Here is a 57,671-nt window from a genome sequence, read left to right on the forward strand (position 1 = left end):
CATATTACAGAAGCCAGTGGTCTTATCTGCGGCGAGTCTCTGATGATTTATCCACCGGGTATCCCTATAGTCATTCCTGGAGAGATGATTACTGATGACATGATTGAGCATTATCTTTACCTTAAAGGTGAAGGAACAGTTATTCTTAATGATGATGATGACCCTTATATGATACAAATTTTAGATAAAACCCAGGAGGACAATATGATAGATTTATGGTATAGCGAAAATCATCAGGACGATACTAAATTTTCTATTAAAGTTAATGAGCATATTCACTCAGAAAAAAGTGAATTTCAGCAAATAGACTTTTTCAGCAGCAATACTTTCGGTAGATTCTTTACACTGGATGGCTTTATGATGGTAACTGAAAAAGATGAATTTATATACCATGACATGATTGCTCATGTGCCTATGGCCGTTAATCCAGATATCAAACGCGTACTTATTATCGGTGGAGGCGATGGTGGGACTGCCCGTGAGATTTTACGTTATCCATCTGTTGAAAGAGTTGATATGGTTGAGATTGATGAACGTGTTGTACGTCTTTGTCAGAAATTCCTTCCACAGACAGCTTGTAAAATAGATAGAGACAGAAGACTTACTTTGTATTTTGAGGACGGCCTTCAGTTTGTACAGGATGCCCCCAATAATGCATACGACCTTATATTAGTAGACTCTACTGACCCTATAGGTCCTGGAGAAGGTTTATTTACCTATGCCTTCTATAATAACTGCCAAAGAATTCTGAGTGACGATGGTATTTTGATTAATCAACACGAGAGCCCTTATTATGCAAGTTACGCTTATGAAATGAAAAGAGCTCATTCTAAAATTAAAGATGCTTTCCCTATAGCTAAGGTGTATCAATTCCATATGCCAACTTATCCTTCTGGACATTGGTTGTTTGGCTTTGCATCTAAGAAGTATGATCCAATTAAAGACCTAAAAGCCGATAAGTGGCAAAGCTTTGGCCTTAAAACAGATTATTATAATACAGATCTTCATATAGGTGCCTTTATGCTTCCGACTTATGTAAGAGAAGAACTCGAGAACGCCTAGCTTCCCAAAACATTAAACGCTCAAGAGGATATGCCAAAAGACTTTTTAATCTTATGGTATCTCCTTTTGAGCGTTTTTAGTCTATTGACATCCCTGATACCTAATGATACTATATTTTCATTAAATATTGTAATATTTCGATATATTATTAGGGGGAAATGAAAGTGCGAATAGAAACACAATGTATCCAAGAAGGCTATGCGCCTAAAAATGGTGAACCTAGAGTTTTACCAATCTATCAAAGCACCACATATAAATACAATTCCACCGAAGAAGTTGCAAAGCTTTTTGATATGGAAGCCGATGGACATATGTACTCAAGAATATCCAATCCTACTGTTGATGCAGTCGAAAAAAAAATTGCTGCACTCGAAGGTGGTATAGGTGCTATGTGTACAACTTCTGGGCAAGCTGCTTCTATGATCGCTTTATTAAACTTTCTTAAAGCCGGGGATCATCTAATTAGTGCAGGTAACATTTATGGCGGTACACTTAATTTATTGGGTGTAACGCTTAAAAGAATGGGCATTGAAGTTACTTTTGTTAATGCTGATACGGATCCGGATACGCTCCAAGCAGCTTTTAAGCCTCATACAAAAGCTGTTTTTGGTGAAACCATTGCGAATCCTTCTATGGCTATTTTAGATATTGAGAAATTTGCAGCCCTTGCACATCATAACAATGTACCGCTTGTGATTGATAATACATTTGCAACACCTATTCTCTGCAGACCTATTGAATACGGTGCAGATATCGTTATTCACTCTACAACTAAATATATGGATGGACATGCGGTACAAGTAGGCGGGGTTATTGTGGACAGTGGTAACTTTGACTGGGCTAATGGCAACTTCCCTGACTTTACTGAACCTGACCCCTCTTATCATGGAGTTATTTATACCAAGCAGTTTGGTAAAGCTGCCTATATTGCAAAAGCCCGTTATCAACTAATGAGAGATATGGGTGTATATCCTTCTGCCCATGCAGCATTCCTCTTAAATTTAGGCCTCGAAACACTGGCTCTTAGAGTAGAAAGACATTGCAGCAATGCTTTAAAAGTTGCTGAATTTCTTGAAGGACATTCTCAAATAGAATTTGTTAATTATCCAGGGCTTGCTGCTAATAAGTATTATAATCTTGCAAAAAAATATACGCCTGATGGCTGTAGCGGCGTTATTTCATTTTCTATAAAAGGCGACCGCGAGGCTGCTATTCGGTTTATGGATACTTTAAAGCTGGCAGCTATTGTTGTCCATGTCGCAGATCTTAGAACTTCTGTCCTTCACCCAGCAAGCTCAACCCATAGACAGCTTACAAATGAGCAGCTGATAGCTTCTGGCATTACCCCAGGACTTATCAGACTTTCAGTAGGTATAGAAAATGTCCTTGATATTATAGAAGACCTCAAACAGGCTCTTGCACAAATTTAACGTAAACCTCTAGTCTCATTAACTGAAAAGGAGTTCCTACCAAACTCTCTTAGTAGGAACTCCTTTTCAGTTATGAAAAAATTTCTAAAGTCTTTGCCTTACCCTTTAGTATAACGCTGTCTCCAATACTAGTTAAACAACTTGTTAAGATTTAAATTAATAGTGTTATACTAATTCAACTTCATAAATACATTCAATATTTTTCTCTGCTTTCTTACCATTTATAATGACTTCTCTTACTTCACTTTTAGGAAGATAAATTCTTATTGTATTATAAGGAAGTTTATACTCCCCTTGGGAAGAAATTTCTAATTGAACACTATGTTCATCAGAAATCATTTTAACTTTAACAATAGTAAAGATATTGTTTTTATAGTCATTAGTATACCCGTCATCTTCATACAACTCATAGTTGCTATTAGCTATACCTTTTGCTGGAAATACCATGAATCCTCTTTTATCTTGCGCTTTAGTTTCGAAAGTTATTTCTGCATCATTGATAGGGATAATAGCCCCCGCTTTAATAAGTAGCGGTGTATAATGAAGCGGTGCTGGAATATTAACAGTTTGCCCACCCTCATACCAAATACCTGTATTAAAATCATACCAGCCTTGGGTATACTCCGGAAGGTATACAGGTCTTTCAAATTGACCTTTTTCAACTACTGATGCTACTAATAAGTCATTACCTAACATAAAGTCATCACATTCTTCAAAGGTTTTTTCGTCATTTCCAAAGTCATAAAAAGTTGGTTTTATCATAGGTTCATAATATTTATGGGCTCTATAATTTAGATTATATAAGTATGGCGTAATTTTACTTCTAAACTTAATTGCGCTTCTTATGAAGGTAATCATTTCAGGGTACATCCACGGAACATTCACTGTTGCATCATCATTCCATGAGTGAATAGTAAATCTCGGATGAAAAATACCATTTTGTACCCATCTAACAAATAATTCCGGTTCTGGTGCAGGACCAGAAAACCCGCCCACATCATGTCCAATATTATAAACGCCGCTTAAGCTTAAGCCAATACCCATTTTAATATTAAATTTTAAATTATTATATGAGGTCCTATTATCTCCTGACCAAGTTTGTACATATCTTTGCATGCCTGGACAACCTGATCTTGAAATAAGATATGGCCTTAAGTTCGGGTTATATTCTTTTTGTGCTTCAAAAGATGCTTTCATCATGAGTAAAGATTGAAGCGGTCTTATTTGACTTATATTAATCTCTTTTCCAAATCCTTGAGCTTTAGCTTCACCATCCCAAATTTCGTACTCGTTGTTATCGTTCCAGGTACTATCTATTCCGTACTCAAGCAACTTTTCTGTGACCTGAGCTTTCCACCAATTAAAAGACTCAGCGTTTGTAAAATCTACATAAGCCCCAATATCATCCCAAAATTGGGCAATCTCTGTATTTTCACCTTTACTGTCTCTAATGAACATTTTCTTTTCATCCAGTTCTTTATACATAGGGTGGTCTATTAATAATGCAGGTTTTATATTAGCGCATAGTTTTATACCATTATCATGAAAGCTTTTTGACATTTCTTTTGGTGTTGGTACTTTGTCTGTGTTCCAATTAAACACATATCTTTTATCTCCTATAGAAGTATAGCCTGAAGATAACTGAAATGAATCACAAGGTATATCATTTACTTTACAATCTTTTACAAAATTAAGTAATTGTTCTTGGGCATTTGGCGCATCAGTATAAGACATTGTTGAACCTGAGTACCCGATACTCCACTTTGGTGTAAATATTGTTCTCCCCGTTAACCAAGAAAATGTCTGGGTAACATTTTTAATTTCTGGACCAACGATGATGTAATAATCTAGATCTCCATCCTCTGCATTATAATAGCGATAGTATCCGTGGTAATTATCTAACTCATTACCTAAATCAAAAATAGAAGTAGATAAATTATCATAAAAAATACCAAAGGACACTTTAGATTGTTTGTTTCTGGTTATGTAAAATGGTATGTGTTTATATAATGGGTCAGTAAATTCTGCATCATACCCCATTGGGTCTACACTCATCATTCTGTATCTTTTGCCATACCTATTTGAATTACCAGCTTTTTCGCCTAGTCCATAATATTGTTCATCTAAATTTCTTTCTAAGTAATGGAATGGTCCTTTTCCTAAAGAGCCTTCGAAATTATAGGCTTGAGTTTTTCTATCTTTAACTAGTAAAATTTCTTGATCTTTATTTTTATAATACCAAGTTGCTTTCATACCATCCATCTCAAAAACAACTTTTATTTTTGAGGTTTCTACGCTACACATTTCATCTTTTATCTCATACGTAAATTGTGGTTTAGTAAAAGGTGAAATGTCAAGTCTGTCTCGACCTTCTTTTTCTATATCATCCATACCTGGTGCTACAAGCCATGTTTTATCTAATTTAAGTTCATTTTCATAAAATAATACTCTTATGACATCTTCTTCTAAAACAAAAACTTTAGCTACTGTTTTTCCTTCTTTTAGATTAAAATAAAGCGTATTATTTTCTTCTTTTATAAACTCAAAAATATATTTTGTTCTAATCATACTATCGTTCCTTCCTTATATCATTATATTATATTGAATAATCTTGGTAAGAATAAACTAAGTTCTGGTATATAAGTTATTAATAGTAGCACTATAATTAAAGCCGCAAAGAAAGGTAATAATGGTTTTATTGTTTTTTCTATAGATACGTCCGCTACACTGCACCCAATAAATAGAACGCTTCCCACAGGCGGTGTCATAATACCTATACATAGATTAAATACTAAAATCATACCAAAATGTACTGGATGTAGTCCAAGCTGTGTAGCTATTGGCAGGAATATTGGCGTAAATATGAGCACTGCTGGTGTTAGATCCATAAAAGTCCCCACTATTAATAAAGTTATATTCATAATTAATAGAATTACAATTTTATTCGTTGAGATGGATAATATCAATCCACTTATAGCTTGTGGTATACCAGTATATGCCATAATCCAAGACATAGCCGATGATGCTGCCACAAGGAACATGATGACACCTGTTGTTACTGCTGTTTTTAATATGATATCTTTCATATTTTCTAAAGTCAGCGTTTTATAAAACATGGATAGGATTAATGGATATATGACAGCGATTGCGGCACCCTCAGTTGCTGTAAATGCCCCGCCAACTATACCACCAATAACTATAACTATAAGTAATAAACTAGGAAGAGCATCTAGAAATACCAAAAGTGCTTCTTTAAATGATACTCTTTGTGAAACTGGATATTTATGCTTTTTTGCATGAAAAAAGGCAACTAACATTACTGACGCACCCATTAATATACCTGGTATATATCCCGCAATAAATAAAGCTGATACTGATACGCCGCCAGCAACTAATGAGAATAATATTAGCACTCCGCTTGGCGGAATAAGCATCCCCGCTGGAGAAGAAGCAATATTAACCGCTGCTGAAAATGCTGGATCATATCCTTCTTCTTTTTGTAATGGCGCCATAGTTCCTCCAATAGCAGCACATGCTGCAACTGCAGATCCTGATAAAGCGCCAAATAACATATTGCCAAGCACATTAGTATGCGCTAAAGAACCAGGTATTCTTCCTCCTAGTACTTTTGCAAAATTAACAAGCTTTTTTGCAACGCCTCCATTATTCATAATATTACCAGACAGTACAAATAAAGGAACGGCTAGCAATGAAAAGCTACCTACGCCATTTATCATTTTTTGAGATATTGTGAATATGGCGACATCAAAAGGTACAACCATCAATGATGTCACTATTGCAGATATGCCTATACTTATAGAAATAGGTACTCCAATTGCCAAAAGAATAAGGAAAACTGTAAATAATATTAAAGCTGCCTGTATAGCCATTTTTATCTTTCTCCTTCACTATTTTATTATTTAATCAATCTTTTCTAGGTTATCCCTTATTTTCAAATCTTCTAATATGTTTACAAGCTGATAAAACGTAATAATTACACCAGATACCACCGTACTTATATAAATTAGTCCTCTAGATATCCCTAATATAGGCGTTTTGACTGAAAATACTCCTTCTGTAATGGCTTTCCCACCAAAAATGAGTATGATTACAGCAAATAACAATACTAATAAATCTATAAATACCTCTAACATAATTCTTTTTTTTCCATGAAGTTTTTCTTTTAAAAAGATTAATGCCATATGCTGTCTGGTACCAAATGCAAATGCCGTACCTAAAAAAGAAGTCCATATTAAAATTATAATAACTAATTCTTCTGTAAAAGTACTCGGGTTATTTAATATATATCTAGTAAAAACCTGCCATAAGACTAATGTTGTCATTACTACTAAAAGCATTGATATAACAAACGACAAAACTTTATTTAAAATCGTTTTTATCTTTATCATTTTAGCCTCCAAAATCATTTAGTTTTAATATTTCTTACTAATCTATTTCACTTTCTTAAATAAGAATTTAAAAAAGCTCTAACACTATAGCATGCCCCATTGACAAATAAATTCTCATAAGAATAGAAAGGGACAACGCTGTGTTAGAGCTTACTTAATACTCTATCCATGATATTGAGAATTTACAAGATTCTTTTAAAAAGTAACCTTTTAACAAATAAACTCTATCATGTAACCTTAGGATAGATATATTCTAAGCTTTCTAATTTAAAATTATTCTAACCCCTTAAATGCATCTAATAACGCCTTCACCTGTGGCATTGCACTAGCATATTTCTCTATCATTGGTGCAACTGCTTCTCTAAATGGTCCTTTATCTACTTCGTTAAAAGTTACACCTTGTGTTTCTTGTGCCTCTTTAATAGCTTCATCAATTGATGCAGTCCATAATGGTTTGTGGAATTCAGTAGATTCTGCCGCTGCTTCAAATATAACTTGTTGCTGTTCAGCCGTTAATGAATCCATAACTTTTGAACTCATAACTAAAATATCTGGAATTCTAGTATGTTCATCATAACTAAATTGTTTTGCAACTTCTCCATGTTTACCTATTGTTAAAGCTGTCTCATTACTTTCTGCACCATCGATAACGCCCGATTGTAATGAAGTATAAACATCTCCATAAGGCAGTCCAACTGGTGTTCCTCCTAAAGCTTGAATCATATCTGTCTGAGATTCAAATCCCATAACTCTGATCTTTACTCCTTTTAAATCTGCTGGTGTTAATATCGGTTTGTTTTTTGTATAGAACGAACGCGCGCCAGAATTATAGTATGTTAATCCAATGAAGCCCTGCTCTTTAGTTTCAGCATATAGTTCTTTAACTGCATCTGATTCCATACTTTTATAGAAATGCTCTTCATTGAGGAAAACATAAGGTAATGTAAACGCATTGTACCCTTCGCTATATGGTGTTAATGCAGCTGCAGAAACTTTTGTCATTGAAACAGCCCCTGCTTGTAACTGCTCTAGTACTTCACTTTCTCCACCTAATTGACCATTAGGAAAAATCTCAAATTTTAATGAACCCTCACTCTTTTCTTCTGCCAATCTTGCAAATTCTACCATAGCAATATGCACTGAATGTTGTTCATTTAAGTTATGTGCTAATTTTAATGTTGTTGTCTCAACTGGTTTTGCAGCCTCTGTTGATGTTCCGCTTGAACTACTTCCTGCGTTGTTAACGCCTTCGCTCTTACTTCCACATGCAGTCAATCCTAGAGCTAAAAATGCGCTTAAACCTAATGCTAATAACTTTTTCATCATACGACCCCCTGAGTATTATTTATCTTGTAAATTTTTGGAAATACTTATCAATTAATTCTTTGGCCTAAAAGCTAAAAATATATTCTAAACCGAAAAATAATATTGATTCAAGTATTAAGGTAAATAAATAAAAGACTATTAAAACAAAAAATAAATCACATTTTAGTAACCGGTTACTTTTTTGATTTTAAAAAAAATACATAGTTTCATTTTCTAAAGCCTTTATAAGCTAATTATATATAACAATTTACAAGTTGTCTATACTTTTTATCAAAAAAATTGTAACCAGTTACTTTTTTTACAACAAAAATACTATATTTATGATTACTTATAAACAAATTCTATTACTTAGACTTAAATTATAGCAAATCTTCTTAAAATGGGATATAATACTTATTGTACAGTTACTTATGTAACCAGTTACTTTGATTTATTTAGAAAGGAAAACTATATATGAGTTATACGATATACGATCTAGCCCGAGACAGCGGCGTTTCTGTAGCTACCGTATCGAGAGTAATAAATAAAAACGGCTCAGTAAAAGAAAAAACGCGCAATAAAATATTAAAACTCATGCAAGAAAATAATTATACCCCCAATGCCTATGCACGGGGTTTAAATAACATAAGTATGAAAACTATCGGTGTACTTATTTCCGATATTGGCAACCCTTTCTTTGCTGAGCTTGTAAAAAGTATTGATTTAGTATGTCAGAAGAATCAGTATAAAATTATTTTATGTTCTACAGAAAATAATGCAGAAATAGAAAGAAAAGAAATAGAAATGCTTATCCAAAAACAAGTAGAAGGATTTATAGTCGCTGGTAGCAGACCCATCAAAGATGAAAATGCTGACTTTTTAATACAAGTTAGTCAAACATATCCTATTGTAATGATAAATTCCTTTATAAAAGGTGGTAATAAGCTATTTTCTATAATGGTAGATGAAAAGAAAGCAAGTTTCGAGGCCTATAGCCAACTTCTATCACGAGGCCATGAAAACATATTCTTTTTTGGAGATCTCAACTGGAAAACAACTGTTGCAAAGCTTTCTGGTCTTAAGGAATCTATGGAGCAATTTAATCGCTCATTTGATAAGTTGCATTTTATTGACTGTCCATTCAGCTATTCCAGTGGAAAAGATGGTATTAAACTACTTATTGAGAGAAAAATACCATTTCCTTATACGATCTGTTGCTCATCTGACATGATTGCAATAGGTGCTATGAGAGAGTTATTAACCTTGGGTATCAAAATACCAGAACAAGTTTCTCTAGTTGGTTATAGTAATACAGAAATCTCTTCATTAACAACTCCCTCGCTAACCACTATAGATCAAAAGATGTCAAAACTAGGGGAAAAAGGTGCAAATCTTTTCATCGAAGTTTTAAACGGTACTTATCCTATTAATAAAAAAATCTACTCTGAATATGAATTTTTAATTAGGGAATCAACATTTTAGCTTTTTGCAGCTGTATTTTATCTCTGATATGATGCAGCTATTTTTTGTGCTATGAGCTTAAATTCATCTTCATAAGGATTTAAACCCATTTGGTAAACTTCACAACCTCTTTGTTTTCCTATCTCTACGAGCTCATCTTTATCAATACATTTCTCTCCTATATAAATCGCCTTTAATCTAAGCCCTAATTCTTGTTCACTAAAATAATTTCCCACCTCTTGATCCTTTTTTTCATTCACCTGATATTTTAAAATCCTATATTCTTTTTCATATTCCCATATCATATGTTTGATCATAAAAGAAGACCAAATAACTAAAAATCGTTCTATGGATTCTTCTGTAGATCTTAAGCCTCCTTCGGCGTCCAATAAAAAACGACTGAGCGTTTCATTAGCTAAGTGGCGTTTGTTTTCATAGATTACAGGATAAATATAGGCGGTGTCTAACACTTCATACTGCAAGCAATATCCTTTATGATCATAAGCATAATGTGCCCATAGCGGCATATCTTCTTCTAATCCACTAGCTGCAAGACTCCCAATAAGCATCCCGTCCCCCAAGCCTTTTAAACCCGCGTAAAGCTCTTTTATTTGCATTTCTCCCCATCCACGTTCTTTAAGCTTTAGTTTATCAATATATAAAGCTAACCCTTCAAATGGATCATTTAAGTACTTGGCATAGCACAGCCAAACCCTTTTTACTTTTAACGCTTCAAACTTCTTTGCTTTATCTTGATCAGTACATCCTGTATATTTATATAAATTTATAGGGATGTCTCCAATCTCAAAGCCCATTTGTTTTAATGAAGGTTTTAAATCCTGCTGCTTCATTTTTTCTCCTCCATCTCGCAGTATTACTTTGCCTATAGTATGTCCCAACTTCTAATATCTTTCTCTTTATAACCAGATATTTAGTAACCTAAAATCTTTTGCATATATTGCACTAATCTATAAAATACTTTATAATAGAACATATGTTCGGTATTATATTTAATAAATAAGGTGATGATAAAATGGAACTGCAACAAAAACTAGAAATACTCTCTGCTGCGGCTAAGTATGATGTGTCATGTTCTTCTTCAGGCTCTAAAAGAAGTTCTAAAAGCGGTGATTTAGGCTCTGTAAACTCAGGAGGGATTTGCCATAGCTTTACCCCCGATGGCAGATGCATTTCTCTTCTTAAGATTCTTTTAACAAACTATTGTATCTATGACTGTGCTTATTGTGTAAACCGAAAATCAAATAATGTCTCCCGCGCCGCCTTCTCAGCTGAAGAGGTCGTTGAACTTACAACAAACTTTTATAGACGCAACTACATTGAAGGACTTTTTTTAAGCTCCGCCGTCTTTAAAAGCCCTAATCATACGATGGAAATGCTGACATCTATTCTCGAAAAACTACGCGTTGAAAAAGGCTTTGGCGGTTACATTCATGTAAAAGCTATACCAGGTGCCAGCCAGGAGCTTATTGATAAGGCAGGCCTTTTTGCAGATAGGATGAGCGTTAATATCGAGCTGCCATCGGACAACTCCCTCAAACTGCTTGCTCCTGAAAAAAAGAAGGAAGATATTTTTAAACCTATGAAGCAAATTAGTGCAAATATTACAACTGCTTTAGCTGAACGCAAAAAATATAAAAAAGCTCCACTTTATGTGCCCGGAGGTCAAAGTACTCAGCTTATTATAGGCGCTACCCCTGATAATGATTTAAACATCCTCAGCTTATCGCAGAAGCTTTATGATAAATACAGCTTAAAGCGTGTGTATTATTCAGCGTATATGCCAGTTAATACAGGTGCTAACCTGCCTGCTATTAAAAATCCGCCCACACTCCGTGAACATAGACTTTATCAAGGAGATTGGCTCCTTAGATTCTATGGATTTAAAGCTGAAGAACTTTTAAATGAAAAAACGCCTAATTTTGATATCAATTTTGATCCTAAAACTAATTGGGCACTTAATAATCTTCACCTTTTCCCGATTGAAATAAACGTGGCACCCTTAGCCGAACTTCTTCGTATACCAGGTATCGGTGTACGAAGTGCTAGGAAGATTATGAGTTCAAGACGTATTGCACCACTTAATTACTCAGATCTTAAAAAACTCGGTGTTGTTCTTAAAAGGGCACAATACTTTATTACATGCAATACAAAATATTACGGCTCAGTTGATCTTGATGATACCAAAATCCGCACTGCACTTACCCCTAAATTTGATTTAAATAAAATAGATGGTCCCTATGAGCAGCTTAATCTATTTGATAATCTTGCAGATTCTTCTAGTAAGTCTCCAATACTTTTTTCTCCAGCTTTTCAAATCCCCTCAAAGCTGTTGCTTTTAGAAGATAATCTGACAGCCCTAACCGGCGAACTATAAGGAGGCCTAGTATGAAAGAATATGTTTATGATAATAGCTTCGATGGCCTCTTAACTGCCATATTTTATGCCTATCAAGAAAAATGTGATGTTAAGCTCACAAAAGAGGCAAGTTACACGCCTAATCTATTATATGAAAAGGTCCCTATAAAAACCGAACAGGATAAAGCCGACAGAGTGTATAACAGCCTTTATACTAAACTGTCTTATGCGACACTTTCAAATGTATACTCTCTATATCTTTGTGATATGCCTGATATGGATACACTTATTTTTAGCTATGTAAAACTATGCTTCAAACATTCTGATACAATCAATCTTGCTAAAAATAATGATATCATCAGAGCTGTAGATCAATATGCAAGGCGCGTATCTTTAGAGGCTCATCGCTTTAAAGGTTTTGTACGTTTCAAAGAAATTGCACCGCTTGTTTTCTACGCCCAAATAGAACCCGACCATAACATCCTGCCTCTTATCATGCATCATTTTGAGCAGAGGTTTTCAGATCAGCACTTTATCATTCATGATCTTAAGCGCGAATACGCGATTGTATATGATCTTAAACAAACTTATTTACGAGATCTCTCCGTTGCAGAAGGCCAAAGTCTCTCTGCTTGCACAGATGTTGACTCCTTTGAAACGCTTTTTAAAAGCTTTTATCAATCTGTTACGATTACAACAAAACTTAATGAAAAGCAACAGCGCTCTTATATGCCTAAAAGATATTGGAAACATATAATTGAAACATAACTACAGAGATTAAAAATATTTGTCACTAATAAAACAGGAACTCTCTACACAAAAAATAATACTCAAAAATCAAAACAGCACACAAAGTATTTTGAAACTCACTACTTTATGTGCTTTTATATAAAATATTATATTATTTGCTGTTTATAACAGATTTACTTCCCCATACAGTTACGCCATCTTTTGATACTGCTGTAAAACACATAACCTCAGCCTGTACATCTTGATCCCAAGCACGTATAAAATAACCTTTATACACACTTCCATCCAGCGTTAGCTCAATCTCATTATTTTTTGTTTTTTTCCATTTCCCCTCTATCGCTCCTGTAACTTTACCCCGCTTCTCTAAGATAATATCTTGAGATTTCTTTATTTCTCCGCTAATATCTTTTCCATGACTAATGAACTTATAGGTTCCTAGTATTTCATCAGACCTATACGCACTAAGACTTTCACCTGCAAAGCGATGCGGCACTACAACAGGCCAGCCATCTTTATTAAAAAACATCTGATGCACCCGCACTTCATAAGCATTTGCTCTGCCTTCAAATCTGGTATGAAAGAATAAAAAATAAGCATCTTTTTCTTCATCATAATAAGCAGAGTTATGCCCTGGCGAACGATAACCTGTGTTTTTCCTTGTATTTGTCTCATCACTTGAACTAAATGCATAACTACCCATCAGTTTTACGCCATAAGGCTCTATGGATCTATCATCAAAAAACGTACCCTCAGCGCCCTTACAATCAATCATATCCTTATCTTCTGCATCATAATATGGCCCATCCGGCGTTCTTGAACGCACTACCCTTATATTGTAACCATCCTCTGCACCTAAACCACCAAAAGATAAAAACATATAATAATAGTCGGTCTGTTTGTTATAAAGAACATAGGCCCCTTCTATACGGCTATGATTGCCTCCTAGAAGTTTCTTACCATATCCTTGCCCACTATACGGAAAGCCTGTTTCAGGGTCCATCTCTAATATATATATTCCTCCTGAATAGGAGCCATATACCATCCACAGCTTCCCATCCTTATCAAAAAAGGTATGAGGATCTACCGCATTTGGATGAACCGTCGCATCATAAGGGGTTCCATCATCGCTGGGTTCATCTTCCATCCCCGACCTTAAAATAACTCCTAAATTCTTATAAGGTCCCTCGATGTTGTCTGCTACCGCAAGCCCTAGATAAGACCTAGGCGAATCCCCCTTACACGTACAGTAGTACATATAAAACTTACCATCTGCAAGTCTAATCACATCCCCTGCCCAAAAGGTTGATGTTTTCCCCCATTTTAATGCTTCCCCTAGTTCTTGACTCGCATTAGGAACCAGTTTATTACCCCTTTGTGGCGCTGTAGAAATCTGCGTCCACGCCATTAGATCTGTCGTTTTTGCAGACTGCAGATGCGATCCAAATACATAATATGTATCCTCCACCTTAATCACGGACGGATCATGCACTGAAACCTCTTTAAAAACCGGTGGCTCTAAAGCATCCCTACTCATTATCTCACTATTTCCCCCGCATCCAGATAATATCATTACTCCCATTAACAATATATTACCTATTACTCTTTTTTGTACTTTTATCATAAAATCCCTCCTGCAGCCCTAATATTTAGTGCTTACATCACCTTCAACCTTAGCACAACAAATGACTGAGCCGGCATATCATACACAAATTCTGAAGATACATTGCCTAAAATGAAATCTTTTGCAACGACTTTATCAGGTTCTTCCAACGTATTCATATCCATCTTGTTTTCTGAAGTTAAGATGACTCCCTTCGCCTTCTGCCAAGTGCCTTGTACATTTTTTAGTTCTATACTGACTGTATGCGCCTTTTCATCTACATTAACCAGTTTAATAATCATTTCTTCTGTATTCGCATCATAGCTTGCTATACTATAGATTGGCAACCTCTTATACTTGGGAAGCTTCGTTTTAGCGACAACATCCGTTTTTAAGGTGTAGGTTCCCATGTTGTTTCCAAACATCTTTTGGACATAGTAGCTTACAGAACCATAGGCTTTGTTATTATCAAACCATATAAGGTCTGGCTGCCATTGGATATTCGTTGTTTTTGCAAACAAAGGGGCATAGGCTGTCATAGCCACGATATCCGAATTTCTTTCAAGCCCTGTCATAAAAGCTGCTTCACAAAGTGCAGCATAGAGATTGTTTTCTCCTTGCTTCGAAGGGCCTCCGTTAGTATGGCATGCATATTCACCGGCAAATATTTTACTGCTTTTCCCATCCTCATATCTAGGATAGCTGTCATATCTTGAATTGTTATCTAAAAACCAATCCGGGGACATATAATAGTGTTCATCTATAATTTCTGCATAAACTTTTCCTCGGTCTATATATTCCTTTGTTTTATCTGTAATAATATCCCATGCAACTTCAAATTCTTTGCCGCTTGGAAAAGGTCCACTGGTTGTAATCAGATGAACATCTGGATACTTTTCTTTGATTCGCTTTCTAAAAATTTCATATGTTTCAAAGTATTTATCTTGTCCTTCAACTTCATAATCTATCCACTGTTCATTACCTATACCTAGGTACACAAGGTTAAAAGGTTCCTTGTGTCCAGCCTCAATTCTTTTTGATCCCCATATCGTTGTTTCATCACCATTGGCGTATTCTATCAGGTCTAATGCATCTTGGATAAAAGGTTCGACATCATCTGCTACTTCCTTGCCTTGAAACTGGCAGCTCATGCCACAGTTTATAATAGGAAGGGGGCTAGCACCTATATCTTCTGAGAGTTGGAAGTATTCATAAAACCCAAGCCCATAGGTCTGATTATATGGGGCATTCTGCCATTCTTCCCATCTGTTCCAGTTCGTTTTTCGATATTCTACTGGTCCAATAGTATCTTTCCAGTTATAAGCATTTGACAGATACTTTCCTTCTACAATACATCCTCCTGGAAAACGCATGAACTTTGGATTTAGATCTTTCAGCATTTGGACAAGATCCCGTCTCAGTCCGTTCTTCCTGTTTGCCCACGTACTTTGGGGAAATAAGGAAATCATGTCTAAGTTCAGGGTTCCTTCTCCTTCAAAAATTAAACTTAGCTTAGCAAAAGAATCATCTTCCTCTGAATTTAGAACAGTCTCATATTTTTTCCATGTATCATCAACGTTTTTACTCTCTATTGTAACTTTGGCATAACGAGTCCCATTTTGTCCCTGTAATAAAATATGTAATTTCCCATTGTAGTCTTTATTCCTTAGAAAAATGGAAAAGTTGTAGTTTTCATTTTTTCTAAGGGCAATCCCACCAAATCCTGTATTGCTTAGGCTACTGCCATGACTCATTTCACCCAGTGTTATTTCTAAATAGTTGGGGTTATTCGGATGAATAGGCTGCTCATTTTTTCTCTCTATTTTAAACTGTTTGTTATCTTTCTCGAAAACCTCCCAGCCATATAGGTAGTCGTCAAATTTAGAAAAACTTTCTTTAAAACTGCCAAATTCAAAGGAGCGGTTTTGAATAAGTTCTGCATAGAGTCCGCCATCTGCTCCATAGTTAATGTCTTCAAAGAAAACCCCTATAAAGGTTTCACTAATCTTTGTTTCTTTTTTATCAAAATCTATTTCTATCCCGTAGTTTTCTTCTGGATAAAGAAATTTTAGCTTATCTGATTGATTCATTTTTAGTTCTCCATTTCTAATGTAAATATTGGTAATCATTTCTATTTAAAAGTAAACTCTATTCAAATTTTGAATAGGCTACTTTAAGATCACTTATGCTTTCTAGAAGCTTATTCGCCATTACATTTATTTTCTGAGCATTATACGACTGCTGGACACTCTCAGCACTTACTTCTTCACTTACTCCGGCTGAATGCGTAACAATCTGTGAAATCTCACCCATCTTTTCAACGACTTCCTCTTTTTGTACGGTTATTTCCTGAAGGATTGCTGTTGTATGATCAATTTGCAGATTCACACTATTCATCTGCTGATCAATATGCGAAAACGTATCTTTTGCTGATTTAACGATAGGAATCTGATTACTATAAACCTTGTTTGCTTTTTCAAGCTCATCAAGTGTAGACTTCTTTTTGTACTGAATCCCCTTGATCATCTGATCTATGGCAAGTATGGCATCCTCTGTCTGGTAAGAGAGCTTTCTCACTTCATCAGCTACAACTGCAAACCCCCGGCCTGATTCTCCTGCTCTAGCTGCTTCAATCGCAGCATTTAATGATAATAAATTCGTCTGATCATTAATTCCTTTAATAAGCGCTAGTATGCGGCTTATACCGCTTACTTCACTTCCTAATTCTTCAACCTGTTGCCTAATAGCATCAGTTATGACGATGCTATCCTTCGTTTGATCTTCTAATTTTTTTAAGTGGTTTTTAGTCGAATGGCTCATCGCTTTTGAACTTTTAGAAGCTTCCTGAACTTCATTTACCATAACCGTTACCTTATTAATATGTCTAGATAGCGATTCAACAACTCCAAGAGCACTTTCTATTTCTTTACTCTGTCCCTGTGCGCCTTTTGCTATGCTTTCTATAGCCTGTTCTACTTCTTGGGCTGAAATCGATGTGTCCATAGCAACTTGGCTAAGCATACCCATATTCTCTTCTACTGATACTGAAGCACTTTTTGCATTCATAATCAGTGCTTTAAGTGAGGTAATCATATTTAAAAAGCCTGTTACAAGTAGTTTCATCTCTAGGTTAGTGGCTACAACATTTTTTCTTAATGCTTCTTCTATATCCAAATTACCTTCCTGAATTTGTGCCATGAGTCCAGTCATCTTAGAAAGAGGAACAGCTATTTTTCTTCCCATTCCTATGCTCACTAGCAGAATAATAAAAAGGCTTATCACAATAATGACGGCTATCTGCCCCCATACCTTGTTTATATCTTTCATCAATATATGTAGCGGGGCCTCACTTACTACCTTCCACCCATTTGCAAGGACCGAATAGCTAAATAGTCCCTCTTTGTCAGTAAATGTTCCAAAAGCTTTAGAAGAATTACTGATTCTTTCAAGATGTTTTTGATTAATATTTTTAAGATTCAGTCCTATTAAATCATTATTATTTGATAGTATAACTGTATTGTCGTGATCCAGTACCATAATAGGAATGTCCTCATGAACACTGGCTAGATCTATAAAGTTCTGATAATGTTTAGCATTCAACTTAAAAATACTAATGGTATTATTGGTGCTTGATATTTTCCGGGCCATGTAAATACCATTTGCATTATCTTTTTGATTCGTATCTGTCTCAATCCCTAGATAAAACCACGTATTACTTGCTAAGTCCTTAGATAAAATCTGCTTATAGGTTTCTGAAGCTCTAAACGCACCACTTTCCAGATAGGTAAGCAGTGTACTGGAATGAAAATCGCTTCCCATGAGCTTTTTTTTGAAAATAAGCTTATCGTTGCTTAAGATATATAGTCCATCTATTGAATTATCTTTAGAAGTTATCTCAGCGAGTAAAGCTGGCAGTGTATCTTTTTCGAATACTTTTTTCTCTAGACCTTTAAGCACATTCATATTGACAAAATAGCTCTGAACTTCTTTATGATTCGTAAAAGATGCTGCTGAAAATGTCGTTACTTCCAGATAATAATTCAAATTATAGGTAAGCTGATCGACAATTTTTTGAGAATATCCTGTCAAAGAGGCCTGAACTGAAGTGTTTGCTTTAGATTTTGTAAGGGAAGTTACTATCAAACATGGTGTAATACTTAATATTAAGAACAGCCCCACAAGCTGATAAAGCAACTTACTCTTTTCAAAGAACGCGCCTATTCCTACAAAATGGTGTTTTTTAAAGCTTAAACTCACTTTCCTCTTCATAGGTCCCCCCCAAGTTAACTAATTTTTAACGTTAATAACAGCTGCAACTTCCTGATTGGCTAGATTTAATGCCTCTTCATCTTTCACTTTCAGATTCGGCGATCCATCTTCATTCCAATAGATGCGTCTGATACGCGTATGCCTATTAGGATCGGAAAGTGCGTTGTTTGCAATCAGACCTTCATAAGGTCTTGCATGATACACAAGCAAATCTTCTCCTTCTTCTGAGACTGTAAAAGAATTATGCCCAGGTCCAAACTCGCCATCTAAATCAGAGCTTTGCAGTATAGGATAAGAGGATTTTTGCCAGGATGCTTGATCTAATAAGTCACTTTTCTCATCTGCTACCAAAAGCCCAATACAGTATTCTTTTCCTGTCCCGGCAGCCGAATAAGTCATAAAAATTTTATTATTTCTCTTAATCACCGCAGGTCCTTCATTTACAGGATGTCTTACTTTTTCCCAATCATATTCAGGCGTAGTCAGCATAACAGGCGTCCCTTCTATTGTCCAAGGATTTTTCAATTTTGCGATATAGAGGTTGGAATAATTTGCTTCATCTTTTTGTGCCCAAACGAGATAATCGATCCCTTTATGTTCAAATGTAGTCGCATCCAGTGAAAAGCTCTCAACGCCCACATCTATCCGGCCTTTCTCGGTCCAAGTACCATCTAATGGATTATCCGCTTCGCATTCCAGTACATAAGGTCTTATCGCCCAGATATCTTCAGCTTTTCCTGCTGCAAAGTAGATATACCATTTACCGTGTATAAAATGAAGCTCCGGAGCCCAAATATGTTCGCTCATTTCGCCTTTCTTATGCTTGGTCCAAATCACTATTTCTTCTGCATTTGGAAGATCTATTATCCGTTTTGCTCTTCTTAGTATAATCCTGTCATACTCCGGAACAGAGGCAGTGAAATAATAATATCCGTCTGTATGTTTATAGATTTGAGGGTCAGCTCTCTGCTCAATAAACGGGTTTGGATATTTTGTTTGAACACTTTTCTCTTCGACCTCAAAGCTGCCTTGTTTTTCATATTTCATCGTATCAATTTCCTTCCATTCAAATCTTATTTTTTTATAAAGTATGCTGCATACTAATACGCCCGCAAGCAAAATGATACACATTATCATCTTATATTCTTTTTTTTTCATCATTGATAAACTTCCTTTTTATCCTATTATCTCTGCCAAAGACGTTCTTTAGATTAAAAAAAGCACCCTATAAAGCGCCGCCTTATAAGATGCCTTAATCAATCCCCTTCAAAATCATCATTTAACCCTTTACCCCACCTGCTGTCATACCTTCAATAAAGTATTGTTGGAAGAATAAGAATACAACGAGTATAGGAAGAATGGCCATTACAGATCCTGCTATAAGCACATCATAATTATTGCCATATGGTGTAATAAGTGTTGCAAGACCTATTGGAAGCGTAAATTTCTGCTGACTTCTTAGTACAATTAATGGCCACAAAAAGCCATTCCAGCTACTCATGCCTACAAATATGCCCATGGCAGCAAAAGAAGGTGCCATAAGCGGCAAAATAATCCTTCCAAATATCCCATATTCTGAGCATCCATCAATCCTGCCCGCCTCCATAAGTTCTCTTGGAATACCGCTTAGATATTGTCTAAAGAAAAATATTGGAGCCGGAGATGCTACAAAAGGCAGAATGATCCCCCAAATAGTATCAATAAGTTTCATACCTATCATTTGTTTATAAAGCGGAAGCATAATGATTTCCATGGGAATCATCATGATTAAAATAACACACATAAAGAGTTGGTTTTTATACTTAAAATCGTACATTGCAAAACCATAACCTACTACTGCACTTACTATAAGTGTAAGTGAAGCCTGAACTGCTGTAATGACTATACTGTTTTTGAACCACATAAAATAGCTATTTTTACCGGTAAATAAAAAGATAAAGTTATTTAGTGACATTACTTCTGGCTCAATTTTTATATTTAATCCAAATCTTAAGAGCTCTTTTGAGGGCTTAAAAGATGCAAGAGTGATACAAAATATCGGGAATAACACGACTAATGCTATTACTATAAATAGGATCAAGAGTAAGATGGCATGAGGTGTTATCTTTATTTTTTCTGCTATTTCTTTTTGTTTTTTACCCATCGTCCTAATCCTCCTTCCTAAATAAGCCAAAGATTTTAAGTTGTGCAAAGTTAAGTACTAGAGCGAATAAAAGAAGGACTATCCCAATAGCACATCCAAACCCTATATTGTTTTGCTCCCAGCCTTGTCTATATAAGTAACCTATAATAGTAAGACCCATATCATTAGGTGACTTATTGCTTCCAAAAAGCATATAGCTTTCTGTAAACATTGCCATACCTGCATAAATACTAATTGTTAAAACATATATCGTAATCGGTCTAAGCATTGGCATCGTAATATATAAGAACTTTTGTATAGTAGTTGCCCCATCAAGTGATGCTGACTCATTAACTTCTTGCGGGATGTTTTGCAGACCTGATAAAAAGTATAAGATATTTACCCCAGTCCACCTCCAGCAAGCTAAAATTAACAAAGCTGCAAAAGAAGTAGTTTGCATTTTTAACCACTTAATAGGTGTAAAGCCAAATACCCCAATAATTTGGTTCATTAAAGAACCAGGAAGCTCACCAAATATCAGTCTAAAGATTGTCGTTGCAACAACCGCTGAGGTCAGTGCCGGGATAAATAATGTGGATCTAAAAAAGTTTCTCCCAATCATATTTTTACTATTTAAAAAGCAAGCTAAAATCATTGGTATTGGAATAAGTAGTGCAAGTGTTAATACGGTATACATCATGCTGTTTCTTATCGCCTTAAAAAACGTAGGATTTAAAAGATTTTTATAATTTTCAAAACCTATAAATTCTAGTTTTCCTGGCAAAACAGTTTGAAAACTCATCGTGATCGTTGAAATAACAGGATATATAAAAAAGACTATAAAAATAATAATAAAAGGTGATATAAATACATAAGGTGCTGCTGTTTGGGAATATAAAAAAGCTTTAATACCTTTTCTAGGGCTAACTGTTTTTTTATTAGTAACAGCACTAGTCATGCTTTTATTATCAATATCCATTGTTTCTCTCCTTTCTGCAACTTACAAAATACTATGTAAATTCTACTTTATAAATTCTACTTTTGACTATGTAATAATATAGCACCCTACGCAGCTTATTCGCTGCTTGTGGTGCTATATTACTATTTATTAGTATAAATTAGTTGAGTTTGCTTTGTTCATCAGCTACAAGTGCTGCAGGATCTTCTAACTCTTCAAAAGCTCTAAATAATGTAGTGGTCTTAAGAGCATCCATAACTTTTGGAAGGTTTTCTCCTGTAACGATAGCTGGTATTTCATCTTTGATTTGTGCAAGCACATCAAATGGGCTGTTTAAGAAGTACTCTGTAAACTTATTAGGTGCTAAAACTTCTGGTTCATCCCATACTTCTGTTCTAATAGGATCAAATCCTAAGAAAGTCCACATTTTAATATTTGCCTCTTTTGATAGTTTTGCAAATGCTAAGAAATCTTTTGCAAGCTGTGGATCTTTTGCTTGATTTGTAACCGCTGTACCTGTTCCGCCTAAACCTACAGAACGAGGCTGTCCTTTTTCCCATACCGGGTTTGGTGCGATAACCATTTTTTGATTGAGGTCTGGCATATATTCTGTAAATCTTCCCATATACCAAAGTGGCATACTTACTGAAGCTGCCCCACCGTTATTCATAAAGCCATAGTATTCTTCTGCATGATGGAATGCACCAGGTGTTATAGCTATTGTTCCTTCTTTGATCATTTCTTGAACGAATGTAATAGCTTTAATAAATTCGGGTGAATCTACATTAGGTGAACCATCTGGTTTAAGTAAGTCTCCGCCTTGTGAAGCAAGCATTGGCCAGAAAGACCATGGGTCTGATGTTTCCATAGTTGCCATTGGTGCTCCTGTTGCATCCAATACTTTTTTGCCTGCTGCTCTAAAATCTTCCCATGTTACAATATCTTCTACTTTAACACCTGCTTGATCTAAAATTTCTTTATTATAGTAGGTTACAGATGCACCAATATGGAAGCAGATTCCATAGTACTTATCATCTTTGCCATAAATTTCTACACGAGATTTTACGATATTACCAAGCTCTGGCTCTACTACATCATTAAGAGGCAGTAATTGTGGTTCTCCTTTAAGGTAGTTTGCGAATTTACCAATCTCTATATCCGCAATATCCGGAGCCCCCACTCCTGATTGAAGTGCTATAAGCAGTTTACTATGCATATCATCATATGGAAGCACTGTAAAATTAAGGTCAATTTGTCTATCTGGGTTTTGTTCATTCCAAACGCTTACTAGTTCATCATAAAAAGTTGTATGTATTTCCTGGAATGTCCATAATTCAACTGGTGTTGCATCTGCTGATGGTGCAGTTTTTTCTGTAGCTGATGGTGTTTTAGTTTCTTTAGCCGTCTCAGAACTAGGCGTATTACCTCCTCCTCCACAACCTACTAACATCGTTCCTGCGAGTAAAATACTTGCGAGTTTTGCTGCCATTCTTTTCATATTTTATACCCTCCCTATTTTTTTTGAGTTCCAAGTCGTATAACATTCCATGAGGCTTTACCAAGTACTGTCTCTAATCTTCCATGATCCACTTTAGACCTTCCTTTATTACTTGGAATAACAGGTTGATTCTCTAATGTATTGTAAGCCTTAAGGTCATTACACGCTAGAACTAAGTGTTCAATTAACTCATAATCTTTAAAACTTCTAAAATCACATGCGAGGAGCATATCCTCTTCTAAATCTCTATTTACAGCAAAAATAGTAACTTCCTGATTTTCTTCGTTATACACTGCAGTAGCTTCAAGGTACGGTACATCTGTAAAATCTTTTGCATCGTACTTAGGTGTTGTAATAATAGGATTAAGTGCAATACCTCTGCCATATAAGGATGCATGAAGATAAGGATAGAATATTGTTTGCTTCCAAGCCCCCCCATTATTTTCTGTCATAATAGGTGCAATCACATTAACAAGCTGTGCAAGACAAGCCATCTTCACGCGATCTGCGTGTTTGATAAAAGTTATCAGCATACAACCTACTAAAAGTGCATCTTCAAATGTATAGGCATCCTCTAGTAATGCAGGTGCTTTTTGCCAAGGATTATTTTTCATTGTATCATCATCTGACGCATTGGAATGGAACCATACATTCCATTCATCGAAGCTAAGATTGATTGTTTTTTTACTGCGCTTCTTAGCTTTAACATAGTCACAAGTTGAAATAACAGTTTGAATAAAGTTATCCATATCCATTGATAGAGCTAAGAAATTAGAGGTATCATTGTCTCTATTCCCATAGTATTGATGAAGCGATATAAAATCAGCCACATCATAAGTATGTTCAAGCGTTGTAGCCTCCCACTCCGGAAAAGTCGGCATTGCAGTATTAGAACTTCCGCAGGATACCAGTTCAATGGTTGGATCGATAAGCTTCATAGCTTTTCCAGTCTCGAGTGCAAGCCTACCGTATTCCATAGGTGTTTTATGACCTATTTGCCAAGGCCCATCCATCTCATTGCCCAAACACCATGTTTTAATTTTATAAGGCTCCAGATAGCCATGTTTAATACGTAAATCACTATAATATGTACCTTGTGGATGATTACAATATTCAAGAAGATTACAAGCTTCTGCTATACCTCTTGTTCCTAGATTAACAGCCATCATTACTTCGGCATCAACTTTTTTACTCCATTTTGCAAATTCATTGATACCTATTTCATTCGTCTCAAGCGTCCGCCATGCAAGATCAAGCTTCTTGGGTCTTAGTTCTAAAGGTCCAATACCATCCTCCCAGTTATAACCTGATACAAAATTGCCTCCTGGGTAACGTATAATAGGTACTTTTAGTGCCTTTACCAAGTCCATAACATCTTGACGAAAACCATCTTCATCTGCTGATGCATGCCCTGGTTCGTATATTCCATTATATACTGCTCGGCCTAGATGTTCTATAAAAGAACCATAAATTCTGTTATCGATCTTGCCTATTACAAATTCTTTATCAAGCAACATATTAGCTTTTTTCATCTCCGTCTTCCTTTCTGTTTCATTTTAGCAATAACTATACCATTTCACCTCAAGGATATAAATCATACCACTCTCTATTTACTTTACTTTTTTCTAAACCATTATATTTTTTTATAAACCTTTTATATTTCATATTATAAACGAAAATTATAATAAGTCAACAACTATTTCTATAATAAATATTATTTTTTATCCATTTTTTCATAATTACCTTTATAGTTTCATAAACAATAGTGCAACCATTATATACTTCTATAAATTTATATTTACTTCGTTTACGCGCTACACTTTGCGTTTATTATTAAAAACGCATAAGAACTTAATTTAATTTGCATTTTTCTAAATCTATTAAATTCTTGTTATTTTTAGAGTGCTCATGCATGCCTCATAGTTTTTAGACAATAAAAAAAGCATTTCTTATTAAGTTGCTTCTTAATAAGAAATGCTTTTCTATTCAAAAATCATTCTAGCATTAATATGCTGATTGTAATTACCAAAACCTTTACCAAAAATAGTAAGACCGCCTACATTTTCAGCATCATTTGGTACAGCTATTTTTAATATAATATCACTTTTATAATTTAGATCTAATACATCAATGCACATGTCTGAGATTTTCCTGCCATCAATAAATGAACCTTCCTTATTAATAGACAACAACTTTAAAAGCCCATGCTGATTCCAATTAGGAGACCACCAAGAAGGTGTATAAATCCCTTGAATGGTTCCAAAATCCCCCGGGCTCGTCCAATAGCCTAGGCCGACTTCGTTAAGATAAAAATAGACATCACTTGGCCACTCTTCACAATAACCTGGCGCTTCCGAAGAAATTTCAAGTGAGATTTGTATTTCTGTAAGTTTTTGATTTGATTTTAAATAGTTAGGAATTCTATATTCTACAAATCCTTTGCCAAGCCAAATAATACTCGCATCACTTCTTTCTGGTGCATCAAAGTACCTTGGATCATCTACTTCGCCTATAATAGAATTCTTAGTAGAAAGACCACAGGTAGGATAAATACTGTAATTTGTATAGCTTCCAACAGGAATCTCAACTTGATACATACTATCTCTCACTGCATCTGCAAGAAAATCTATAATAAACCTGTTTTCTTTTAAATGACATATTTTCTGAGATCCTCGTTTGCCTGACATGAGTGCCACATCAATAAGTCCTGCATCAACAAGTATCTTCATATGTTGTGTCATAGCCCCATTAGTAATATTCAATTTACTTGCTAATTCATTAAGATTCATCTGTTTATTCTTAGAAAGGATTCTGACTAAATTCATCCGAACTGTAGATCCTAAAGCCTTGCATACTTCCACGATTTCCTCTGGGTTTGATATTTCTCTCATAATCTATCGACCTTTTCCTTTAGTATTATCTAAAGCTTATTATACGCCTATTTCGTATTTATGACAAGTAAATGCTTATAGTTTTAATAATCGACCCTTTTAATTTCACTTTTTATTAAACTAATAGAGTATTGCCTTTGATACAGATTGTAATAGCTTCCCTTTTTCATCACTAGTTCATTGTGGCTTCCCGATTCAACAATTTCTCCCTGATCCATCACCATGATCTTATCAACATCTCTTATCGTACTCAGTCTATGTGCAATAATAAAACTGGTACGTCCTTGCATAAGTTTTAGCAGGGCTTCTTGTATTTGAATTTCTGTCCTTGTATCTACACTGCTCGTCGCTTCATCTAATATTAAAATGGCAGGATCCGCAAGAATAGCTCTTGCTATCGCCAAAAGCTGTTTCTGTCCTTCACTTAGATTATTGCCCCCTTCAGCAAGGACTGTTTCGTATCCTCTTGGGAGCTGCTTAATAAAAAAATCCGCATTTGCCATTTTAGCAGCACGCACAACTTCTTTATCCGATGCCATCAGATTACCATATCTAATATTTTCTTTTATGCTTGCCGTAAACAGATACGTATCTTGAAGTACAATTCCAAAACATCTCCTCAAACTACTTCTTGTATAGTCTTTAATATTATGCCCATCTATTAGAATCTCTCCTTGATCTGTATCATAGAATCTAGACAGAAGGTTAACGATTGTCGTTTTACCTGATCCTGTTGCACCCACGAGTGCAGTACTGCTGCCAGCTTTTGCTTCAAAGGATATCTTTTTTAATACTTCTACATCTTTTCTATACCCAAAAGAAACATTTTTAAACACGACATCTCCTTTTGGAAAGTTGAGTACTATCCCTTCATCTTTATCTTCAGTTTCTTCTTTTTCATCTAAAACTTCGAATATACGCTCTGCTCCAGCCATTGCTGACTGCAAAGTGTTAAAGACATTTGCCAGTTCATTAAGAGGCCTTGCAAATTGCCTAGAATAGCTTAAAAAACTTGCAATCACGCCTACAGAAATTATATTATTTACCGCAAGCATCCCACCTACCCCAGCGACCGCTACAAAGCCAAGATTGTTAATGACATTCATAAGTGGCATCAAAAACCCGGACAAAATCTGTGCCTGTAGTCCAGCTTTAAATAGCTGCTGGTTAATTGTGCTAAAATTTTCTATCACTTGCTTCTCATGATTAAATGCTCTTATAATATGCATGCCCGTAATCGTTTCTTCTATATAGCCATTAAGCCTCCCAAGCTCAGCCTGTTGTGTTTTAAAATAAACTCTTGTTTTGGATGCTATAGTTCTTGAGAGTAAAAACACCAAAGGAACTGTAAAAATACTTGCAAGCGTGAGAAGTGGACTTAGAAATACCATCATACCAAAGGCGCCTAAAATCGTTAACCCCCCTGCTATAAGCTGTGCAATCGACTGTGAAATAGTTGTACTTACATTTTCTATATCATTCGTCAACCTGCTCATCATTTCTCCATGGGTATGTGTATCAAAAAAAGCTATTGGGAGCTTCTGCAGTTTCAAAAAAAGATTTTCCCTTAACTTCGTGACAATCCGCCTTGAGATACCTGCCATAATCCATCCTTGCAATAAGCTCGTCATACTGTCTATACTATAGACTATTAATAATAGGAATACGACCATTCTTAGTAAATATAAATTTATTGCCGTATCTGTTACAGATAATAGATCAATAGCTTTCCCTATAAGAAAAGGTACCGTAAGTGTCATGGCTGAGCCTAATACAACTGCCACACCTATGCCTATAAGTTCCTTGTACGCCGTTTTAAAATAAAGCCAAAGTCGCTTCATTACTCCTTTAAAATCTTTGGGCTTAACCACTGTACGCATAAAACGCCCACCAGGCCCACCACCCGATCTTCCAAATCCAGCTATATTCGGAATCCCTTTATGTAGTGAAGCATCTTCTCTATGTTTTTTTTGCTCTCCCACTACATCGCCTCCTTATCGCGCTGTGAGCTTAGAATTTCCCTATAAACTTTACAGTTATTTAAAAGCACCTCATGCTTTCCGTTGCCTACTATTTCTCCATGGTTCAGCACAATAATTTTATCGGCATCCATTATAGAAGATATTCTTTGTGTAATAATAAACGACGTCACCTCTTGCATATATTGTCTTAATCCAGATCTGATTTTTGCTTCTGTTTTTAAATCTACAGCACTGGTACAATCATCTAAGATAAGTATCTCTGGCTTTTTAATAAGTGCTCTGGCTATTGCAATACGTTGTTTTTGTCCTCCTGAAAGATTAACACCTCCTTGACCAAGCTGCGTTTCATAGCCTTCCGGAAAACCTGCGATAAATTCATGGGCTTGCGCAATAGATGCGGCTTCTTTTATTTCCTCCATCGTAGCCTTAGCTTTTCCCCATCTGATGTTTTCTTCAATAGTTCCTGTAAAAAGTATTGTTTTCTGAGGAACAACAGCTATTTTTTCTCTTAAATATTTAGGATTAATCGTTTTAATATCTACCCCATTTACTTTTACAGCACCTGATGTAGGATAATAAAAACCCGGTATCAGATTGATAAGTGTACTTTTACCTGCCCCTGTAGCGCCAATAACACCTACTATTTCCCCTTTATTACATTTAAAATCGATGTACTTAAGCACAGGACTTTCCAAAGTATGATGATATGAAAACCAAACTTTATCAAATACAACACTTCCTTTCTGAGCGGTGCTTTGAAATGCTTCATTTCCTTCATCAGTCAGCTTGTAGAAACTTTTTTCATTTTCTTCTTTAAATACTTGTTGAATGCGTTCACTTGATGCTTTAGCTCTTACAAAGCTCATAAAAACATGAGTAATCATTGAAAGTGAAAAAAGAATTTGAGTCATGTAATTAATAAAAGCAATAATTTCTCCTACCTTGATACTACCACTTTGTACCGCCGTACCGCCAAGCCAAAGTATGATAACTATGCCTATATTAATTGTAAGCTGTATAACTGGTGCAAATATCGCCATCCTTTTAGCTGCTCTCATATTAATGTTACTTAAGTATACATTCTTTTTCTCGAAACGTTCTACTTCGTAATCAAATCGATTAAATGCTTTAACTACTCTGACACCAGCTAAGTATTCTCTCATAACAGTATTAATTTGATCCAGTGCCTTTTGTATCTTAACAAAATAAGGATACCCCATACTCAAATTAATCACTATAAGCCAGACTATAATCGGCACAATAATAAGTAACACCAGTGACATTTTAGGACTTAAAGATACTGCCATAATAATACTCCCTATACATAAAATAGGGGCTTTAACAAAAATCCTCATGAGACCATTAATAAAGTTTTGTACTTGTGTTACATCATTTGTCAACCGCGTTATTAAAGAAGCGTCCCCAAAGGTATCTTTGTTTATAAAGGCGAATTCTTGTATCTTTTTAAATAAATCAAATCTCAGTTCACACCCTATACGATGAGAAACATGACTTGCTAGAGTTGCTCTGATACAGGCAAATACCGCTCCCATCGATGCTATCCCTAACATTTTCAAACCTTGCTGTATAACATATTCTCCATTTTTCTCTTTTACTCCAATATCCACTATTTTTGCCATAATAGTTGGCTGTAATAAATCACACAACGCTTCCGCTGTTAAACATAAGATACCTATAATAAAAACAACACCATATTTCCTCATATATTTATAATACATACGCATTTAAGTTAGTCCCCCGTTTTCACACACTTTAGAACACTTAAATTCTACTCCTATTTTGAAGCCTATTCAATACTGCCCTTGCCGACTTTCTCTTAACATTCTTATTATTTCAAGCTAAAGCACCCCCTAAGACTAAATGATCTTAGGAGGTGCTGCATACATCTTTAATACTTATGATGCTAGGCTTTAGAAATAATAGCTACCCATGGCTTCTCTATAACTTGTTTAAGTTGATTATACTGCGTAATAAGTTTGCGCAAGTTCATTTCAACCGCCTCTATACCAAGCAGTTGCTTTTGATAGGCTAAAGCCGTCATTCTGCCCACTTCATACTGTACCTTAGCAATATCAGCCTGTTTTTGAAGTAATTTAAGTTTTGTTTCTAGTATCCCAATCTGCTCTTCTAAGCCAATAAGCGAAGAATAATTATTCATGAGCATATCTTTCATCGCTTTTCTAGCATCCTCTAAAGCAGACAGATTTTTATCCGCAGCATATTGTTTATCTAAATAATCCGCATAAAAAATCGGCTGGCCTCCGGCTATAAGCACATGATCTTTTGCAAATTGCGCAAGATCCTTATCATATTTAAGATAAGTGGTTATCGTTGTATCTATGTAACGCTCTACATTTCCCGGAACACGAAAAATCTCAAACGCAAGTTTATCCTCTAAAGTGTACTGAGCCAAGTCTTTACCTGTAATAAGCTTAAAATAACTTTCTTCATTACTAAGAAATTCAATCTGAGATGCTTTACTGTTCTTTAGTTCCTCAAGTTCAAGCTTTATAGTATCATATTGAATAGCACTCACAAATCCTACTTCTTTTTTAGCTCTCACCTGCTCTAATTCTCTGGTTTTAAGCAAAATAGTATGATCTAAATGGAGCAGCTCCTCTTTAAGACTAACGATTGTATTATAGCGATTTGTAATATCATAAGTAATCTGATCCTTTAGAACTTCAGCCTGATTTTCATTTTTGGCTTTTTCTAAGTAGATGCTTTGATAAATCTCATAAGCATTATTTTGATTGGCCTTTAGTCTTTCTCTAAGTAGCTCTTTCTCCTTAGCATTAAGTGAAAGATGATTACTATAAGTAAAAGCTGCCTTAACAGCCTCCTCACGGGTTATGACCTGCTTCTCATCGGCTGCATAAATGAAGTTGCTGCCAAGAACAAAAAGCGTCAGCCCTATTGCTACTATTTTTTTTAAATAACTTTTCATTTCTTTCACCCCTTATCTTCCAATAATCAATACTATTTCCCCTAAACCTAAGACTTAGTTGGTACATCACTTTTGAGCACTATACCTTCTTCTAGTTTATCATCTGGAGAAACAATAACCAAGTCACTCTCATGAAGGCCTGAAACAACCTCAATTTGTCTTTTGCTTTCTATACCTTTTTGAATTTCTTTTATGAGGGCTATATTGTTTTCACTGACAAAAACATAGTGCTTCCCATTTTTTTCAAACACTGTATTTTCTGGAATCAATAACACATTTTCTTTTTGATTAATGATGATTTTAAGATCCAGATCATAACCTGGGCGAAGTCCCTCTATCTTTTCATCTAAGTCTATTGCTACTTTGATTCTTTTTTGCTCAACCCCTAAATCTGACACTTTGCTAAAAGCTTGGGGATATATTTTTTTAACCGTTCCCTTTACCGCCTCAATGCCCAAATCTTTATGAGAAATCTCCACGGCTGTGCCTATCTTGATCTTGGCAATCTCAGCTACAAGTACATCACTCTCAATATATAACGCTTCTCCATCTGCAATCTCCATTACCTGAGTACCTGGCTGCACATAAGCGCCTGCTTCCACAAATTTTGACATAACCGTTCCTTTTAAAGGTGCAGTTACCACATAATCTTCACCTTGGCTCCTTAACTTTTCCATCTGAATATCCAATTGCTTAAGCTGTGCATTGTAGCTATTAATAATGTTTTCAGATACGGGTTTTTTAATAAGATCTAAATCCAAATTGATTGCTTCAAGCTGCGCCTCAGCTTCTTGAAGCATAGTCAGTGTAACATGGTATTCTTCATAACTGATAGCCTCTGCCTCATAAAGTGTCTTATTAACCTCATTTTGTCTTCTGGCCTCTTCTACTCTCTTTTTCTGCGTATTAAGCTGTAATTCTAATTTTTCAATTTCTTTTCTGTCTATGGGTTTAACTGCCTCATTATATTGTGCCATCAAGGCAGATTTCTGAGCTTCTAGTTCCATGATTTGTCTTGAAAGCTGCTGGCCGTCTATCTTGACTAAGACCTCGCCTTGATCTACGAAGTCCCCAACATCTTTCATAACTGCCGTTACTTTACCCGCAGTTGGTGCAAAAACACTTCCCTTATTTTCTGATACTACAAGTCCTAATTCTTCTACATACTCACTAATATTACCTTTTTGTACAGCTATAGTTTCTACTTCTACCGATTGACTTTTATTTGTCATTAAAAATCCTGCCGTACCCAAAATAGCTACTCCAACCAAAACAATTCCTATTACTTTTTTCTTCACTTTATTCACATCCCTTATTCATAATTGTGATTAAGAAATTCTATTTTTTAATGCCTCCATAAAATTCAGGCGATAAATCTTTCTAATCGTCGCAAGTTGTGCTATGGTCACAAAAAACATCGTCGCTAAAGCTGTTATCACATAACTAATCGGCTCCATAACAAGTGGAATAGTGTATAGATCTGTCGATAAAGACGCTACAAGCCCCAGACACATTCCATAGCCTAAAGGCATACCTAGAAGCATTCCAAATACTGCCATAATACTGTTTTCTTTAGTGATCATTTTATAGATCTCTTTTTTATCAAAACCCATTACCCGAAGCGAAGAAAATTCCATAGTTCTTTCACTGATACTAATAATGGTTACATTATAGACGATTGCAAATCCTAAAATAGCGCCAAATAACATGAATACACCTACCGAGACTATCATCATATCCATAAACTCCAGAAAGCTGTTTTTCATATCTATTACGGATTGTACTTGTCTAATATTTTTCACGTTCTGAAGCTTAGTAACGACCTCATCCCTAGAATTTATCATAGCCCCAGTAATCATGCCTTTTTCTCCTAATAAGTCACCCATAGCCTCTATATCTATATAGGCATTAGAGCCTAAGTATTGCTTAGTAATCCCTTTTACAAGAATAGGTTTATCTTCCTTATCCGGAAGAAAGTTTTTGATGATGATTTCATCTCCCACTTCTATACTTAGGGACTTCGCTAGATTTTCTGAAAGAATCATGCCATTACTTGGCAAATCTATAGGATAACCAGCCGGGCTCTTAAAATGATAGAAGTCCGTATTCTGTGAGATCCCAATAACACTTACAACTTTTTTCTTCCATCCATTCCTAAGTTCTAATGGAATCTCCGTCTTAGGTTCTATATGATCAATCTCAATGATTTGAGACAGTTCTCTTATGGCATTATGATTCATCCCACCTGCAAAATCAATATTATACTCCATGGTTTGAAATTCCCCATAGTGTAACTCAAAAAGATTAGGCCAAACCGAGGACATAAAAACAGGGATCATAGTGATACTATAGGTTAGTGCAATTCCCAACATCAAAAATACAGCTCTTCTTTTATTTCTAAGTATATTACGTATCACCATCTTGCCACTAAAGGAAATATTATTCCAGATAATCTTAATTTGTTCGAGCCAGATTCTCCCTCCAGCTTTAGGCGCTTCTGGTCTCATAGAATCAGCAGGAAGTATCTTGAGAACACTTCTAGCACCCATAAGTCCAGATAATACACAAAATATGCTGGTTAAAAGAATACCATATACAAAATAGATCGTATACACTTTCATCTCAAACATAGGAATATTCATATAGAGGATATATAAATTAGTAAAAGCATCTGCTAAAGGTATGCTAAGTAAGATTCCTATAATAGACCCTACAAGCCCGATCATAACTGAAAATTTTGTATAATGCGCTAATATGCTGAAATTATTATAACCTAGTGCTTTCATGACCCCTATTGACATTCTATCATTTTTAACAATTCTAGAGAGCATGACATTAATAATAACTGCTGCTACAATTAAAAATAATAAGGTAATCGCAGTTGCCATCACTTCTAGTGATTCTATTTCCTGCATCATCATACTATGACTGAGATGATCTTCTCTTTTAATTGTCCGTCTTACCCCATAGCGATCTAAGGTATCTTCTATTTCATCTACCACTCTGTCTATTCGAGGAATATATTCATCCTTTATCTTAATCATAACTTCATTATAACTGCCCTGATAGCCTAAAATAGATTGTGCAAAATCTTCCGTAACATAAATGACTCCAAATTTTTCTGGTGCTGGTATCAGAGCTTGCTCATTTTCCATAAGATATATGTACTCCGGACTCCCAACGATACCCACTACATCCAGCGGATATTCTCGTCCTGCAATATATGGAATGATTGTATCTCCTAGTTTAATCTCTCTCGCATCTGAAAACTGCTGCAGTACCATGGCCGCTTTTGAATTACCAGCGAGTTCTCTTCCTTCTAACGTATAAGCACTATTAAGCCCTTCTTCTTTTGGGAGGGAAACAACCCGCACTCTTACTTTTTCATTGGGATCTTTCACTCTAAGAGGGACATCCTGGCTCACGCGCCCCTGGGCTCTTTCGACGCCTTCTATACTATGTAACTTATCTATAGCTGATGCTGGTATCCTCACTACCTCTACAAAAACATCACCAAAGCTCGTAACTTCATAGTAGTGAAATACAGAATCATTTAAATTGTCTGCTACCATACTAAAAGAAACATAGATCGTGAGTGCTAAAACAACCATTACTGCAAGGGAAATAAACTGTCCTTTTGCGTTTTTAATCATTCTAAATAGCCTTACATCTAATTTCTTCATTACCACTCAATCCTTTCAGGAGGGACTGGATTATTATTAATCTTTGTTTCAACAATTTCTCCACTTCTCATCCTAATGACCCTGTCTGCCATCTCTCCGATGGGTACGTTATGCGTAATAATTACAATAGTCTTATTGTATCTCTTATTAATTTGTTTGAGGAGAGATAAGATTTTTATCCCCGTTTTAAAATCAAGAGCTCCTGTAGGCTCGTCACAAAGAAGCAGTGCAGGATTTTTGGCCACCGCTCTTGCTATGGCTACACGCTGCTGCTCTCCCCCGCTCATTTGAGCTGGAAAATGATCTTTTCTATCTTCTAGCCCCACAGCATCCAGTACTTCATCAATATCTAAAGCATTTTTACATATTTCTGTAGCGAGTTCCACATTTTCTCTACTGGTTAAATTAGCCATCAGATTATAAAACTGAAAAACAAAGCCAATTTTTTCTCTGCGATAGGCCGTTAGTTTTCTATCGTTATAACGTGTGATCTCTTCGCCCGCCATAAAAACCTTGCCTTCTGTAGGCAGATCCATGCCGCCTAAAATATTTAAAAGCGTACTTTTACCAGAACCGCTCGCTCCCAATATGACAATAAACTCTCCTTCATAGAGTTCAAGAGAAACCTCCTTATTAGCAGCTACTGTTACTTCGCCCATCTGGTAAAATTTATTGATATTTTCAACCTTCATTAAAACATTCTTTGTCATTACTTTTTCACCTCGTCTCCCCCTAATAGGCCATACTTTAGAAAATCATAAAAATTTTCCACCAATCCTTCTATTTCTTCTCTGCTCTCAAACTGCTTTTTTGAATACTTAGCCGTGATCCCTTCAAGAATCATAATGAGCATTTCTGTCATAAAGTCTACATTAACTTTTCTGATTTCCCCCTTTTCCATCCCCTCTTTTATAATGTTTCCAAACATCATTTTGCTGAAATTATACTTTTCTTCAATTAATTTTTCCATCACATAAGGTATCGACATACAATCTTTGTAAAAGGCAATGGAGTAATTTTTTGAAGTTTCCTTATTAAACTGCATTAAATAGTCTATCTTTTTTAGAATTCCCGTAATCTTACTCATTTCTTCTTCTATCAAAATATAAGTTTTGTTCATTAGAGAAAGTACTACTTCTATAAAAAGGTCTTCTTTTGAAGCAAAGTGCTTATAGATTGTCATCTTACTTATACCTGCAGTCTCTGCAATATCCTCCATAGAAACTGCCCTATAGCCTAAGTTTATAAAAAGTTCTTCTGCTTTTTCCATTAATCTATTGTATTTTATTTCACTTTGAGTCGCCATGTTGCATAATGCACCTCCTAATTATATCTAGCTATGCTTGCCTCACTATTGTACTTTTATACCCAAATAGTACAATATTATTGTACACTTAAAGGAAAAGTTTAGCAATAGAAATACAAAAAAACCCTTATCCTATTGGATAAAGGTTTTAAAATTGGTTATCTATTTTACTAAACCAAAGACCTTTACCCTAAAGTAAAGGTCTTGTCATTTCATCATAAACCGGAAGTATTATACTTCGTAGTGACGGCAATAGCACTGGTAACCAGCTGACTACTCCCCTTTTGTAGTATTGTATCATAAGCTTAATATCCAATCAATCTTATTTAGTTAATTTCTGATTTTAAAATAGTCTTATGAACTATCCTAGTATTTTTTTAATTTGTAGGATAATTTGATTTTTTCTAGACATGCTAATCAGTAGATACTTTATACTACAGTCAGAAAGGATTATTGAAATGCAAATAGATGAAACCCTTAAATGTCCTAAATGCTCTGGTACAGATTTTATAGCTAGATACGAATCAACTTATGTTTATTCCTATAAAATTGAGCCTGCCAAAAACGATGGTAATGATACAGTACCGGATGCTGTCCCCTTCTTATTTGATGACCGAGAACAAAAAGGCTCCAGGCAGTATGTAGAATGCTCCAGCTGCAAAGCCAAATATCCTTGCGAATTTACAATGGACCAAAAGCACGTCGACTTTACCATTGTACAAAAAGCCATTCGTGGCAACTATGCAACTGATGTAGAATTTTGGGGCTAATTCACCTGATTATAATTTAAATATTAATTCTCCAATAAAATAAGGACGGAGTAATCCGTTCTTATTTTGCTATATTGTATTATTAGCCTAATACCTCTGTCTTCTGCTACTAAACACTATTCCACTACTTCCAAAATCTCTGCGGTACGAAGCCAAATAACACAGGGGCAGATGATCCATTTGGAAGCATATACACGAATTGATTTGGGGTATTAGCCTTAACCATTCCTACGAGGGTTGCTATTTTTTTACTGGATAATACTTCTTCTGTTGGACTATCAAATACTCTGCCATTATGCCACTTAATGGCGCCTCGATAAGCACCGCCTCTGGCATTAAGAATGATACCCATATCCTCATGATTCTTTATTTCAACAAAGACTGATACGCCATAATTACCCATATTTTTAACTGTTTCTCCTGTCAGTGCGTCTTTTCCTGTAACCCACTCTTCCTTTTGACTGCCTATAACTAGCTTAGAGGGATTGCTTATGTGTGTTGCATCTATAGTATAATAGCGTTCTGTAATGTCAAAAGTTCCTCTTATATGCTGATCTTTCTTAAGAACCCCAAGCTTCGAAAGATTATCTAGTGATGAATTATAATCTAAAGCTGCAACAGTAAAAGTCACTGCACCATCACTTTCAAAATCCAATAATCCAGAGATTACATCTTCTTTTTTCCAGTCTTTTTGCAGCGCACTGTCATAAATACATACCATCTGTCCAGCTTTAATCACATATTCCTTTTTTGATGTTCCTTTAAAGTAATCTCTTAAAGCTGCCTGCCCCATACCTAATATATCTTTATGAGGTCCTTTAATAGATTGGTTTGCAATGGAGAGCTTAATATCCCGATCTTCATGGGTTGTGGCTATTATTATGAGTTTTTTATTAACATTTATTGCATTTTGATGATGAACAAGCAAGCGTCCTTGTCCACTTACAGTATCCTTATACAGAATGCCGCTTGATAAAATACGTTCAGGTGAATTACTTACAATAAGCGTCCCTGGCTTATCTGTGACGGTTACGTTTGTTATATTATCAAATGTATTATAATCTTTGTCTATGTATCCTTCTAAGAGATCTCCTTGTTTGCCCTTTGTAAATAAGTAATAGCCATCTCTTTCTATTTTTTCTGTGCCTACTTGTACAATGCATACTTTAGGCGCGGACCAAACGCCCCATTCATCTTGAATCTGCACACTTACTTCATACTTTCCTGTTCTTGTAAGATACTTAGGTTTTCCGGCTATTTTTGCCCCTGTACTCAGGTTCTTATACGTCCACTTCTGGCTGCGAATTTTTAATTCATTAGGGTTATCATATGCATAAATAAAACCAAGTTTTTCTCCTATTGCATACATAGGTTTATCCATTTTAAATGTTGTTATTGTAATAGGTTTGTTTTTTATAATAGTTAGTTTTCTGCTAACTTGCTCACTCCACTTACCTTCTTGAGATTTTACTCTTAAAGCTACTTCATATTGTCCTGGTGCTATATTATTAAGAAGGGTGGATAAATTAGAACCTTTTTTCGGTTTCTTATTAATGACGACCATCCATTCCTTTTGTACAATCTTTTTCCCTTGTCCCACATAACTTGTATCAATAATTTCTATAGGTTCCTTTTGCTGATATTCCTTTTTTGTAAACTCAAATTGTGCTACAGGCTTAACCTCGACTGCAAATAGCGTTGTAGCAAATATAAAAATTAATAATATCATACCTAGGGTGAGTTGTTTATGTCTTTTCATAAGCTATTCCTTTATATTTTATAGTCATATTAAGTCATACTTTAATCTTAAGTAACTGTTTCTTTATATTATAACAGAATATGACAAGAAAAGCATCTTATGGAAGCAATAAAAAGTTAGTTAAGTATTTGGGCAATAGATTTTCTGACAGCTAATACGGAAGACGGACTTACTGAAAATTCATCAAGCTGCATTTTTACAAGCTGAGGGATTGCTCTCTCATCTCCAGCCATTTCACCACACATGCCGCACCATATACCATTTTTATGAGCTGCTTCTATCGTCATTTGAATAAGACTAAGTACCGCTGGATGCATAGGATCATAAAGGTGTGCTACGTTGGTATTCATACGGTCTATCGCTAGAGTATATTGAATAAGATCATTTGTTCCAATGCTGAAAAACTGAACATGCTTTGCAAATTCTTCTGCAATTAGTGCTGCAGATGGAATTTCAATCATCATACCAATAGCTATGTCTGACTTAAATGGTATATTTGCACTACGCAGTTCTTCTTTACAAACTTCTAACAATGACTTTGTTTCTAAGAGCTGGCTGAGTGATCCAATCATTGGAAACATTATTTGGATTTCACCATAAAACGCTGCACGCAAAAGTGCTTTGAGCTGAGATTTAAACAAATCTTGTTCTTTTAGACAAAGCCTTATCGCTCTTAACCCTAAAAAAGGATTTTCTTCATGCTCTGTTTTTAAATAGGGTATTTGTTTATCTCCACCAATATCTAGCGTTCTAATCACCACCGGCCTATCCTTCAATTTTTCTGCCACTGTTTTATAAAGTTCAAACTGTTCTTCTTCACTTGGCATATTTGTTCTGTCCATAAACATAAATTCTGTTCTAAAAAGACCAATCCCGTCTGCCTTGTTTTCTAATACTAGCTCTAATTCTTGAGCTGAACCAATGTTTGCTGCTACTAAAATTTTACGCTCGGATGAATAATAAAGTTCTGTATCCTTATAAGCCTTTAGCCCCTCCTTTTCATCTTGATATGCTTTTTCCATTTCTTTGTACTGCAATAACGTTAACTCATCTGGATTAAGAATAACTTCTCCTTTGATGCCATCTATAATGATTAGCATCCCATTTTCAACTTTTTGAGTCACATTCTTTAGTCCAACTACTGCTGGTATTTGTAAACTTCTTGCCATAATGGCACTATGGGATGTTACACCTCCAACATCAGTTAAAAATCCAATGACTTTAGTTTTATCTAGCTGTGCTGTATCTGAAGGCGTAAGATCATGAGAAACAACAATAGTATTTTCCCCTATTTTTTTCATTTCATCTTCTCTGATTCCTAATATATTCGCTAATACTCTAAAGCCAACATCTTTAATATCTGCCGCACGTTCCTTCATATAAGCATTATCCATCTGCGAAAATAGATTACAAAAAGTCTTAGTTACATCACTCACTGCTGCCGTGGCACTTTTTCTTTCATTTTTTATGGCCATTTCCGCCGTTTCAATAAATTCTGGGTCTTCTAAAAACATAAGATGACTATCAAAAACTAACGCTTCTTCTTCCCCTATTTCTAAAATTGCTTTATCTCTAATTTGAATAATTTGTTTTTTTGATTCTTCTATAGCATCTTTTAAAATACTAAGGTGATTATCAATATCCTCAACTTCTGAGTGATCAATCATTATTTCTTGCTTTTTCTTCAAATAAACATGTCCTATGGCATAACCTTTGGACGCCGCAATGCCTTTTATCATAATATTTCCCCTTTCTTTTTAAACGTGATCTGTTACTGCAGTAAGATGAGATTTGATGATACTTTTTTATAAGATTAGGAAGTTCCCCCTCAAGTCAGCTTTTTAGTGAATAACACAAAAAAGGCAAAACCCAACAAACTAGTTAAGGGTTTTGCCTGCATTATCAGTAACAATCCATAATATATATTATTAATTGGAATAATAGCATATTTTTCATACTTAGTCAACGTTATTTGGGGTAGATTTCTTTGACAATCTCTTAAATATACTTAGTTTATTAATCCACCTAGAAAACACTTTCTATTATCATATGATACGAGCTATTTAAAAATGCTTGGCTTTTGAATGGGTTTGACTCTATCTAGTGCTCTTTTAAGTTTTTCATCATTACATATTGCTCTTATTTTTTTCATCTTTTCTGTAATCTGTGTTCTGTTCTCTTTACTATGTCTGCTGGTTGCATTGTATATTGCACAAAATGCCATCCCTATATAACGTATATCCAACCTGTTTAACATATAGTCTGCAAGTTTTTCTTTTTTTAATAACTCTTCTAAAAGATGGTGTACATAGATTTGATCTTCCCACATATTAGGATTATAGCTATGAAGTACTGATTTAGGATTACGCCTATAGTGATACCAAACCCCATGATCTATACATAACCCATCAGATTTTAACAAAGCTTCTACTGTAAAAACCAGATCCTCCATAATAGTAACACCTTTTTTAAATCTAAGATTGTGTTTATCAATAAATTCTTTTTTATAAAGGCATCGCCATACACATCCCATAATATAGGTATACTTAGGCATAAGATCATCTATCCCTATCATATTAGCTACTATATCATCTATGACTTCCTGCTTATTTAAAATATCTTTTTTTATTCTTAAAAATTTAGGAGAACTTCCGAGTCTATCATTTTTGTAATAATTACATAAACAAACAGCATGTTCTGAGTGAACTAACTTATTATACATACTTTCATACATTTGGGGTTCTATCCAATCATCTGGGTCTACAAATCCTATGTAATTTCCTTTTGCTAAATCTAAACCCGTATTTCTGGCCTGAGCGACCCCCTCATTAATTTTATCAACAACGCATATTCTCTTGTCTTTAGCTGCATAGTGCTTACATATTACTAAGCTGCTATCTAAAGAGCCATCGTTAATAAGTATTATCTCTATATTTGGTATAGTTTGTGCAAGTATACTATCTAAGCATTTAGCCAGATACTTCTCAACATTATAAATAGGCACAATAATACTGATCAAGTCCATAAATCCACCTTCTTCTATTCTTAAATGATAGATTATAAAATATTTGTTATCTTCATTATATTCTATATAAATCTTATACTAAGAATAAAATTGATTCAAGCATCAGTATTATAAAAATAACTAAAACTCTATTTTATAATACGCCTCAAGCAGCTTGTCTGTCATTTTCATCAAATTAACAGCTTCTTCAAAATTTGCAAAACTTTTTTCTTTACCTATTAGCTCATTAACTATTGCTTGCTGATAAGGCATTGCCACATGTTCAGGTTCATCAAATCTATAAACTTCTGGGGTGCCATCTTTAATAACAGTAAAACACTTAACAGCTAACCCATCATATATAATTCTGCCCTTATCCCCAACTATCTGTACTTCATTGATATCTTTATCTGCAACATAACACCAGGTCCCAGAACCTATAATGCCATTTCTAAATTTAAAGGTTGCTGCAATCGTATCATCCGCCTCATAATAGCCACCTTTATTTTCTACTATGCCCGTCATAGATATTATATCGCCAAAATAAAATGTTAAACAGTCAAGCACATGAATCCCCATGTCTAAAAATTTTCCTCCTCCTGATATATTTGGTTTAACTCGCCAAGGTAAATTGTTTCTATCAAGTTCTGCCTCTTCAACCTTCATGATCTGTGTAACATAGACATATCTAATCTCACCAATTTCTTTATTATCAAGAAGTTCTTTAATTTTAATAAATTTCTCTAAGCCTCTTCTGTAAAATGCTGCATAAACAGGTATTTTAAGTTTTTCTGATAAACTTTTAATCTCCAGACACTCTTTATAATTCATGGCTACCGGCTTTTCAACATAAGGTATCTTACCAGCCTCTAAACACGCAAGTGCGTATTGCTTGTGAAATAAAGGTGGTGTTGCAATATATACAATATCAACATCCTCATCTGACAAAAGCGCTTCCACAGTATGATATACCCTTTCTACCCCATGCCTTTTAGCATAACAAACTGCTTTATCGTAGTTTCTATTGAAAACACCTACTAAGTTAGAGTGGTTGGCTTTATAGAGTCCTGGGCCACTTTTCACCTCGGTCACTTGTCCACATCCTATAATCGCCCAATTAACATTTTTCATAAATATCTCCTTATCTCTTTCTTAAGTTCAAAGTTATTAAAAATATTATAGCATATAAAAAAACTGACCTCCAACAAGTTAGATTTTTTGGTCTAATTTATTGGGATCAGTTCATTGAAAGGCCTTCTTTTATCTATTTCTTTACAGTAACTTCAAGTATTTTAAATAACTCTGAATCTGAATTTCCTATCTTAATATCTATCATTTGGCCAGCCTTTAATGCATTTACATTGGGTTGCTTTTTTTCACCTTCATATTTAATTTTAATTTTATTATCAAATGCTATTTTAAATGAACCTTTGTCTTTTGCCGCAGCTTCTACAACAATATATTTTGCGCCATTATTAACTTCTATAATTCTAACATTTTTAAGTGTGGTCTGTTTTTCGCCTTTATCATCTTTTTCATCTTCATCATCTTCTTTATCTTTTTTATCTGCATCATCTTTTTCCTCTTCAGTTTTTCCAGTATCTACGGTAAGCATCTTTATTTCAAATACCGATGTTTGTGGTGGAAGGGAATATGTCATTTCTTTAGCATGTGTTACGCTTACCCGCATATCTGTTTTAAGATCTTCTACAGTATACACTTTCTTATTTTCTTCATGTGAAATTTTAGTCTGATCAGAGATATTTAAAACAATATAGTTCTCTATCTTATCTTCACTTTCTTTTTTAAGAATTATGACTTTTTTATGTGCTGCATCTACAGCCTTAATAATTGCTTCTGGAATTAAAACGGACTCTTTTTCCTCACCTGGCTGTGTAGCTGTTTTTGTAGTCATTATCATCGTATTATTTTCAAGCTTAATCTGCATATCCATGATCTTTGCTACATCAGCTAATGGGATATAGGTCTTATTATCATAATTAATTGTTTTAGTATCTTCAAGTACCTTTTCCCCATTTAACGTGTAAGAAATAGTGGGATTAAGATACGCCTTAATAGTTTTTAAGGCTGGTTTTGCAGTTAGTGTGAAACTTACTGCCACTAAAGTCCCTAAAAAAACACCACTCTTTATTTTTTTTGTTAATTGTTTCATTTTAAATCCTCCCTTAGTTTATTTAACTTTATGTGAAGTATTTTATAGATACTTACTTCTTTTATCTTGTTCTCTCATTCCTATTGTTTCCCTTGTTATTTTCCTTATTATCCTTTTTATTATTGTAGCTATTATTTATATTGCTATTTTTTTTAATATCCAGGTTAGATTCTACTTTCTTCTCTCTACTATCTTGTTTATTGTTTGAATCTTTTTTTTGACTATTATCTTTATCATCCTTTTGGCTGTTTTCTTTTTTAGCTCCTTCTTCTTGACGTTCAAGTTTTATTTCTGATTTATTCTTGGCTTCACTCTTTTCTTGATCTTTAATTTGTTGATCCGTATTTATTTTTACTATTTGTTTTTGTTCTTTTTTTTCAGTTTTACCTGCTTTGTCTTCCTTATCTTCTTTTGTATTATCAGGACCATTATCCTTTTTAAGGCTGTTTATTTGATTGACAATCTCTTTAACTGTATAACTTTTATAATCTTCTATTGTTACTTGATCATCTAAAACTTGCAGCTTATAAATTAACTGAAGCTTACCGGCTGTTATACCGATCTCTTCTGCCAGTTCTCTCTTTTGCAGGGCTACATGTGCTGTAACTATTTCAAGATTTATTTTTTCCTCCATGGCATAGTGCTCTATAGCGTCTTTGCAAATCTCTATGAGGTCTTGCGCTTTATTAGTATCATCCGTCACTGAGGTTAGGGCAATCGCTCCTTCATCTTTTTCAGATAAAAACCCTTGAAGCTTTGCTGTTTCAACAATATCTTTGATCGCCTCTTTCAACTCTTTATTTAAAATAGGCTTAACCTTTAGAATATCTTTTCCTTCACTGTTATACCCCTTAACGGATACAACTCTATCCCATCTATTAACACCAACTTCTATACTTGGATTAATATCCACATCTACATAAGCTACTGGCATTTGGTAATAATTATAACTTCCTATCATTGTAATTACAAAAATTAAACATGCAACTACAGAAACACCCAGCATGTTTTTAGAATAATAATGCCATACTCTATTTTTTTTTATGCCTGCTTTTCTTAGTACGGATGACTTAATTCTTGCTGATGTCTTCTCATCTATTTTCAAGGCTATATCCTGCTCTAGTAAATGATTAACTTGTTCTAAACTACATTCATCAAATAATTCTGATAGATCAGTTAACATTTTTATCCCCCCCTTCCCAAACTTTCTTTAATTTGATAAGCGCCCGAGAAATTCTTTTATCGATTGTATTAACTTTAATGCCCATTGCTTCACTAATCACTTTTGAAGGCTGTTCAAAGAAATATTTACGGATGAGCATTTCACTATCTGGCTCGCCTAAAGCTTTAATTTCTTCTATTACCCTATCTCTTATTTCTTTATCCTGATCTGCATTTTTATAATCACTACTTAAATAATCAAGTTCTGACTCTTTAAAGTCTTCAATAGAGATAACTTTGCTTTTTTGCTTATAATACTTTCTATAAATATCAATGGCTTTTCGTTTTGCAACTAGCGCTAAAAAAGCTTTTATTGATCCTTTATTTAAATCTATTTTTTCACTGTTTCTATATAATTCATAGAATACATCACTTACGCACTCCTCAATATCTTCTTTACTGCAGATTGTGGCAATTTTATTATGTACAATGCTATATACAAGGCCCATATAGGTATCCATCATGCATTCTAACCCTTTGTCTTTTTTAGTTCTTAGAAGCTCTATAATTTCATTATCTGTTGCCACATTATCACCTGCCTTCTTATTAGCTTTCCATATCTTTCAATAATTATATTCGTACAACATTTCTAGAATCTGACAACTTATGCCATTTTTAATAAATTATTTTTTATATTTTGTTTTCTATTTATTTTATAATCCAATTCTCATCACACATTTACTTCCAAAACAATAAAATATTAGTGTATAAATTATATTAATGGAGGTATTCTCTTGGGATACTATATTATGGTTGAACCAGATATAAATGTTTATTTAGAAGATCTTAATCCTGAAGGCAAAAAAGTCATATTATTTCTACATGGCTGGCCAGGAAGTCATGAATTATTTGAATACCAGCTCAATCAGCTGCCTAAGCTTGGTTATCGATGTATTGGTTTAGATCAAAGAGGATTTGGCAAATCTGACAGACCTTTTACCGGCTATGATTATGACCGCTTATCGGATGATGTGAGATGTGTGATTGAATCACTTAAATTAAAAAATATTACTTTAGTCGGTCACTCCACTGGTGGTGCAATAGCTGTCAGATATATGTCTAGGCACAAAGCCTTTGGTGTATCTAAGCTTGTACTTTGTGCTGCAGCAGCTCCAAGTTTGATTGAACGACCTTATTTCCCTTATGGTTCAAAGAAGGAGGTTGTAGAAAATATAATTCATGGAACGTATAATGATCGCCCTAAAATGCTGAGAGATTTTGGGAATACATTTTTCTTTCAGTATATAACTGATGCTTTCTCCGATTGGTTCTTCAGATTGGGACTACAAGCTGCTTCTTGGGCTACTGCAGCAGTCGCCAAAACTTGGCTCGGTGAAGAAAAATTATTTTATGATCTGAATGAAATACAAGTACCCACCTTAATTCTTCACGGTATACATGATAAAGTATGCTTATATCAGCTTGCTGAAATACAGAAAAAAGGTATTAAAAACGCTAAACTTGTTCCTTTTAAATTAAGCGGACATGGCTTATTCTACGACCAAAGGGATAAATTTAGTAAAGAAATAATTCAATTCATTGAAGAGCAATGAAAAATAGTACGCCAGCTTTTTAATTTACTTTCAAACTTAATCGCATGGGCCGGACTTGTAGAAGGTAGTTTTTCAAAAGTTATGCCGTCATATTTAAAACCTATCTTCTTTCTAAAAGTTTCATATCCTTTTGAGCCGTTAAAAAATACGAATTTAATGTTAGGATAGGTTTTAAATAGAAAATCAAAATCATTGACCTCTTCCTCTCTAATAGCTGTATCCAGACTCCCTTCTCTTTCACAGTTTTTAAGAACATCCCATAAGGCTATGTGATGACTTAGAATAAAGGCTTTTCTCTTTTTGTAATCTGTTTCATACTTCTCATCAAACAGTGTATATAAAATACGCCAAAAGTAATTTCTTGGATGTGCATAATATTGTTGTTCTTCCAGTGATTTCACCCCAGGCATAGATCCTAAAATTAATATTTTACATCTATTATCTATAAGAGGCGCAAAACATTTTATCATCTTATTCAGTCCCTTCTTATTTTTTCATCTGAGTCTTTTTAGATTCTTTTTTATTTATTCAACAATTTTAGTTTGCTACTTTTTTTACTATTTTATCATAAAATGATCATCTGCTTGATGAAGTCTTATTTTTTTGCCTAAAAAGAAATAGAGCCAGCAATTGACTCTATTTCTTTTTAGGTTTCTAATGTTTTATAAAAGTATTACAAAAACATCCCTTCACTATATCTGACAATAAAAAACGTATGCACATATATTATAATGCAAATAATGAAATAACAAAAATACTTACCATCGCAACAACCCCCATAACAAGCGTTACCATCGTCTGTGTTTTATAGCCATCTTGCGCTTTCATCTTTCCAAAATTAGTAACTACCCAGAAGTAACTATCATTCGCATGAGAGACTGTCATAGCTCCAGCTCCAATAGCCATTACCGTTAACGCTGCTGCCAGAGGCGTTGTAAGTCCAAGTGCCTGCATCATTGTTCCTGATTCTAAAAATGATCCCATAATACCAGCTGTAGTTGTAATCGCAACTGTAGAAGACCCCTGTGCTGATTTTAAAATAGCTGCAATAAGGAATGGGAAGAAAATACCTACAGTTGATAAAAAGCTTGCATTTTCTTGAATATATTCTACAAAACCAGCTGTTGTAATCACGCGTCCTAATACGCCCCCTGCTGCTGTAATAAAGAGAATGGGTCCTACTACTTGAAGTGTTTCATTTGTCAATGCATTAAAGTCTGCCATTTTATTTGCAAAGGCGAGTAAAATAATACCAAAAACAAGCCCGACTGTTAGTGCAATCATAGGCGCACCTAGAAATGCTACTAATGCCATTAAAGTGCCTTCCCATTTAAGAGCTGATCCAACTGAACCCAACGCCATTAAAAGAATCGGAACAATAATAGGTGCAGTGGCTAAAAAACCATTGGGAAGTGTGCCGTACTCTTTAACTAATTCTTCATATGATTTAATAACCTCTTGACTATCTTGTAATTCTTCTTCTGCTTTTACGCGTTTGCCTATGTATTTAGCATAAAAGTAAGCTGCTATTAAGGTAGGAATGGAAACTAAGAAACCAAGACCCATAATAAGTAACAGATTGCTCCCAAGTCCTACTGCGCCTGCTGCTGCAATAGGTCCTGGGGTAGGTGGAATAAATACATGCGATGCATAAAGTCCTGCTGAAAGTGCAACAGTCATGGCTACACTCGATGTCATGGTTCTTTTACGTATAGCTTTTTTAATAGGATTAAGAATAACAAACCCACTATCACAAAAAACAGGAATAGATACAATCCAACCCATAATGAGTATAGCAAGCTCTGGTTTCTTTTCACCAACTACGCTTATAACCATATCAGCTAATTTGACAGCCGCTCCAGTTTTTTCTAAAATGACTCCTATCAAAGCCCCTAAAATAATAACAATACCTATACTTGTAAAAGTACTGCTGAAGCCGCCTCCAATCGTTCCCGGCAAGTCTTTAAGCGGAATTCCCACCACTATTCCTAGCAATAAGGCTATTCCCATAATTGCAATAAATGGATGCACCTTAAATTTTGAAATGCTTACAATCATGATACCAACTGCTACAATAAAAGTAATGATAAGTGCTACACCTGACATATTTACCCCTCCACTTCATTTTTATTAGTACCAAATGCTAGTACTCCTTTAACTTATGAATCTTCCTTTATTATTTATTCCTAAAACAGTAATATCGCTCAATTAAATCACAAAAAAGTGATTGGTGTATCCAATCACTTTTTCTGAATTATTACTTCTTTAAATCCGTATAGATCAAAATAGCATCTCTTAAAAACTCTGCTGTTCCAGGTTGTTGTTCATCATAATAAGCTTTAAATCTTTCATCATCAACGTACATCTGTGCCAATCCTGCGTGAGCCTCTTTGCTATAATCACTCCAGTAGTAAGTCAGCCACGTTTTATGAAGCTCCGCTGCTTTTTGCGCAAGTTCACTTGCTGGATCACCTGTTTTAATAGCTTCTGCAAGCGTCGCGATCACTTCATTTGCTAAACTTGTTACTTCATTGTATTCTTCCTCTGTCATATGCTTTAGCTTTTCATTTGACTTACGAACTTTTTCCTCGCCATACTTGTCTCTTATTTCTTTACCATACTTTTTCTCATTATCTTCAATCATCTTTTGCTTAAATCCTTCAAATTTTTCTTGATCTGTCATTTTAGTGCCTCCTTCTATTTGGGCTATTGTTTTATTCACATTAGCTATTAATAAATCTAGTTGATTTCTTTTCTCGAGGAGTTTCATGCGATGCTCTCTAAGGGCAGTCTTTCCATCAAAGGAAGGTTGGTTTATTATTTCTTTTATATGCTCCAAACTTACTCCAAGCTCTCTATAAAACAAAATTTGCTGCAGCCTATCCACTTCTTCCTGACCATAAATACGATATCCTGATGAATTAATTCTTGCCGGCTTAAGAATTTCTATTTCATCATAATATCTAAGTGTCCTGGTACTTACCCCCGCGAGTTTACTTAGTTTTTGTACAGTATATTCCATGTTTTTACCTCCTCACAAGATTACTATAAACTATTACGCAGCGTTAATGTCAATAGTATTTTATTTAGATTTTCATAAATTATTTTCCTATTTTTTCAAGCCATTCATGTAAATATACTGTAAACATATAGAAACTTTATGATTATTAGATACACCTTTCTATATTAAATAGTCGTCAAAGAACGCAAAAATGACTATGATCTTATTACTTAAAACCATAGTCATTTTCTTATGTAATCTATTCTTCTGTTTTAAATACTACTTCTTTAGTTATTGGATCAAATTTTACTTGCATACCTAAAAGACGAGCTATCTGCGCGATTGGCAATACTGTTCTGCCATCTTTAATCTGCGGAGCTACATCTAAATCTATCTTCTGACCATCTACAATAGCATATTTTTGGCCTATTACAAGTTTTATTATTATTCTGTTTGTTTTAATTTCAATTGATTTGTCCTTAGCATTCCATACTACATTTTGACTCTCTATCTGAAGCAAGTTAGCCACATCTCTTACGCCTGCCATCGTACGCCCATTTTCTATATATGGTTGTACAGATAACGCTACGTCTCTGCCTCCTTGAGAAGCTGTACCACTTGCTATAGACATCCTAACATTCACGGTAGGAGTATCTGATGGTCTTGGGGCTTCCGGTACAACTGGTGCTGGTATTGGAGTTGTCTGTTGAGTAGGAGTGCTACCACCGCCGCTGCTGCTTCCTCCGCCTGAACTTGAATTTCCTGTTATAACTATTTCACATGTGTCTGATACTTCTGGATTGCTTACTGATACTGCCTTTACTGTAACTGCTCCATTGGCTCTAGCTGTTAATAAGCCTTCAGTACTTAAGTCAGCATAACTGCTTCCATTTACTATAGACCAGGTCACAGCTTTATTTGTTGCATCGGCTGGTGTTACCGTGGCAACCATTTGTAATGTGCCACCTTTAGTTGTGATAGATGATACACCATCTTTTCCTGCTACTGTTAATGCTGTTACATCTACAGTTGTTGGCTCTTCTTCATTTCCTGTTATATCGATACTGCATGTGCTAGATGCTTCTGGATTACTTACTGATACCGCTTTTACTGTAACTGTTCCATTAGCTTTTGCTGTTAATAAGCCTTCAGTACTTATTGTTGCATAACTGCTTCCATTTGCAATAGACCACTCTACGGCTTTATTGGTTGCATGACTTGGTGATACTAACGCAGACATTTGTAAAGTTCCGCCTTTAGTTGTTATTTGCGTTGCACCATCTTGACCTGTTATAGTTAGTGAGTTCACAGGAATATTGACAGGTGTTGTACTGTCATTTGATGGCATTGGCTGAGGAGTCATTGTTGGGCCCCAAACCTCCATCGCATCTATACCATTTGCTTGTGGCACAAATTGTACTCTGTCAATCGCAAGTTTTCTTGGCTCAGTTGTGCCTACTGTGTTATGTGCATGGTAAATCATAAATAGTTCTGTGCCATCTGGCGAGTAAATCAGTGAATGATGTCCTGCTCCAGGTACTAAGCTATTAGATTTCATAATAGGATTGTATTCATATTTTGTCCAAGGGCCAAGAGGACTCGTAGCCGTTGCATAACCTACGCCATAATCTGGACTTTCAAAATGATTTCCCGAATAGGTCATATAATAAATACCTTTGTGTTTGACTACAAAAGCGCCTTCATTAACTCTGGCAACAGGAGGCTTTTGACTCTTTTCCCAGTCCTGAGATACTGCAAATACTGGCGTTAGAGTATCTTGTTTAATAGACATCATATCTTCATTGAGTTCTGCTCCCCACAGAGCATTTCCATCAGTAAATCTTACAAAATACATATACTGTTTGCCATCATCATCTGTAAAGATATGTGCATCAATTTCTTTAATATTGTCATGTATTGGGTTTTTCACATTTTGCTTAAATGGGCCTAGTGGTGAATCACTTGTAGCTACAGCAAGATGTTCTTCAACAGCATAATACATATAGAAAATGCCATCTTTCTCTATTACTTCTGGAGCCCAAAATTGTTTAGTCCCCCATGAATCTTCATTCTTTAACGCCCATCCATCGTCAGTTTCTTTGACCTTCCAGTTTACAAGATCTGTGGATGTATAAACCTTAATGCCTCTTGTCATATTTGGCCAATCAGGCGTATGGGTTCCGTATAAATAATACACGCCATCATAGTAAAGCACATGTGGATCTGCAATACCAGGCATTACAGAGTTGGTATAACTCTCTTCTAATACTGTTTCTTTATAAGAGGATACTTTTACATTATCAAAACTTGCTTCTGCATTAAAGGTACGCAGTCCAATTTGTCCTGTTCCAAAATGTGTTCTTTCAAGAATATCAAACTTAGGATAAGCGTTTACATTAAGTGGATTATCATTAATGTAAACTTCAATATGTCCTTCATTTATAATAACTTTAATACGATAGGTTTCTCCATAATTAATAGGAAGTTTCTTAGTCGCAATCTCATTCCAAACACCATTATTCATCTGTCCAAGGGTGGCTGATTTATTCGCTGCGCTAATACCTATATAATAACCATCAAAAGCATCTGCGCCTTCATTAGGATTTAATACTCTAAAGATTAAACCTGCTTCATTGCCGCTTTTAATCTTAACGTCTGCTTCTAATACATAATCTGTAAAGACCTCATCAGCAATGAGTGCCTTATAGCCTGCACCATTATTGACATGATACTCTCCATTTGCAACATGCCACGTTCCGCCATAAGTAACCCATCCTTCTGCACTGCCATTAAATTTTTCTTCATAAAGCATCTCTGGTGCTGGAATTGATGAAGTAACTGTTACTAAAGCCGTATCACTGTATGTACCATCTTGTGAAATAGCTTTTATGATAACTCGTCCTGGCGCAATACCCGTTACTAGCCCAGTGTGATCTACCTCAGCTATCTTAGAGCTGCTTGAAGTCCATATAACCTCTTGACTTGCTCCTTGATTTGTTATTTTTTCTGTTTCTCCCACCTTTAAAGTAAGATTATTCTTATCTAATTTAATACCACCTTGAAGTTCTTTATAGGCAAAATAATCAAATGTTGCGTCCATACTTACATTAGATACAATGCTGTTTGCAAAAAATCCAACTTTGATATTCTCAAGATTAGCCGTAACTGAATCCGCTGCTTGTATCCACTCATAACCATTCCAATAGAATGTGGTATAGCTATTTCCTATCTTTCTGATTTTTAATGTAACGGTATCTCCGCCAGGATGTGCAGCAAAGTTACCAGCTTTTTTATATACCTGACCTATTTCGTAGGCTGTTTCTATAACTCTTCTGCCGTCCCATACATGGGCAAGCTTGATAAGATTGTCTGCATTTTGCCATACAAAAAGCCCTGCCTGTTCATGATTTCTTCTAATAGGTGCTGAAAGTTTCGTAACGATCTCGAAGTCTTTATTGTCATCTAATGTCTTTAAGAACACATTATCTTGAGAATTATTATTTTGATAAATATCTGTATTTGATGTACTGATAGTCATGTATCCTGTATTTTTTGTAAGGCTCCACTTCGCTTTATTTTCCTGGAATACCGACCATGTACTGTCTAATGCTGTACTATCAAACTGATCTATTTCAAATCCTGTAAGATTAGGTTCTGCTGGATCACCAACAACTGTTACTACGCACTCGGCGTACTTACTTGCATCAGCATCGCTTATTACACGTATGGTTGTGATTCCTACATCTTGCGCTGTTACAAGCAGTGTTGTTGTTCCTAATACTGTATTAGACGATGCTTTAGATATTGCTGCTACCTCTGTATTAGTTGATGTAAATACCACATTTTTTTTTGTTCCTGAAATAGGTTTAACCGTTGCTGTAATTTCAGCAGTTTTACCCTTACCAAGCGTGATACTTTGTTTATCCAAACTGATTGATTCAATTTGAACCGGTGTCCCTATATCATCATTTTTAATTTGATCGAGTACTATATAGTCAACTTCAGCAAAATGAATGTGTGGGTTGAGTTGCATCGTATTATTTCCTTCATTAAGTGTTACATCAATTGAGGAAGGATTGAAGTTGCCCCATCCATATCTTTTATACCTTATAACTTGACCTTGCCCGCCATTCACTGATACAAGATGCTGGGACTCCCCGCCATCACTTCCATTTGCATACATAACAGTAAGAGTATAGTCTCCTGCTTCTTCCACATAAACATTAAATAAGAGCGAATCTATGCCAGGCCTGTCTAAAGCACCTATAACCTTTTCTCCTGAGGCATTACTTGAAGTTCCTACTTTAGCCCCTCCACTCGGAATGGCGTGTTCAGCCTCATATTTGTATCTCCTTATTTCTGGTGTGCCTGATGGTTGATCTATGAGTTCGCCATATCCAACTGGCGTTCCAAAGTTAGGTGTACCATCAGCATGCCATGTAAACTTCTGAGCTCTTATACTTCTATTGGCCCAGCTTCCTCTAGACACTTTGCCAGCATGGTAGACAAGCCAATCTTCAGTCCCATCTGGAGATACTGTAAAGCAGTTATGTGCTGCACCATATGCCCCTGGTACATGGGTGAATACTGGCCCTGTTTTTGTCCATGAATTTGGATCCATGATATCATCACCATCCGTATACGTTAACATTCCTAGACAATAAGTATCACTCCAGCTTCCGCTTGCAGAATATACAATGAATATTTTTCCATCTTTTTTCAATATTTCCGGACCTTCATTAATATAAGGATATTCATTCATTTCCCATGGTTGATCTGGTGTAGATATGCGAACCCTATCTCCACTTATAGTCCACGGATTGCTCATTGGCGCTATATAAAGACTCTGTCTTCCATCTGTATAGCCTTCCCATCCTGACCACACAAAATATAAAGAACCATCATCTTTTTCAAGAGTTACCCCATCAATAGCCCATCTATCAGTAGGATCAGTAATTTTCCCTTTAAATGTATAGCTTCCTTGTGGATCTTGTGTATCGCTTTCAAGTACATACATACGATGATTTGCATTATTACCATCATCCGCTGCAAAATAAATATACCATTTACCTTGTATATATTGCAGCTCTGGCGCCCATATCCCTTTAGAATACATTGTGCCACTCGGTGGTGTGTAAACTGTCACTCTTGGCACACTACCAATATCCTGTAATCTCTTAGCTTTTGCAACGACAAGGGCGGCATCATTGTCTGATTTACAATAGTAATAGTAACCATCTTTAAATACTACGCTTGGATCAGCTGCCCCTGCACCGCCTGCTACTTGTACAATAGGGTTTCTAAACTGTGTACTTGCACTTACAGTAACTGTGCAAGTATCTTTATAATCGCCATTAACAGTTGCTACTGTAATAGTTGCCGTTCCTTGCACATGTCCTACTACAACACCTTTGTCATCTACTGATGCAATACCAGGTCGATCTGATGCCCATGTTACTTTTTGATTAAAGGCATCTGCTGGCTCAATATTGGCAACAAGTTTCTGACTTTCTCCTTCATTTAATACAAGTTCTTTTTGTACGGATACACCTGTTACACTTTTTGAATTGTAAATGGGCAGTAATACCGTTTTATCTAAACTTGGCCCCGACCAGTTTAAATGCATGCTGGCATCTCCAGTGTGGTGTATATACTCTACTTTAATAGCATATTCTTTTTCAGCTTCTAAGCTAATCTTTCCATTTGCTTCTTCTATTATATTGGTGGATTTATCAATAACTTGAGTCTCACCAATCCAAACCCTTGCAATATTATCACTCTCTACATAGATTGTGTACTCTCCTGCTGCCTTAGATTTGATTGTTCCCATCCAACGGATTGAAAAATGATCTTCTCCCATGCCGACAGAAGCATCTGGTGACCCTGTCCCTCTTTCATCCCCTAAATCAAAGTCAATTCTAGGTGTAATAGAGGTCTTTTTAAGGTCTGTAAAGGTTTCATCATTAAAATACTGTACATTAAAGACAGCTAAATTATCTAAATTACCACGTATAGCTACAATATCATCTATACTCCATGGATGGCCATCAGGATATACAACCCCATGGAAAGGTTCTGCTGGTTCATAGTCAAGAGGATTTGTGTCTGATCCCCAAGGAAATCTACAATTATCTCGACCTATACCTAGTTCCCATAAAACAAATCCAATACCTTTATCGTAGTAATTTTCAACAATACCTGGCACTGTCTGAGTCCATCTATTCATAACCTCATCTGCTAACGTAGATTTGTTAGCAATTGTAGCTCTTGTTCCGCCTATATTGACTGGATAATCGGCATCATAAGGATGCCATGTAATAAAATCTGAGAATGGCCCTCCAGAAAATTGTCCACTAGTCGCTGAAACTGGAATTTTTGAACCTATTTCTTTAATCCAAATTCTTGAATCATTCATCAGTTGCTTAGTGACTTGGTCCATGAGGCCGCTTTCGCCATTACTTGGCTCATTATAGGTATTCCAAAAGGCAATTCTATCATCATTTAAATGAGCACTAACAATACCTTTTACATAGTCCTCCATTTTTTTCTTCATGATGCCATCAGCGTTATTGTACTGCGCTTTATAAGTATCACCTGGTCCTTCTACCCATCTGCTGTTATGTGCGCCATATCTAGGGGCAATGGCAGGATCATAATCATAGTCTGGATAATCATCCCAGCAATCATCAAAGAATACTACTTGTACCTTAATACCATATTTATCTGCACGTTGCAGAAAATCTTCGAAGTTTGCAAGTAACTTTTCACTTTCATGTTCCCATAAAAGATTATGCAGATAAACTCTCACAAGATTAAAACCATAGTCATGGGCATAAGAAAGTTCTCTGTCATTAATGACAGGATCATACTCTTTCCACTGCTGAATTTGATTAACAGCATTGGTAGGCACAAAAACAGCTCCTTTTACCCATGACCAGTCGTATTCTGGCTCTATAATTTCTCCAAGATCTGTTAAAGCAACATCACTATACGTAGCATCTGTAAGCCAAGTCCTCATGCCAACTGAACCACTCTTAAACATATCATCAGCTACACTCACTACATGATTGCCATCTACATAGACATCAATGCTGCTTCCCTTTGTAATGACCTTTAATCTATACTTCGTACCTTCATTAACTGGATAAGGGATAGCTGCCAGCTCTGTCCAGTTATTATTAAATCTTCCTACCTGAACTCTGCCGTTTTTAGTTATTCCGGCATAATAACCTTTAAGCATATCTGCACCATTCTTAGGTTCAGTTACTCTAAAAATTAATCCTGCATTTCTATTGCTGTCCGTACCTCCCGCTATAGATACATCAGCTTCATATGCAAAATTAGCCACATTTACATCCTTTGCAACGATCTTATAGCCTGTCCCCCTATTGACACTGTAAGTACCATCCGCTATATGCCAATTACCTTCATACTGAGTCCATTCATAAACTTGGCCAGTTGTCGTTTGCGCAATAGTCTCTAATTGCAAAACTTGCTCAGTTGTTGTCTGGCTCTCTTGATCTAGCTGTAAGATAGCAATCTGCTCATCTTCTATGACTTGCTCAGCATCTGCAGCATAGAGTACTTGTGCCAAACTATTCGTTACTATCAAAGATGCTACAAGCGTCATAATAGATAACTTCCTTAGTCTTCGTTTAAACATATCCCAATTACCTCCTCTACATTATCTTATTGTTATTTATTTAATGTCGTATACCATATAGATATAGACAATAAATCTAATCCTACAAGATCACTTACTCTACCTTAAACCTTTTATAAGTATGTTTAAGTTCATCAATGCTTTGATGCAATATATCTCCCATTTGTGTCATCTCTTCTGAATAACTAGCTTGTACTGAACACTGCGCACTCACTTCCTCTGTAATGCTAGTGGACTGTTCTATGACTTGTGATATCTCTTCTATCTCATACATCACTTCATCTTTCTTAAATGCAACCTCACCGAGTAAAGCTGTAACACTCTGTATGGCCCTATTCAAATTTTCCATTTCATCAAGTATGTCATTAAATTTCTTTGTAGTTGCCCTAACGATAGGACCCTGCTCATCTGAAAAAACTTTGGCTTGTTCCATGTGTTTTAGTACCAGCTTGTTTTT

The 57,671-nt window shown here is 35.4% G+C and carries 40 protein-coding genes and 1 pseudogene (2 of these 41 running past the window's edge); 8 read left to right on the plus strand and 33 right to left on the minus strand.

The window, feature by feature from the left end:
* From BN3326_RS22795 to BN3326_RS15940, 3 genes and pseudogenes are all read left to right on the plus strand, one after another.
* Positions 1-111 (plus strand): annotated as a pseudogene (locus BN3326_RS22795) (aminotransferase class I/II-fold pyridoxal phosphate-dependent enzyme); its annotated part reaches 1,263 nt to the left of the window's first position; the annotation flags it as partial.
* Positions 112-207: 96 nt separating this feature from the next.
* Entirely contained in the window at positions 208-1,062 is an 855-nt protein-coding gene (gene speE, locus BN3326_RS22800) for a polyamine aminopropyltransferase (RefSeq protein ID WP_334292629.1), read from the plus strand.
* A 164-nt stretch (positions 1,063-1,226) separates the two neighbouring features.
* Positions 1,227-2,492, plus strand: a complete 1,266-nt coding sequence (locus BN3326_RS15940; protein ID WP_070000262.1) for an O-acetylhomoserine aminocarboxypropyltransferase/cysteine synthase family protein — start codon at positions 1,227-1,229, stop codon at positions 2,490-2,492.
* A gap of 165 nt (positions 2,493-2,657) precedes the next feature.
* Here the strand turns inward: BN3326_RS15940 and BN3326_RS15945 are convergent, their stop codons facing one another.
* The 4 genes from BN3326_RS15945 to BN3326_RS15960 all read right to left on the minus strand — a co-directional run bounded on the left by BN3326_RS15945 (position 2,658) and on the right by BN3326_RS15960 (position 8,227).
* Positions 2,658-5,060: a glycoside hydrolase family 31 protein gene (locus BN3326_RS15945; RefSeq protein ID WP_070000263.1), complete on the minus strand. Its 2,403-nt coding sequence runs from the start codon at positions 5,058-5,060 to the stop codon at positions 2,658-2,660.
* A gap of 23 nt (positions 5,061-5,083) precedes the next feature.
* Entirely contained in the window at positions 5,084-6,382 is a 1,299-nt protein-coding gene (locus BN3326_RS15950) for a TRAP transporter large permease (protein WP_070000264.1), read from the minus strand.
* Positions 6,383-6,412: 30 nt separating this feature from the next.
* Positions 6,413-6,901: a TRAP transporter small permease gene (locus BN3326_RS15955; RefSeq protein ID WP_070000265.1), complete on the minus strand. Its 489-nt coding sequence runs from the start codon at positions 6,899-6,901 to the stop codon at positions 6,413-6,415.
* A 273-nt stretch (positions 6,902-7,174) separates the two neighbouring features.
* Entirely contained in the window at positions 7,175-8,227 is a 1,053-nt protein-coding gene (locus tag BN3326_RS15960; RefSeq protein ID WP_171903849.1) for a TRAP transporter substrate-binding protein, read from the minus strand.
* Positions 8,228-8,680: 453 nt separating this feature from the next.
* On the opposite strand from BN3326_RS15960, the gene BN3326_RS15965 reads away from it, so the two are divergent.
* On the plus strand, positions 8,681-9,688 hold the full coding sequence (locus BN3326_RS15965) for a LacI family DNA-binding transcriptional regulator (RefSeq protein WP_070000267.1): 1,008 nt from the start codon (positions 8,681-8,683) through the stop codon (positions 9,686-9,688).
* Positions 9,689-9,705: 17 nt separating this feature from the next.
* On the opposite strand, the gene BN3326_RS15970 is transcribed toward BN3326_RS15965, so the two are convergent.
* A complete protein-coding gene (locus BN3326_RS15970; protein WP_070000268.1) occupies positions 9,706-10,518 on the minus strand; it encodes a DUF2971 domain-containing protein in 813 nt (270 codons plus the stop codon).
* A gap of 182 nt (positions 10,519-10,700) precedes the next feature.
* On the opposite strand from BN3326_RS15970, the gene BN3326_RS15975 reads away from it, so the two are divergent.
* Both BN3326_RS15975 and BN3326_RS15980 read left to right on the plus strand, forming a co-directional pair.
* A complete protein-coding gene (locus tag BN3326_RS15975) occupies positions 10,701-12,062 on the plus strand; it encodes a putative DNA modification/repair radical SAM protein (RefSeq protein WP_070000269.1) in 1,362 nt (453 codons plus the stop codon).
* Positions 12,063-12,073: 11 nt separating this feature from the next.
* Positions 12,074-12,811: a TIGR03915 family putative DNA repair protein gene (locus BN3326_RS15980; RefSeq protein ID WP_070000270.1), complete on the plus strand. Its 738-nt coding sequence runs from the start codon at positions 12,074-12,076 to the stop codon at positions 12,809-12,811.
* A 133-nt stretch (positions 12,812-12,944) separates the two neighbouring features.
* On the opposite strand, the gene BN3326_RS15985 is transcribed toward BN3326_RS15980, so the two are convergent.
* The 16 genes from BN3326_RS15985 to BN3326_RS16060 form a co-directional block, all read right to left on the minus strand.
* Positions 12,945-14,414, minus strand: a complete 1,470-nt coding sequence (locus BN3326_RS15985) for an arabinan endo-1,5-alpha-L-arabinosidase AbnB (RefSeq protein WP_304441263.1) — start codon at positions 14,412-14,414, stop codon at positions 12,945-12,947.
* Between the two features lie 32 nt (positions 14,415-14,446).
* On the minus strand, positions 14,447-16,483 hold the full coding sequence (locus BN3326_RS15990; RefSeq protein ID WP_070000271.1) for an alpha-L-arabinofuranosidase C-terminal domain-containing protein: 2,037 nt from the start codon (positions 16,481-16,483) through the stop codon (positions 14,447-14,449).
* 58 nt (positions 16,484-16,541) lie between these two features.
* Positions 16,542-18,662 (minus strand): methyl-accepting chemotaxis protein, encoded by a 2,121-nt coding sequence (locus tag BN3326_RS15995; RefSeq protein ID WP_070000272.1) that lies wholly within the window; start codon positions 18,660-18,662, stop codon positions 16,542-16,544.
* A gap of 18 nt (positions 18,663-18,680) precedes the next feature.
* Entirely contained in the window at positions 18,681-19,823 is a 1,143-nt protein-coding gene (locus BN3326_RS16000) for a glycoside hydrolase family 43 protein (RefSeq protein WP_070000273.1), read from the minus strand.
* Between the two features lie 118 nt (positions 19,824-19,941).
* Positions 19,942-20,805, minus strand: coding sequence for a carbohydrate ABC transporter permease (locus BN3326_RS16005; protein WP_070000274.1), 864 nt, complete (start codon positions 20,803-20,805; stop codon positions 19,942-19,944).
* Between the two features lie 4 nt (positions 20,806-20,809).
* Positions 20,810-21,763 (minus strand): carbohydrate ABC transporter permease, encoded by a 954-nt coding sequence (locus tag BN3326_RS16010; RefSeq protein ID WP_330389746.1) that lies wholly within the window; start codon positions 21,761-21,763, stop codon positions 20,810-20,812.
* Between the two features lie 139 nt (positions 21,764-21,902).
* Positions 21,903-23,240, minus strand: coding sequence for an ABC transporter substrate-binding protein (locus BN3326_RS16015; RefSeq protein ID WP_070000275.1), 1,338 nt, complete (start codon positions 23,238-23,240; stop codon positions 21,903-21,905).
* Between the two features lie 14 nt (positions 23,241-23,254).
* Positions 23,255-24,772 (minus strand): arabinosylfuranosidase ArfA, encoded by a 1,518-nt coding sequence (arfA, locus tag BN3326_RS16020; RefSeq protein ID WP_070000276.1) that lies wholly within the window; start codon positions 24,770-24,772, stop codon positions 23,255-23,257.
* A 450-nt stretch (positions 24,773-25,222) separates the two neighbouring features.
* Entirely contained in the window at positions 25,223-26,131 is a 909-nt protein-coding gene (locus BN3326_RS16025) for an ArsR/SmtB family transcription factor (RefSeq protein WP_070000277.1), read from the minus strand.
* A gap of 83 nt (positions 26,132-26,214) precedes the next feature.
* Positions 26,215-28,113, minus strand: coding sequence for an ABC transporter ATP-binding protein (locus tag BN3326_RS16030; RefSeq protein WP_330389748.1), 1,899 nt, complete (start codon positions 28,111-28,113; stop codon positions 26,215-26,217).
* Positions 28,113-29,858 carry an ABC transporter ATP-binding protein gene (locus BN3326_RS16035; RefSeq protein WP_070000278.1) on the minus strand — a complete coding sequence of 582 codons (1,746 nt, stop codon included), beginning with the start codon at positions 29,856-29,858 and terminating at the stop codon, positions 28,113-28,115. Before BN3326_RS16035 ends, BN3326_RS16030 begins: the two co-directional genes overlap by 1 nt.
* A 179-nt stretch (positions 29,859-30,037) precedes the next feature.
* Entirely contained in the window at positions 30,038-31,081 is a 1,044-nt protein-coding gene (locus BN3326_RS16040; RefSeq protein WP_070000279.1) for a TolC family protein, read from the minus strand.
* Between the two features lie 47 nt (positions 31,082-31,128).
* Positions 31,129-32,379, minus strand: a complete 1,251-nt coding sequence (locus BN3326_RS16045) for an efflux RND transporter periplasmic adaptor subunit (protein WP_070000280.1) — start codon at positions 32,377-32,379, stop codon at positions 31,129-31,131.
* Between the two features lie 30 nt (positions 32,380-32,409).
* Positions 32,410-34,764 carry an ABC transporter permease gene (locus BN3326_RS16050; RefSeq protein ID WP_070000281.1) on the minus strand — a complete coding sequence of 785 codons (2,355 nt, stop codon included), beginning with the start codon at positions 34,762-34,764 and terminating at the stop codon, positions 32,410-32,412.
* Positions 34,764-35,474: an ABC transporter ATP-binding protein gene (locus BN3326_RS16055; protein ID WP_070000282.1), complete on the minus strand. Its 711-nt coding sequence runs from the start codon at positions 35,472-35,474 to the stop codon at positions 34,764-34,766. Before BN3326_RS16055 ends, BN3326_RS16050 begins: the two co-directional genes overlap by 1 nt.
* Entirely contained in the window at positions 35,474-36,070 is a 597-nt protein-coding gene (locus BN3326_RS16060) for a TetR/AcrR family transcriptional regulator (protein ID WP_070000283.1), read from the minus strand. The genes BN3326_RS16055 and BN3326_RS16060 overlap by 1 nt, the downstream gene beginning before the upstream one ends.
* 458 nt (positions 36,071-36,528) lie before the next feature.
* Here BN3326_RS16060 and BN3326_RS16065 point away from each other — a divergent pair, with 458 nt between their 5' ends.
* Positions 36,529-36,840: a hypothetical protein gene (locus BN3326_RS16065; RefSeq protein ID WP_070000284.1), complete on the plus strand. Its 312-nt coding sequence runs from the start codon at positions 36,529-36,531 to the stop codon at positions 36,838-36,840.
* Positions 36,841-36,964: 124 nt separating this feature from the next.
* On the opposite strand, the gene BN3326_RS16070 is transcribed toward BN3326_RS16065, so the two are convergent.
* The 7 genes from BN3326_RS16070 to BN3326_RS16100 form a co-directional block, all read right to left on the minus strand.
* Complete coding sequence (locus BN3326_RS16070) at positions 36,965-38,599, minus strand: hypothetical protein (RefSeq protein ID WP_070000285.1); 1,635 nt, start codon at positions 38,597-38,599, stop codon at positions 36,965-36,967.
* Positions 38,600-38,715: 116 nt separating this feature from the next.
* The gene (gene ptsP / locus BN3326_RS16075) at positions 38,716-40,338 is read right to left on the minus strand and encodes a phosphoenolpyruvate--protein phosphotransferase (RefSeq protein ID WP_070000286.1); all 1,623 of its coding nucleotides are present in this window, start codon (positions 40,336-40,338) and stop codon (positions 38,716-38,718) included.
* A 320-nt stretch (positions 40,339-40,658) separates the two neighbouring features.
* Entirely contained in the window at positions 40,659-41,624 is a 966-nt protein-coding gene (locus tag BN3326_RS16080; protein ID WP_070000287.1) for a glycosyltransferase, read from the minus strand.
* A 120-nt stretch (positions 41,625-41,744) separates the two neighbouring features.
* Positions 41,745-42,734, minus strand: coding sequence for a Gfo/Idh/MocA family protein (locus BN3326_RS16085; protein ID WP_070000288.1), 990 nt, complete (start codon positions 42,732-42,734; stop codon positions 41,745-41,747).
* A 133-nt stretch (positions 42,735-42,867) separates the two neighbouring features.
* Positions 42,868-43,776 carry a hypothetical protein gene (locus BN3326_RS16090; RefSeq protein ID WP_070000289.1) on the minus strand — a complete coding sequence of 303 codons (909 nt, stop codon included), beginning with the start codon at positions 43,774-43,776 and terminating at the stop codon, positions 42,868-42,870.
* A gap of 61 nt (positions 43,777-43,837) precedes the next feature.
* A complete protein-coding gene (locus tag BN3326_RS16095) occupies positions 43,838-44,959 on the minus strand; it encodes an anti-sigma-I factor RsgI family protein (RefSeq protein WP_070000290.1) in 1,122 nt (373 codons plus the stop codon).
* On the minus strand, positions 44,949-45,524 hold the full coding sequence (locus tag BN3326_RS16100; protein ID WP_070000291.1) for a sigma-70 family RNA polymerase sigma factor: 576 nt from the start codon (positions 45,522-45,524) through the stop codon (positions 44,949-44,951). The genes BN3326_RS16095 and BN3326_RS16100 overlap by 11 nt, the downstream gene beginning before the upstream one ends.
* Positions 45,525-45,731: 207 nt before the next feature.
* Between BN3326_RS16100 and BN3326_RS16105 the strand changes: the two genes are divergently transcribed.
* Entirely contained in the window at positions 45,732-46,550 is an 819-nt protein-coding gene (locus tag BN3326_RS16105; protein WP_070000292.1) for an alpha/beta fold hydrolase, read from the plus strand.
* Here BN3326_RS16105 and BN3326_RS16110 read toward each other — a convergent pair.
* The 5 genes from BN3326_RS16110 to BN3326_RS16130 all read right to left on the minus strand — a co-directional run.
* Entirely contained in the window at positions 46,529-47,020 is a 492-nt protein-coding gene (locus tag BN3326_RS16110; RefSeq protein ID WP_070000293.1) for a DNA-deoxyinosine glycosylase, read from the minus strand. The two genes, BN3326_RS16105 and BN3326_RS16110, sit on opposite strands and share 22 nt — an antisense overlap.
* 256 nt (positions 47,021-47,276) lie before the next feature.
* Positions 47,277-48,656: a GntP family permease gene (locus BN3326_RS16115; protein WP_070000294.1), complete on the minus strand. Its 1,380-nt coding sequence runs from the start codon at positions 48,654-48,656 to the stop codon at positions 47,277-47,279.
* Between the two features lie 151 nt (positions 48,657-48,807).
* The gene (locus BN3326_RS16120; RefSeq protein ID WP_070000295.1) at positions 48,808-49,572 is read right to left on the minus strand and encodes a MerR family transcriptional regulator; all 765 of its coding nucleotides are present in this window, start codon (positions 49,570-49,572) and stop codon (positions 48,808-48,810) included.
* 238 nt (positions 49,573-49,810) lie between these two features.
* The gene (locus tag BN3326_RS21765; RefSeq protein WP_070000296.1) at positions 49,811-57,214 is read right to left on the minus strand and encodes a family 43 glycosylhydrolase; all 7,404 of its coding nucleotides are present in this window, start codon (positions 57,212-57,214) and stop codon (positions 49,811-49,813) included.
* Between the two features lie 94 nt (positions 57,215-57,308).
* Positions 57,309-57,671: the final stretch of a methyl-accepting chemotaxis protein gene (locus tag BN3326_RS16130; RefSeq protein WP_070000297.1), read on the minus strand. It continues 1,728 nt past the right edge of the window; the window shows 363 of its 2,091 coding nt (coding positions 1,729-2,091); its start codon lies off the right edge, out of view; the stop codon is at positions 57,309-57,311.

The sequence above is a fragment of the Cellulosilyticum sp. I15G10I2 genome, from assembly GCF_900095725.1.
Classification (GTDB): Bacteria; Bacillota; Clostridia; order Lachnospirales; family Cellulosilyticaceae; genus FMMP01.

Coding starts and splice junctions, on each gene's coding strand:
- BN3326_RS15945 (WP_070000263.1), bottom strand. CDS start 5,060: ATGATTAGAACAAAATATATTTTTGAGTTTATAAAAGAAGAAAATAAT.
- BN3326_RS15950 (WP_070000264.1), bottom strand. CDS start 6,382: ATGGCTATACAGGCAGCTTTAATATTATTTACAGTTTTCCTTATTCTT.
- BN3326_RS15955 (WP_070000265.1), bottom strand. CDS start 6,901: ATGATAAAGATAAAAACGATTTTAAATAAAGTTTTGTCGTTTGTTATA.
- BN3326_RS15960 (WP_171903849.1), bottom strand. CDS start 8,227: ATGATGAAAAAGTTATTAGCATTAGGTTTAAGCGCATTTTTAGCTCTA.
- BN3326_RS15965 (WP_070000267.1), top strand. CDS start 8,681: ATGAGTTATACGATATACGATCTAGCCCGAGACAGCGGCGTTTCTGTA.
- BN3326_RS15970 (WP_070000268.1), bottom strand. CDS start 10,518: ATGAAGCAGCAGGATTTAAAACCTTCATTAAAACAAATGGGCTTTGAG.
- BN3326_RS15975 (WP_070000269.1), top strand. CDS start 10,701: ATGGAACTGCAACAAAAACTAGAAATACTCTCTGCTGCGGCTAAGTAT.
- BN3326_RS15980 (WP_070000270.1), top strand. CDS start 12,074: ATGAAAGAATATGTTTATGATAATAGCTTCGATGGCCTCTTAACTGCC.
- BN3326_RS15985 (WP_304441263.1), bottom strand. CDS start 14,414: ATGATAAAAGTACAAAAAAGAGTAATAGGTAATATATTGTTAATGGGA.
- BN3326_RS15990 (WP_070000271.1), bottom strand. CDS start 16,483: ATGAATCAATCAGATAAGCTAAAATTTCTTTATCCAGAAGAAAACTAC.
- BN3326_RS15995 (WP_070000272.1), bottom strand. CDS start 18,662: ATGAAGAGGAAAGTGAGTTTAAGCTTTAAAAAACACCATTTTGTAGGA.
- BN3326_RS16000 (WP_070000273.1), bottom strand. CDS start 19,823: ATGATGAAAAAAAAAGAATATAAGATGATAATGTGTATCATTTTGCTT.
- BN3326_RS16005 (WP_070000274.1), bottom strand. CDS start 20,805: ATGGGTAAAAAACAAAAAGAAATAGCAGAAAAAATAAAGATAACACCT.
- BN3326_RS16010 (WP_330389746.1), bottom strand. CDS start 21,763: ATGGATATTGATAATAAAAGCATGACTAGTGCTGTTACTAATAAAAAA.
- BN3326_RS16015 (WP_070000275.1), bottom strand. CDS start 23,240: ATGAAAAGAATGGCAGCAAAACTCGCAAGTATTTTACTCGCAGGAACG.
- arfA (WP_070000276.1), bottom strand. CDS start 24,772: ATGAAAAAAGCTAATATGTTGCTTGATAAAGAATTTGTAATAGGCAAG.
- BN3326_RS16025 (WP_070000277.1), bottom strand. CDS start 26,131: ATGAGAGAAATATCAAACCCAGAGGAAATCGTGGAAGTATGCAAGGCT.
- BN3326_RS16035 (WP_070000278.1), bottom strand. CDS start 29,858: ATGCGTATGTATTATAAATATATGAGGAAATATGGTGTTGTTTTTATT.
- BN3326_RS16040 (WP_070000279.1), bottom strand. CDS start 31,081: ATGAAAAGTTATTTAAAAAAAATAGTAGCAATAGGGCTGACGCTTTTT.
- BN3326_RS16050 (WP_070000281.1), bottom strand. CDS start 34,764: ATGAAGAAATTAGATGTAAGGCTATTTAGAATGATTAAAAACGCAAAA.
- BN3326_RS16055 (WP_070000282.1), bottom strand. CDS start 35,474: ATGACAAAGAATGTTTTAATGAAGGTTGAAAATATCAATAAATTTTAC.
- BN3326_RS16060 (WP_070000283.1), bottom strand. CDS start 36,070: ATGGCGACTCAAAGTGAAATAAAATACAATAGATTAATGGAAAAAGCA.
- BN3326_RS16065 (WP_070000284.1), top strand. CDS start 36,529: ATGCAAATAGATGAAACCCTTAAATGTCCTAAATGCTCTGGTACAGAT.
- BN3326_RS16070 (WP_070000285.1), bottom strand. CDS start 38,599: ATGAAAAGACATAAACAACTCACCCTAGGTATGATATTATTAATTTTT.
- ptsP (WP_070000286.1), bottom strand. CDS start 40,338: ATGATAAAAGGCATTGCGGCGTCCAAAGGTTATGCCATAGGACATGTT.
- BN3326_RS16080 (WP_070000287.1), bottom strand. CDS start 41,624: ATGGACTTGATCAGTATTATTGTGCCTATTTATAATGTTGAGAAGTAT.
- BN3326_RS16085 (WP_070000288.1), bottom strand. CDS start 42,734: ATGAAAAATGTTAATTGGGCGATTATAGGATGTGGACAAGTGACCGAG.
- BN3326_RS16090 (WP_070000289.1), bottom strand. CDS start 43,776: ATGAAACAATTAACAAAAAAAATAAAGAGTGGTGTTTTTTTAGGGACT.
- BN3326_RS16095 (WP_070000290.1), bottom strand. CDS start 44,959: ATGTTAACTGATCTATCAGAATTATTTGATGAATGTAGTTTAGAACAA.
- BN3326_RS16110 (WP_070000293.1), bottom strand. CDS start 47,020: ATGATAAAATGTTTTGCGCCTCTTATAGATAATAGATGTAAAATATTA.
- BN3326_RS16115 (WP_070000294.1), bottom strand. CDS start 48,656: ATGTCAGGTGTAGCACTTATCATTACTTTTATTGTAGCAGTTGGTATC.
- BN3326_RS16120 (WP_070000295.1), bottom strand. CDS start 49,572: ATGGAATATACTGTACAAAAACTAAGTAAACTCGCGGGGGTAAGTACC.
- BN3326_RS21765 (WP_070000296.1), bottom strand. CDS start 57,214: ATGTTTAAACGAAGACTAAGGAAGTTATCTATTATGACGCTTGTAGCA.